49 protein-coding genes and 1 pseudogene (1 of these 50 only partly in view) are annotated in these 56,804 nt (G+C 74.6%); 26 read left to right on the plus strand and 24 right to left on the minus strand.

The annotated features are described in order from the left end of the window. A pseudogene (locus CUT44_RS26850) lies at window positions 1–202 on the plus strand (methylmalonyl-CoA mutase); the annotation flags it as partial. Here the strand turns inward: CUT44_RS26850 and CUT44_RS26855 are convergent. Together CUT44_RS26855 and CUT44_RS26860 are read right to left on the minus strand one after the other, a co-directional pair. After that, window positions 178–1,803 carry a DUF5691 domain-containing protein gene (locus CUT44_RS26855; RefSeq protein ID WP_100204559.1) on the minus strand — a complete coding sequence of 542 codons (1,626 nt, stop codon included), beginning with the start codon at window positions 1,801–1,803 and terminating at the stop codon, window positions 178–180. The pseudogene CUT44_RS26850 and the gene CUT44_RS26855 sit on opposite strands and share 25 nt — an antisense overlap. Beyond that, on the minus strand, window positions 1,800–3,257 hold the full coding sequence (locus tag CUT44_RS26860) for an SWIM zinc finger family protein (protein ID WP_100204609.1): 1,458 nt from the start codon (window positions 3,255–3,257) through the stop codon (window positions 1,800–1,802). The genes CUT44_RS26855 and CUT44_RS26860 overlap by 4 nt, the downstream gene beginning before the upstream one ends. Before the next feature lie 255 nt (window positions 3,258–3,512). Here CUT44_RS26860 and CUT44_RS26865 point away from each other — a divergent pair, with 255 nt between their 5' ends. From CUT44_RS26865 to sucD, 5 genes are all read left to right on the plus strand, one after another. Then, window positions 3,513–4,667 carry an ATP-binding protein gene (locus CUT44_RS26865; RefSeq protein WP_408646803.1) on the plus strand — a complete coding sequence of 385 codons (1,155 nt, stop codon included), beginning with the start codon at window positions 3,513–3,515 and terminating at the stop codon, window positions 4,665–4,667. Then, window positions 4,664–7,090, plus strand: a complete 2,427-nt coding sequence (locus tag CUT44_RS26870; protein WP_100204560.1) for a DUF5682 family protein — start codon at window positions 4,664–4,666, stop codon at window positions 7,088–7,090. Before CUT44_RS26865 ends, CUT44_RS26870 begins: the two co-directional genes overlap by 4 nt. Then, a complete protein-coding gene (locus CUT44_RS26875) occupies window positions 7,087–8,409 on the plus strand; it encodes a VWA domain-containing protein (protein WP_100204561.1) in 1,323 nt (440 codons plus the stop codon). The genes CUT44_RS26870 and CUT44_RS26875 overlap by 4 nt, the downstream gene beginning before the upstream one ends. A gap of 439 nt (window positions 8,410–8,848) precedes the next feature. Then, window positions 8,849–10,021 (plus strand): ADP-forming succinate--CoA ligase subunit beta, encoded by a 1,173-nt coding sequence (gene sucC / locus CUT44_RS26880; RefSeq protein ID WP_100204562.1) that lies wholly within the window; start codon window positions 8,849–8,851, stop codon window positions 10,019–10,021. 25 nt (window positions 10,022–10,046) lie between these two features. Then, entirely contained in the window at window positions 10,047–10,931 is an 885-nt protein-coding gene (gene sucD, locus CUT44_RS26885; protein WP_100204563.1) for a succinate--CoA ligase subunit alpha, read from the plus strand. Window positions 10,932–11,256: 325 nt separating this feature from the next. Here the strand turns inward: sucD and CUT44_RS26890 are convergent, their stop codons facing one another. From CUT44_RS26890 to CUT44_RS26900, 3 genes are all read right to left on the minus strand, one after another. Further along, the gene (locus CUT44_RS26890) at window positions 11,257–12,630 is read right to left on the minus strand and encodes a protein kinase domain-containing protein (protein WP_100204564.1); all 1,374 of its coding nucleotides are present in this window, start codon (window positions 12,628–12,630) and stop codon (window positions 11,257–11,259) included. Beyond that, complete coding sequence (locus CUT44_RS26895; protein ID WP_100204565.1) at window positions 12,627–13,373, minus strand: hypothetical protein; 747 nt, start codon at window positions 13,371–13,373, stop codon at window positions 12,627–12,629. Before CUT44_RS26895 ends, CUT44_RS26890 begins: the two co-directional genes overlap by 4 nt. Before the next feature lie 195 nt (window positions 13,374–13,568). Further along, complete coding sequence (locus CUT44_RS26900; RefSeq protein ID WP_100204566.1) at window positions 13,569–14,474, minus strand: RNA polymerase sigma factor; 906 nt, start codon at window positions 14,472–14,474, stop codon at window positions 13,569–13,571. 270 nt (window positions 14,475–14,744) lie between these two features. Between CUT44_RS26900 and CUT44_RS26905 the strand changes: the two genes are divergently transcribed. Further along, on the plus strand, window positions 14,745–16,034 hold the full coding sequence (locus CUT44_RS26905; RefSeq protein ID WP_100204567.1) for a cell division protein PerM: 1,290 nt from the start codon (window positions 14,745–14,747) through the stop codon (window positions 16,032–16,034). Window positions 16,035–16,181: 147 nt separating this feature from the next. On the opposite strand, the gene CUT44_RS26910 is transcribed toward CUT44_RS26905, so the two are convergent. After that, the gene (locus CUT44_RS26910; RefSeq protein ID WP_100204568.1) at window positions 16,182–17,120 is read right to left on the minus strand and encodes a hypothetical protein; all 939 of its coding nucleotides are present in this window, start codon (window positions 17,118–17,120) and stop codon (window positions 16,182–16,184) included. A 259-nt stretch (window positions 17,121–17,379) separates the two neighbouring features. Here CUT44_RS26910 and purN point away from each other — a divergent pair, with 259 nt between their 5' ends. Continuing rightward, the gene (purN, locus tag CUT44_RS26915) at window positions 17,380–18,033 is read left to right on the plus strand and encodes a phosphoribosylglycinamide formyltransferase (protein WP_100204569.1); all 654 of its coding nucleotides are present in this window, start codon (window positions 17,380–17,382) and stop codon (window positions 18,031–18,033) included. Next, the gene (gene purH / locus CUT44_RS26920) at window positions 18,026–19,603 is read left to right on the plus strand and encodes a bifunctional phosphoribosylaminoimidazolecarboxamide formyltransferase/IMP cyclohydrolase (RefSeq protein WP_100204570.1); all 1,578 of its coding nucleotides are present in this window, start codon (window positions 18,026–18,028) and stop codon (window positions 19,601–19,603) included. Before purN ends, purH begins: the two co-directional genes overlap by 8 nt. Before the next feature lie 96 nt (window positions 19,604–19,699). On the opposite strand, the gene CUT44_RS26925 is transcribed toward purH, so the two are convergent. After that, on the minus strand, window positions 19,700–20,245 hold the full coding sequence (locus CUT44_RS26925; protein WP_100204571.1) for a hypothetical protein: 546 nt from the start codon (window positions 20,243–20,245) through the stop codon (window positions 19,700–19,702). Window positions 20,246–20,362: 117 nt separating this feature from the next. After that, on the minus strand, window positions 20,363–21,082 hold the full coding sequence (locus CUT44_RS26930; RefSeq protein ID WP_100204572.1) for an RDD family protein: 720 nt from the start codon (window positions 21,080–21,082) through the stop codon (window positions 20,363–20,365). Window positions 21,083–21,473: 391 nt separating this feature from the next. Here CUT44_RS26930 and CUT44_RS26935 point away from each other — a divergent pair, with 391 nt between their 5' ends. The 7 genes from CUT44_RS26935 (at window position 21,474) to CUT44_RS26965 (ending at window position 28,563) form a co-directional block, all read left to right on the plus strand. After that, window positions 21,474–22,343, plus strand: a complete 870-nt coding sequence (locus tag CUT44_RS26935) for a bifunctional methylenetetrahydrofolate dehydrogenase/methenyltetrahydrofolate cyclohydrolase (RefSeq protein WP_100204573.1) — start codon at window positions 21,474–21,476, stop codon at window positions 22,341–22,343. A gap of 100 nt (window positions 22,344–22,443) precedes the next feature. Continuing rightward, window positions 22,444–22,866, plus strand: coding sequence for a DUF3017 domain-containing protein (locus CUT44_RS26940; protein WP_100204611.1), 423 nt, complete (start codon window positions 22,444–22,446; stop codon window positions 22,864–22,866). Window positions 22,867–23,115: 249 nt separating this feature from the next. Further along, window positions 23,116–24,036, plus strand: coding sequence for a helix-turn-helix domain-containing protein (locus CUT44_RS26945; RefSeq protein WP_100204574.1), 921 nt, complete (start codon window positions 23,116–23,118; stop codon window positions 24,034–24,036). Window positions 24,037–24,273: 237 nt separating this feature from the next. Continuing rightward, the gene (locus CUT44_RS26950; protein WP_100204575.1) at window positions 24,274–25,263 is read left to right on the plus strand and encodes a malate dehydrogenase; all 990 of its coding nucleotides are present in this window, start codon (window positions 24,274–24,276) and stop codon (window positions 25,261–25,263) included. Window positions 25,264–25,483: 220 nt separating this feature from the next. Next, entirely contained in the window at window positions 25,484–27,271 is a 1,788-nt protein-coding gene (locus tag CUT44_RS26955; RefSeq protein WP_199185853.1) for a hypothetical protein, read from the plus strand. Continuing rightward, window positions 27,258–27,632 carry a hypothetical protein gene (locus CUT44_RS26960; RefSeq protein ID WP_100204576.1) on the plus strand — a complete coding sequence of 125 codons (375 nt, stop codon included), beginning with the start codon at window positions 27,258–27,260 and terminating at the stop codon, window positions 27,630–27,632. The genes CUT44_RS26955 and CUT44_RS26960 overlap by 14 nt, the downstream gene beginning before the upstream one ends. A 22-nt stretch (window positions 27,633–27,654) precedes the next feature. Further along, entirely contained in the window at window positions 27,655–28,563 is a 909-nt protein-coding gene (locus CUT44_RS26965; RefSeq protein ID WP_100204577.1) for a hypothetical protein, read from the plus strand. A 61-nt stretch (window positions 28,564–28,624) separates the two neighbouring features. Here CUT44_RS26965 and CUT44_RS26970 read toward each other — a convergent pair whose 3' ends face one another. From CUT44_RS26970 to rocD, 3 genes are all read right to left on the minus strand, one after another. Next, the gene (locus CUT44_RS26970) at window positions 28,625–29,218 is read right to left on the minus strand and encodes a Uma2 family endonuclease (RefSeq protein ID WP_100204578.1); all 594 of its coding nucleotides are present in this window, start codon (window positions 29,216–29,218) and stop codon (window positions 28,625–28,627) included. Between the two features lie 210 nt (window positions 29,219–29,428). Next, entirely contained in the window at window positions 29,429–29,932 is a 504-nt protein-coding gene (locus CUT44_RS26975; RefSeq protein WP_199185854.1) for a carboxymuconolactone decarboxylase family protein, read from the minus strand. A 100-nt stretch (window positions 29,933–30,032) separates the two neighbouring features. Further along, a complete protein-coding gene (rocD, locus tag CUT44_RS26980; protein ID WP_100204580.1) occupies window positions 30,033–31,319 on the minus strand; it encodes an ornithine--oxo-acid transaminase in 1,287 nt (428 codons plus the stop codon). Window positions 31,320–31,565: 246 nt separating this feature from the next. Here rocD and trpS point away from each other — a divergent pair, with 246 nt between their 5' ends. Next, window positions 31,566–32,591 carry a tryptophan--tRNA ligase gene (trpS, locus tag CUT44_RS26985; RefSeq protein WP_100204581.1) on the plus strand — a complete coding sequence of 342 codons (1,026 nt, stop codon included), beginning with the start codon at window positions 31,566–31,568 and terminating at the stop codon, window positions 32,589–32,591. Window positions 32,592–32,662: 71 nt separating this feature from the next. After that, on the plus strand, window positions 32,663–33,247 hold the full coding sequence (locus CUT44_RS26990; protein WP_100204582.1) for a 2'-5' RNA ligase family protein: 585 nt from the start codon (window positions 32,663–32,665) through the stop codon (window positions 33,245–33,247). Between the two features lie 44 nt (window positions 33,248–33,291). Here the strand turns inward: CUT44_RS26990 and CUT44_RS26995 are convergent, their stop codons facing one another. After that, a complete protein-coding gene (locus tag CUT44_RS26995) occupies window positions 33,292–34,740 on the minus strand; it encodes a D-alanyl-D-alanine carboxypeptidase family protein (protein ID WP_408646804.1) in 1,449 nt (482 codons plus the stop codon). A gap of 111 nt (window positions 34,741–34,851) precedes the next feature. Between CUT44_RS26995 and CUT44_RS34305 the strand changes: the two genes are divergently transcribed. The 4 genes from CUT44_RS34305 to CUT44_RS27010 all read left to right on the plus strand — a co-directional run bounded on the left by CUT44_RS34305 (window position 34,852) and on the right by CUT44_RS27010 (window position 38,744). After that, entirely contained in the window at window positions 34,852–35,094 is a 243-nt protein-coding gene (locus CUT44_RS34305) for an SCO4848 family membrane protein (RefSeq protein ID WP_233221692.1), read from the plus strand. A gap of 73 nt (window positions 35,095–35,167) precedes the next feature. Next, window positions 35,168–36,544, plus strand: a complete 1,377-nt coding sequence (locus CUT44_RS27000) for a metallophosphoesterase (protein ID WP_100204583.1) — start codon at window positions 35,168–35,170, stop codon at window positions 36,542–36,544. A 148-nt stretch (window positions 36,545–36,692) separates the two neighbouring features. Beyond that, window positions 36,693–38,261, plus strand: a complete 1,569-nt coding sequence (locus tag CUT44_RS27005) for an ABC transporter substrate-binding protein (RefSeq protein WP_100204584.1) — start codon at window positions 36,693–36,695, stop codon at window positions 38,259–38,261. Between the two features lie 126 nt (window positions 38,262–38,387). Further along, a complete protein-coding gene (locus CUT44_RS27010) occupies window positions 38,388–38,744 on the plus strand; it encodes a hypothetical protein (RefSeq protein WP_100204585.1) in 357 nt (118 codons plus the stop codon). A gap of 17 nt (window positions 38,745–38,761) precedes the next feature. Here the strand turns inward: CUT44_RS27010 and CUT44_RS27015 are convergent, their stop codons facing one another. The 7 genes from CUT44_RS27015 to CUT44_RS27045 form a co-directional block, all read right to left on the minus strand. After that, entirely contained in the window at window positions 38,762–39,358 is a 597-nt protein-coding gene (locus tag CUT44_RS27015; RefSeq protein WP_107488071.1) for a TetR/AcrR family transcriptional regulator, read from the minus strand. After that, a complete protein-coding gene (locus tag CUT44_RS27020) occupies window positions 39,355–39,720 on the minus strand; it encodes a DUF1304 domain-containing protein (RefSeq protein ID WP_100204613.1) in 366 nt (121 codons plus the stop codon). The genes CUT44_RS27015 and CUT44_RS27020 overlap by 4 nt, the downstream gene beginning before the upstream one ends. Window positions 39,721–40,279: 559 nt before the next feature. Further along, window positions 40,280–41,056 (minus strand): succinate dehydrogenase iron-sulfur subunit, encoded by a 777-nt coding sequence (locus CUT44_RS27025; RefSeq protein WP_100204586.1) that lies wholly within the window; start codon window positions 41,054–41,056, stop codon window positions 40,280–40,282. Next, the gene (sdhA, locus tag CUT44_RS27030) at window positions 41,056–42,810 is read right to left on the minus strand and encodes a succinate dehydrogenase flavoprotein subunit (protein WP_100204587.1); all 1,755 of its coding nucleotides are present in this window, start codon (window positions 42,808–42,810) and stop codon (window positions 41,056–41,058) included. Before sdhA ends, CUT44_RS27025 begins: the two co-directional genes overlap by 1 nt. A 23-nt stretch (window positions 42,811–42,833) precedes the next feature. Continuing rightward, a complete protein-coding gene (locus CUT44_RS27035; RefSeq protein WP_100204588.1) occupies window positions 42,834–43,265 on the minus strand; it encodes a succinate dehydrogenase hydrophobic membrane anchor subunit in 432 nt (143 codons plus the stop codon). A 3-nt stretch (window positions 43,266–43,268) separates the two neighbouring features. Beyond that, on the minus strand, window positions 43,269–43,649 hold the full coding sequence (gene sdhC / locus CUT44_RS27040) for a succinate dehydrogenase, cytochrome b556 subunit (protein ID WP_100204589.1): 381 nt from the start codon (window positions 43,647–43,649) through the stop codon (window positions 43,269–43,271). Window positions 43,650–43,782: 133 nt separating this feature from the next. Further along, window positions 43,783–44,394: a 2-oxo-4-hydroxy-4-carboxy-5-ureidoimidazoline decarboxylase gene (locus CUT44_RS27045; RefSeq protein ID WP_100204590.1), complete on the minus strand. Its 612-nt coding sequence runs from the start codon at window positions 44,392–44,394 to the stop codon at window positions 43,783–43,785. Between the two features lie 534 nt (window positions 44,395–44,928). On the opposite strand from CUT44_RS27045, the gene CUT44_RS27050 reads away from it, so the two are divergent. After that, window positions 44,929–46,506 (plus strand): family 20 glycosylhydrolase, encoded by a 1,578-nt coding sequence (locus tag CUT44_RS27050; RefSeq protein ID WP_233221693.1) that lies wholly within the window; start codon window positions 44,929–44,931, stop codon window positions 46,504–46,506. Window positions 46,507–46,554: 48 nt separating this feature from the next. Here CUT44_RS27050 and CUT44_RS27055 read toward each other — a convergent pair whose 3' ends face one another. The 4 genes from CUT44_RS27055 to CUT44_RS27070 all read right to left on the minus strand — a co-directional run bounded on the left by CUT44_RS27055 (window position 46,555) and on the right by CUT44_RS27070 (window position 52,163). Continuing rightward, the gene (locus tag CUT44_RS27055; protein ID WP_100204592.1) at window positions 46,555–47,460 is read right to left on the minus strand and encodes an ABC transporter permease; all 906 of its coding nucleotides are present in this window, start codon (window positions 47,458–47,460) and stop codon (window positions 46,555–46,557) included. Next, window positions 47,457–50,249, minus strand: a complete 2,793-nt coding sequence (locus CUT44_RS27060; protein WP_100204593.1) for an alpha/beta fold hydrolase — start codon at window positions 50,247–50,249, stop codon at window positions 47,457–47,459. Before CUT44_RS27060 ends, CUT44_RS27055 begins: the two co-directional genes overlap by 4 nt. Before the next feature lie 130 nt (window positions 50,250–50,379). Further along, window positions 50,380–51,534, minus strand: a complete 1,155-nt coding sequence (locus tag CUT44_RS27065) for a hypothetical protein (protein WP_100204594.1) — start codon at window positions 51,532–51,534, stop codon at window positions 50,380–50,382. Further along, window positions 51,531–52,163 (minus strand): RNA polymerase sigma factor, encoded by a 633-nt coding sequence (locus tag CUT44_RS27070; RefSeq protein ID WP_100204595.1) that lies wholly within the window; start codon window positions 52,161–52,163, stop codon window positions 51,531–51,533. The genes CUT44_RS27065 and CUT44_RS27070 overlap by 4 nt, the downstream gene beginning before the upstream one ends. A gap of 1,014 nt (window positions 52,164–53,177) precedes the next feature. Between CUT44_RS27070 and CUT44_RS27075 the strand changes: the two genes are divergently transcribed. Then, window positions 53,178–53,825 carry an RNA polymerase sigma factor gene (locus CUT44_RS27075; protein ID WP_100204614.1) on the plus strand — a complete coding sequence of 216 codons (648 nt, stop codon included), beginning with the start codon at window positions 53,178–53,180 and terminating at the stop codon, window positions 53,823–53,825. Beyond that, entirely contained in the window at window positions 53,822–55,048 is a 1,227-nt protein-coding gene (locus tag CUT44_RS27080) for a hypothetical protein (protein ID WP_100204596.1), read from the plus strand. Before CUT44_RS27075 ends, CUT44_RS27080 begins: the two co-directional genes overlap by 4 nt. Before the next feature lie 208 nt (window positions 55,049–55,256). On the opposite strand, the gene CUT44_RS27085 is transcribed toward CUT44_RS27080, so the two are convergent. After that, complete coding sequence (locus CUT44_RS27085; RefSeq protein ID WP_100204597.1) at window positions 55,257–56,228, minus strand: L,D-transpeptidase family protein; 972 nt, start codon at window positions 56,226–56,228, stop codon at window positions 55,257–55,259. A 292-nt stretch (window positions 56,229–56,520) separates the two neighbouring features. Here CUT44_RS27085 and CUT44_RS27090 point away from each other — a divergent pair. Continuing rightward, window positions 56,521–56,804: part of an acyl-CoA mutase large subunit family protein coding region (locus CUT44_RS27090; RefSeq protein WP_100204598.1), annotated on the plus strand (this coding region is incomplete at its 3' end). The annotated region continues 1,116 nt past the right edge of the window; the window shows 284 of its 1,400 annotated nt.

The raw sequence follows: 56,804 nt of genomic DNA on the forward strand, positions 1-56,804 counted from the left end.
CAACACGCTCTTCGCCAAGGTGCTGGAGCTGCTGCGCGAGCGTGACGCGGAGGACATCAAGGTCTTCGGCGGCGGCATCATCCCCGAGGGTGACATCCCCTCGCTCAAGGCCCAGGGCGTCGCCGAGATCTTCACGCCCGGCGCCCCCACCGGCCAGGTGGTGGAGTGGGTCCGCTCTCATGTGGGGTCGGTGGCGGCCTGAGCCGTCCCCCCTCCCTCCCCCGGACTCTCCCCCGGGCCCGGGCCCGGCTCGAGCTCCCCGAGCATCGTGGCGCGGAGCCGGAGTGTGGCCACCAGCCGCTGGAACGCCTCCGCCCAGTAGCCGCCCGCGCCCGGTGAGCCGTCCTCCGGCTCGTCCGGGACGGCGGTCAGCGGGGCGAGCCGGTCGGCCTGCGCCGGATCCAGGCAGCGCTCGGCCAGCCCCATCACCCCGCTGAAGCTCCACGGGTAGCTGCCCGCGTCCCGGGCGATCTCCAGCGCGTCCACCACCGCGCGTCCCAGCGGCTCGGCCCAGGGAACCGCGCAGACCCCCAGCACCCGGAACGCCTCGGACAGGCCGTGGGCGGATATGAACTCCGCCGCCCACTCCGCCCGCTCCCGCGGGGGCAGCACGGTCAGCAGCTTCGCCGGATCGCCGGGCACCGTCGCCATCGGGGCGGACGGCTTCCCCAGCAGGGCACGGGCCCACGCGGCGTCCCGCTGGCGCACGGCGGCCCGGGCCCAGGCCGTGTGCAGCTCCTGCTCCCAGTCGTCGGCGACCGGCAGGGCCGTGACCTCGGCGGGCGTACGGCCGCCCAGGTGCCCGGCCCAGGTGTCCAGCGGAGCGGCCTCCACCACCTGGGACAGCCACCACGAGCGCTCGCCCCGCCCGGCGGGCGGCCTGGGCGCCACACCGTCGCGCTGCATGCCCGCGTCGCACTCGTACGGCGCCTCGACCGCCAGCCGGACCGCTCCGCCGGTGTGGTCCGGGGCGACACAGGCCCGGGCCCGGGCCGCCATCCGCGCCGCGAGCGCGGAGGCGGGCAGCGCGGAGAGCAGTTCGGCGGCGGTGGAACGGACCGTGCGGCTGCGGTCGGTCAGCGCCCGCTCCAGGAACTCCTCGTCGTCCGGCGACAGGCCCTCGCGCAGGGTGTCGAGGAACATCAGCCGGTCCTCGGCCCGCTCCGCGGACCAGGTGCCGGCCAGCAGCTCGCGGGCCGCCGCCGGGTCGTGCCGCCGCAGCGACACCAGCAGCGCGGACCGCTCGGCGAACAGGCCCTCCTCCCACAGCCGCCGGACGGCGGTCCGGTCCGCGCCGGCCCCGGCCGCCGTACCGTCCCCCGGAAGGCCGGTGTCCCGGCCGCGCAGCGCGAACCGCCAGTCCGGGTTGAGCCGCGCCAGCCACCGCGCCCGGGGCCCGCCCAGGGCCAGGACCGGGGAACGCAGATCCGTCCGGGCGCGGGCCGCGTCCAGCAGGGCGGGAAGCTGCTCGGCCGGTGCCCGGTAGCCGTGGGTGTTGGCGGCGGCCAGCCACTGGGGGAGCAGTTCGGCGAGGTCGGGGGCGGTGCCCCGGCGCCCGCCGGCCCCGCCGGAGCGGTCGGTGAGCAGCAGCGCCAGCCGCCGCGCGGCGGCCGGCGGCAGCGCCGGCCGCGGATCGGCGGGCGCGGGCTCCGGCCGCGGCGCCGCTGCGGCGGGCCGCAGCCCGGCCCGGCGCCGCACGGTCTCCACCGCGGCGGCGTCCAGCAGCGCCTCGACCGAGCCGCCGGGCGGAGTGCGTCGCTCGGCGCCCAGCAGCGCGGCGCCGACCAGTTCTGCCCAGTTCATGCCGTCCCTCCCAGGAGCTCCGCCGGGCCCAGCGGGATCGCGGCGCCCGGTGTCCGGCCCTCGGCGGTGCCGGCCGCGGTGCCGGGCCAGACCGTGTACGGGGTGAAGCCCCGGTGTCCGCACTCGCCGAAGACGGTGACCGGCCCGCCGCCGGAGACGGCGGCGAGCCGCCACATCCGGGAGCGCGTCGCCGCCGTCACCGGCACCGGCAGCGCGTCCTCCCCTCCGGCGTCGGCCAGCTGCCAGCCCTCCCCGGCCGGTACGGGCACCACGTCCGTCAGAACCGCCGGCCGGCCTTCCAGCCAGGGGTCGTCGCACAGGGCCGCGCCGTAGGCGGCCAGCGCCCCGTGGACGGCCGTCCCCGGCGGTACGGCCCCCGGCTCCGGGGACGTGTGGCGCCGGCCGAGGACGGCCCGCAGCGGCCGGGCGCCCGGATAGAAGGCGAGCTCGGCCTCCAGCGCGGCGCCGACCGGCAGCATCGGATCCGGGGGTGCCTGCCCGGCCGTCCCGAACGACAGCAGCAGCGCCGTGCGCCCGCTCTCCCGGCCGTACAGCCAGACCCGGCGCGCCGTCACCCTCCCCTCCTCCGCCTCCTCCCGCCCGAGCACCAGCCACCGGTCGCGCACCAGCGCGTCACGGTCGGCGAGGACCTCGGCGGCCTCCACGGTGAGTCCCACCCGGGACCGCACCGTCGCGGCCAGCGGTGCGGGCAGTTCGTCCAGCCGCAGGACGGCCCGGTCGAGCAGGTGCAGCAGCGCGCACTCCGCCAGCAGCCGGGAGGGCCAGCCGGGGCCGGACCCGGGGACGGCCCCCAGCTCCCGCACCCGTGCGGCCAGCCCCGGCGCCTGGGCGTCCACCATGCGCGCGGCCGTCTCGTCCCAGCCGGCGTATCCCGACCGCTGCGCGCCCGCCAGTCCGCCGCGCAGCAGATCCGCCAGCCGCCGCTCCAGCTCGGTGGCGCCCGCCGCGATCCGCGCGGCCCGCCGCTCGGCACGGCGCCGGGCCGCCGCCGGATCGGCGGGGCCCGCCGCCCGCTCCCCCTCGCGGGCGGCGACCGCCTCCTCCCGGACCCGCTCCGCCCGCTGCCGGCGGCCCGAGAGCCAGGACCCGGCCCAGTCCGGCACCGCCTCCGGCGTCTCCGGTACGCCCTCCCCGCCCTCGCCCGGCCCGTCCGCCGCCCACAGCAGAAGCAGCCCCAGCGCGTGCTTGCAGGGGAACTTCCGGCTGGGGCAACTGCACCGGTACCCCGGCGCGGCCTCCCCCGCGAGGTCCACCACCGTCCGGTACGGACTGCTGCCACTGCCCCTGCACTCCCCCCACACCGCGCCCCGCCCGGCACCGGTGCCGGACCACGGGCCGGGCGCGGCCAGCCTGGCGCCCGCCTTGCGGGACGCGGCGTCGGGTGCCAGCCCCAGCACCTGCTCCGCCGTCCAGCGGGCTTCCCCTGTGCTCATCTCCTCGCCCTTCACCACAGGGACGCGTGGTTCTCGCCGTCGTCCCGCACACCGACGCCCTCGTCGCTCTCACAGACCGGAATCACAAGATGGCTCTCCGTGTGACGCAGCATGTGAACGACCGTACGAGCCGGCACTGACAATCCGGTCCGGCCCGGCAACGGGCCGGTGCGCACGGACCGGCGCGGGGCCGGACTGTCAGTGGCGCCGTGCATCGTGGTGGCGAACCGGAACGACCGCCTGCGAGGGGGAGACGTGCCCGTCACCACCGGTACCACCGACAGCGCCGGCACCACTGGCGCCACCGACAGCGCCGGCACGGCCGGCAGCGCACCGGCCGTCCTGCGGCCCCACGCCGAGGACGCCTTCGCCGGGGAACTGAGCGCCCTGGCCGCCGACGACCGGCCGCGCCCGGCGCGGTGGCGGCTGTCGCCGTGGGCGGTGGCGACCTACCTGCTCGGCGGGACCCTGCCGGACGGCACGGTCATCAGCCCCAAGTACGTCGGGCCGCGCCGGATCGTCGAGGTGGCCGTCACCACCCTGGCCACCGACCGTGCCCTGCTGCTGCTCGGGGTGCCCGGCACCGCCAAGACCTGGGTCTCGGAGCATCTGGCGGCGGCCGTCAGCGGCGACTCCACGCTGCTGGTGCAGGGCACGGCGGGCACGGCGGAGGAGTCCGTCCGCTACGGCTGGAACTACGCGCAGCTGCTGACGAACGGCCCGAGCCGCGCGGCACTGGTGCCCAGCCCCGTCATGCGGGCCATGGCCGACGGCAAGATCGCCCGGGTCGAGGAGCTGACCCGCATCCCGGCCGATGTGCAGGACACCCTGATCACCATCCTGTCGGAGAAGACGCTGCCGGTCCCGGAGCTGGGCGAGGAGGTCCAGGCCGTCCGCGGGTTCAGCCTGATCGCCACGGCCAACGACCGGGACAAGGGCGTCAACGAGCTCTCCAGCGCCCTGCGCCGCCGCTTCAACACCGTCGTGCTGCCGCTGCCCGAGACGGCCGAGGCGGAGGTGGACATCGTGACGCGGCGGGTGGAGCAGCTCGGCCGCTCGCTGGACCTGCCGGCCGTCCCCGACGGCGTCGACGAGATACGGCGGGTCGTCACGGTCTTCCGCGAGCTGCGGGACGGGGTCACCACCGACGGCCGCACCAAGGTCAAGTCCCCCTCCGGCACCCTGTCGACCGCCGAGGCCATCTCGGTGGTCACCGGCGGGCTGGCGCTGGCCGCCCACTTCGGCGACGGGGTGCTGCGCGCGGGCGACGTGGCGGCGGGCATCCTCGGCGCCGTCGTGCGCGACCCGGCCGCCGACCGGGTGATCTGGCAGGAGTACCTGGAGGCGGTCGTCCGCGAGCGCGAGGGCTGGAAGGACTTCTACCGCGCCTGCCGCGAGGTGAGCGCGTGACCGCGGCCGGCACCGGTCCGGCGGGGCCGCTGCTGCTGGGCGTGCGCCACCACGGCCCGGGGTCGGCGCGGGCGGTGCTGGCGGCACTGGCGGCCCGCGCGCCGCGGGTGCTGCTGGTGGAGGGCCCGCGGGAGGCCGACGCCGTGGTGGCACTGGCGGCGCACGAGGGGATGCGCCCGCCGGTGGCGCTGCTGGCCCATGTGGCGGACGAGCCGGGCCGGGCGGCGTTCTGGCCGCTGGCGGAGTTCTCCCCGGAGTGGGTGGCCATCCGCTGGGCGCTGGCGCACGGCGTGCCGGTGCGGTTCTTCGACCTGCCCGCGGCCCACTCGCTGGCGATGGACGATGGCGGCGGTGACGGTGATGGTGACGGTGAAGGTGAAGGAGACGGCGACGGGAACGGGGGCGGTGAGCCGGCGGGGGAGGAGGCCCCGGGAGGCGGAGCGCTCCGCCTCGATCCGCTGCGGGTGCTCGCCGAGACGGCCGGCCACGACGACCCGGAGCGCTGGTGGGAGGACGTCGTGGAGCACCGCGGCACCCACCGCGGCGCTCACCGAGGGGAAACGGGACCGGCCGCCGACTCGTACGACCCGTACGCGCCCTTCGCCGTCCTCGCCGACGCCATGGCCGCCCTGCGCGAGGCGCACGGCAGCACCACCGGGGACGGCGGCCACCGGCGCGACGCGGTCCGCGAGGCCCATATGCGGCTGCGGCTGCGGGAGGCGCGCCGGGAGTTCGGCGACGACGGCGTCGCCGTCGTCTGCGGCGCCTGGCACGTTCCCGCGCTCACCGCGCGGACGACCGTCACCGCCGACCGGCAGCTGCTGAAAGGGCTGCCGAAGGCCAGGACGGAGATCACCTGGGTCCCCTGGACCCACGAGCGGCTCGCCCGGCGCAGCGGCTACGGCGCGGGGATCACCTCCCCCGGCTGGTACGGCCATCTGTTCACCGCGCCCGACCGGCCCGTCGAGCGGTGGCTGACGAAGGTCGCCCGGCTGCTGCGCGAGGAGGACTTCGCCGTGTCCTCCGCGCACGTCATCGAGGCGGTGCGGCTCGTGGACACCCTCGCCGCCCTGCGCGGCCGCCCGCTGCCCGGTCTGGGCGAGACGATCGACGCGACCCGGGCCGTGCTGTGCGAGGGCTCGGACGTGCCGCTCGCCCTCGTCCACGACCGGCTGACCGTCGGCGACGTCCTCGGCGAGGTGCCCGACGAGGCGCCGGCCGTGCCGCTCCAGCGTGATCTGGCCCGCCTCCAGCGGTCGCTGCGGCTGAAGCCCGAGGCGCGCGAGCGGGAGCTGGAGCTGGACCTGCGCGAGGAGAACGCCGCCGCCCGCAGCAGACTGCTGCACCGGCTGCGGCTGCTCGGCGTCGACTGGGGCGAGCCGGCGGCGAGCCGCACCGGCGGCACCGGCACCTTCCGGGAGACCTGGCGGCTGTGCTGGCGGCCCGAGCTGTCGGTGCGGATCGCCGAGGCCGGGGTGTGGGGCACCACCGTGGCCGCCGCGGCCACCGCCCGGGCCGAGGCACTGGCCCGGGCGGCGGAGTCGCTGGTCGAGGTCACCGAGCTGGCCGAGCGCTGCCTGCCCGCCGGGCTGGGCGACGCCCTGCCCGTGGTGATGCGCGTCCTCGCCGACCGCGCCGCCCTCGACACCGACGTCGGCCATCTCGCCCAGGCCCTGCCCGCGCTGGTGCGCTCCGTCCGCTACGGCGACGTGCGCGGTACGGACGCCGCCGCGCTGCGCGAGGTTGCCGAGGGGCTCGCCGAGCGGGTGTGCGTCGGGCTGCCGCCCGCCTGCGCCGGGCTCGACGCCGACGGTGCGGCCGAGCTGCGCGGCCATCTGGACGCCGCCCACCGGGCGATCGCCCTGCTGGAGCGGGCGGACCTGCTCACCCGCTGGCGGGCGGTGCTGCGCACCCTCGCCGGGCGCGACCGGGTCCCCGGGCTGCTGAGGGGCCGCTGCACCCGGCTGCTGCTGGACGACGGCCGGCTCCCGGACGGCGAGGCGGCCCGGCTGATGGGCCTGGCCCTCTCCCCGGGCACCGCGCCCGGGGACGCCGCGGCCTGGGTCGAGGGCTTCCTGGCGGACGGCGGCATGCTGCTCGTCCACGACGAGCGGCTGCTGGCCCTGGTCGACACCTGGCTGTCCGGGATACCGGGGGAGGCGTTCACGGACGTGCTGCCGCTGCTGCGCCGGACGTTCGCCGCGTACGAGCCGGGAGTGCGGCGCACGGTCGGCGAACTGGTCCGGCGCGGCCCGGCGGGACCGGACGGCCCGGGCACGGACGCCGGGGAGGCGGTGCCCGGCTTCGGGGCGGGGCTGGACGAGGCGCGGGCCGACGCCGTACTGCCGGCCCTGCGGCTGCTGCTGGGCCCGCTCCCCGCGGACGCCGCCGACCCGGCGCGGGGGGCGGTGACCGCGCGATGAGCGACCGGACGGCGGCCCGGACCGTGCCGGACGGCGCGGGGAACGGGGCGGACAGGCGGGACAGCGCGGACAGGGGGGACGGGACGGTGGACGGGACGGCACCCGAGGCGGTGGACACGGCAGCGGACGGCACGGCACCCGAGGCAGCGGACGGCACGGCGGCGGACGAGCGGCTGCGCCGCTGGCGGCTGGTCCTCGGCGGCGGGGCGGACGCCGACGGCACCGGCTGCGCCCTGTCCGGCCGGGACGAGGCCATGGACCGCACCCTCGCCGCGCTGTACGGGGACGGTGACGGCCCCGGGAGCGGCGGCCGGAACTCCGGCGCGGGACGCCGGGCGGCCGGGCTGGGCGCGTCGGCGCCCGGTGTGGCCCGCTGGCTGGGGGACATCCGCACCTACTTCCCCACCTCCGTCGTCCAGGTCATGCAGCGGGACGCCATCGACCGGCTCGGTCTGTCGGCGCTGCTGCTGGAGCCGGAGATGCTGGAGGCCGTCGAGCCGGACGTCCAGTTGGTGGGCACACTGCTCTCGCTCAACAGGGCGATGCCCGAGACCAGCCGGGAGACCGCCCGCGCGGTCGTCCGCAAGGTGGTGACGGAGCTGGAGAAGCGGCTCGCCACCCGCACCAGGGCGACCCTGACCGGTGCACTCGACCGGTCCGCGCGGATCCACCGCCCCCGGCACCGGGACATCGACTGGAACCGCACCATCCGGGCGAACCTGAAGAACTACCTGCCCGAGCACCGGACGGTCGTGCCCGAGCGGCTCGTCGGCTACGGCCGCGCCTCCCGGGCGGTGAAAAAGGACGTCATCCTCTGCATCGACCAGTCCGGCTCGATGGCCGCCTCGGTCGTCTACGCCTCCGTCTTCGGCGCCGTGCTCGCCTCGATGCGCTCCCTCGCCACCCGGCTGGTCGTCTTCGACACCTCCGTCGTCGATCTCACCGACGCACTCGACGACCCGGTGGACGTGCTGTTCGGCACCCGGCTCGGCGGCGGCACCGACATCAACCGGGCGCTCGCCTACTGCCAGTCGAGGATCACCCGCCCGGCCGAGACCGTCGTCGTCCTCATCAGCGACCTCTACGAAGGAGGTATCCGCGACGAGATGCTCAAACGAGTCGCCGCGATGAAGGGCGCGGGCGTGCAGTTCGTCACACTGCTGGCCCTCTCCGACGAGGGCGCCCCCTCCTACGACCGGGAGCACGCCGCGGCCCTCGCCGCGCTCGGCGCACCCGCCTTCGCCTGCACTCCCGACCACTTCCCGGAGGTGATGGCGGCGGCGCTGGAGAAGCGCCCCCTGCCGGTACCGGAGGACTGACGCGCGCGTGGGGCGGTACGCGTACCGCCCCACCGCCCCACGCGCGCTCGCCGCGCCGGCCGAGAACACAGGCGGGCCCGCCGGGAGCAGCCTGGCCCCGCCTCCGGCGGAGGGCCCGCGGCACCGGCGGGACCTGTCACCGGTGCCGCGCCCGCCGTCATACGTCTCCCGCCGCCCTGCTGCGGCTCCATGGAGCCGCTCCGCACAGCCGGGCGGAGTGTGCGGAGAGAAGCCGCACATCCCGGCCGGAGGCGGAATGAGGCCCTCCGGCTGTGACCGTTGTCACCGAACAGGTGTGAGGTCGGATTTATGCGGGGCACACGGACGGGACTAACCTGCAAGGCGGACATGCCGCGCGCCCTCGCAGACGCCGCGGCCACGCGGCACGCCCACGCTGACAACGAACCGCGAGAAACCACTGACTAGGGGACGGACGCGCGTGGACCTGTTCGAGTACCAGGCGAGGGACCTCTTCGCCAAGCATGAGGTACCGGTGCTGGCCGGTGAAGTCATCGAGACGCCCGAGGCGGCGCGCGAGGTGACCGAGCGACTCGGCGGTCGCGCGGTTGTCAAGGCGCAGGTCAAGACTGGTGGCCGGGGCAAGGCGGGCGGTGTGAAACTGGCCTCCGACCCGGCGGACGCGGTGGAGAAGGCCGGCCGGATCCTCGGTATGGACATCAAGGGCCACACCGTCCACAAGGTGATGCTGGCCCAGACCGCGGACATCGCGGAGGAGTACTACGTCTCCTTCCTGCTGGACCGCGCCAACCGCACCTTCCTCGCCATGGCGTCCGTCGAGGGCGGTGTCGAGATCGAGGAGGTCGCGGCCACCAAGCCCGAGGCCCTGGCCAAGATCCCGGTCGACGCCGTCGAGGGCGTCACCGAGGCCAAGGCTCGCGAGATCGTCGAGGCCGCGAGCTTCCCGGCCGAGATCGCCGACCAGGTGGTCGACGTCCTGCGTCGGCTGTGGGACGTCTTCGTCAAGGAGGACGCCCTTCTGGTCGAGGTGAACCCGCTGGTCAAGACCGGTGAGGGCAGGGTCATCGCGCTGGACGGCAAGGTGTCCCTGGACGCCAACGCCGAGTTCCGCCAGCCGGACCACGCCGCCCTGGAGGACAAGGCCGCGGCCGACCCGCTGGAGGCCGCCGCCAAGGCCAAGGGCCTCAACTACGTCAAGCTCGACGGCCAGGTCGGCATCATCGGCAACGGCGCGGGCCTGGTCATGAGCACCCTGGACGTCGTGGCGTACGCCGGTGAGAACCACGGTGGCGTCAAGCCCGCCAACTTCCTCGACATCGGCGGCGGCGCCTCCGCCGAGGTGATGGCCAACGGCCTGGAGATCATCCTCGGCGACCCGGACGTGAAGTCCGTCTTCGTCAACGTCTTCGGCGGCATCACCGCCTGCGACGCCGTCGCCAACGGCATCGTCCAGGCACTGAAGCTGCTGGCGGACAAGGGCGAGGAGGTCACCAAGCCGCTGGTGGTGCGCCTCGACGGCAACAACGCGGAGCTGGGTCGCAAGATCCTGACCGACGCCGACCACCCGCTGGTGCAGCAGGTGGACACCATGGACGGTGCGGCCGAGCGGGCCGCCGAGCTGGCCGCCAAGTAACGAGGGACGAGGACACCGACACACCATGGCTATCTTCCTCACCAAGGAAAGCAAGGTCATCGTCCAGGGGATGACCGGCTCCGAGGGCCAGAAGCACACCCGGCGCATGCTGGCCTCCGGCACCAACATCGTCGGCGGCGTGAACCCGCGCAAGGCGGGCACCACGGTCGACTTCGAAGGGACCGAGGTACCCGTCTTCGGCAGCGTCAAGGAGGCCATGGAGGCCACCGGCGCCGACGTCACCGTCGTCTTCGTCCCGGAGAAGTTCACCAAGGCCGCGGTCATCGAGGCGATCGACGCCGAGATCCCGCTCGCCGTGGTGATCACCGAGGGCGTCGCCGTCCACGACACCGCCGAGTTCTGGGCGTACGCGGGCTCCAAGGGGAACAAGACCCGGATCGTCGGCCCGAACTGCCCCGGTCTGATCAGCCCCGGCCAGTCCAACGCGGGCATCATCCCGGCGGACATCACCAAGCCGGGCCGCATCGGCCTGGTCTCCAAGTCCGGCACGCTGACGTACCAGATGATGTACGAGCTGCGCGACCTCGGCTTCTCGACCTGCGTGGGCATCGGCGGTGACCCGATCATCGGCACCACCCACATCGACGCCCTCGCCGCCTTCGAGGCCGACCCCGACACCGACCTGATCGTGATGATCGGCGAGATCGGCGGCGACGCCGAGGAGCGGGCCGCCGACTTCATCAAGGCCAACGTCACCAAGCCGGTCGTGGGCTACGTCGCGGGCTTCACCGCCCCGGAGGGCAAGACCATGGGCCACGCCGGCGCCATCGTCTCCGGTTCCTCCGGCACCGCCCAGGCGAAGAAGGAGGCCCTGGAGGCCGCGGGCGTGAAGGTCGGCAAGACCCCGTCCGAGACCGCCCGCCTGGCGCGCGAGGCGCTCGCCGGCTGACGGCCGCACCGCCGCCGCCCGTACGGCGCGGGCCCGCACCCCCGGGGGTGCGGGCCCGCGTGGTTTCTCCCGGCCGGTGCCCCCGGCGCCGGGGGCACGGGACCGCCGCGGCGGCCGGGGACGCCGGGAGCGGAGCCGCCGCGACGATCGCCGCCGTGACGGCGGCCGGAGCGGACGGCGGAGCGGGACGGCGGGTACCGCGGATGCGCCGGGGCACGGTGATCTCCTCTGCCGGATTCCGGCGGGTGAACGGTGCACACCCACCCTGGTGCCGGAGCGCGGTGCGGGGAGCCCGGAAAGCCGCAGGGCGGGCCTGGTGCGGCGGTCAGCAGTTGGGGACCCACCTGTGCGACAGCGGTGCGTAGCTGCCTGCCAGGTTGCCCTGCTGGCGCATGGAGGTGCAGCCGGTGCGCCGCATCGTGCGAGTGCGGTCGACGCCGGCCGGTGTGAAGTCGCGGCCCCGGTAGTACGCCACGCCGCCGCGGCCCTCCGCCTCCACACCGTTGTTGAAGATCGACTTCACCGGGTGGTCGCGCGTCCACCCGCACGTCTCGTCGCCGGACAGCCAGTCCGGGTCGTCACCCTGCCAGCTGCACATCCGGCCCATGCCGAACTCCTCACTGAAGAAGCAGACGCTGTCCGGCGGGCAGCGGTGGTAGCCGTATGTCGGCCCGTCGTCCCGTAACGACGTGTAGGTCACCGTCGCCGCCGCTCCCAGCAGCGCCCCCGCCAGGGTGATCACCAGAACGGGGCGGCGCCAGGCGCGCGGGCGGAGCCTCGGCAGGCGTGGGGAGCGGACGGTCCCCGCGGCACGCTCCACCCGGCGCAGGAGCGCGGCGCTGCCGAGGCCGGCCCGCCGCTCGTGGGTGGGGGCCAGGCAGGCGGTGACGATCTCCCGCCACGGCTCCGGCAGCCCGGGGGAGAGGCGCAGCTCCTCCGTGCCGCGCGCGTAGCGCACCGCCGCGTCGCAGCGGGCCTCCGCCGAGCCGCCGGGCAGCGGGTGGGTGTCCGTGAGAACGAGGTGGGTCAGCACGCCGAAGGCCCAGATGTCGGCGGTGGGACGCGTTCGGCGGCCACGTTCGCCGTACTCCGGCCACAGCAGCTCGGGCGGGGTGTAGTCGGGGGTGGCGAAGGCGGGGGCGTAGGCGTGGGTGCCCTCCAGTTCGGCCGCCATGTTGAAGTCGCCGAGGCGGACCGAACCGTCCTTCATCAGCAGCACGTTGGCGGGCTTGAGGTCGCCGTGCACCCAGCCCGCGCGGTGCAGCTGGTGCAGTCCCTCGCAGATCTGGGCGAGGAGGGCGGGCCCGGAGCCGGGCACCGGTGTCCGGCGCAGCAGGGCGTCCAGTGATCCCTCGGCCCGCTCCAGCACGAGGACGGTGGCGCCGTCGAGTTCGGGACGGTCCGGGTCGTCGACGGTGAGGGCGTCGTACATCCGGATCAGCCGGGGGGAGCGCAGTCGGCGGAGCAGCTCGACCTCGCGTTCGGCCATTTCGCGCAGATGGCGGAGCCGGCGGGGGGTGTGGGTGCCGGTGGGCAGGAACTTCAACGCCACCTCGCGGGGCCGTCCGGCCCCGGCACCACCGGTGTGCCGCCCCGCGTACACGGTCCCGAACGCGCCGGAGGCAAGCGGTTCGCGTACCTCCCAGGAGCCGACGCGGTAGCCCGGCGGCACGGGGACGGAGTGGGGGAGGCCGGTCACCGGGCCGCCCTGCTCGGCGCGGCGCCGAGGACGACGAGGTCGTCCTCGCACACGAGGTCGAAGCGGAGCGCGAGCGAGACCAGGGACTCCTTCTTGCCGCCCCGGCGCGGTCCGGACTCCGCCACGTCCGGGCCGGGACGCAGCCCGAGCTTGACCGCGAGGTAGTCGATGTTCCAGTAGACCAGGGAGCGGTGGACGGCCGGCCACCCGGAGCGCAGCCGTTCGACGAGCTGGTCGACGGTGGGCAGCGGGGCGTGCGGGTCGTCGCGCAGCCGGGGTTCGCACAGGGCGGCCAGCACCGCGTAGTAGCGCGTGGTGCGGTCGAGGGCGAACGCCGGTGCCGTGGTGGCCCCGGCGGCGGAACAGGAACCCGCGGCACGGGGTCCGTAGCGGTGGCGCGGGGCCCACACCTCGAAGCTGAGCAGATCGCCGGCGGCGGGCAGCACCACGCGGGAGAACTCGAAGGGAATGGGTGCGTCCAGGCGGCCGGGCGAGACCTTGACGTGTTCGCCCGCGCCCTCCGGGTTCTCCACCACGTACGTCTGGTCCGCGCTGTGGTTGCTCAGGATCCAGAAAGCACGGTGCGCGGTGATCTCGCCGGCGACCCGTGACACGCCCCTGTGCGCGATCGACAGGCCGCTGCCCGGGATCGCGCGGCCGAAGGCGAGCCGCTCACCGGCCGCGATCCTGAACTGGCCGTCGGGCCCCTCGCAGCCCGGTGGCACAACGATGACGCTGTACATACTGGCTCCCCCCTTGAGCGGCGGTGTCAGTGTAGGGGGCAGCGTCGAGGGGCCACGCGTGGTTCGGCCGGGAGTGTCAGGACCCTCCACGGTGGCGTGTGGGGCCCCGAGGATCCACCGGAAATCCTCCGCGGAGCCGTACCGGGCCACCGTAGGTACGCGGCCGCGGCCGCGTACCCGTCACCGGTGCCGGCCTCAGCCGTCCGCCGCTCCGTCCTCCGGGGAGTGCCCGGAGACGGCCGGTGACCGGTCCGGCGGGGTGTGGCCCGCCGGACCGGTGGCCGCGCCGAACACCGCCGCGGCCACCAGCACCGAGGTGGCCCCGATCACCGCGCCCGTACGGCGCTGTGCCAGCCGTTCGCCGCCCTCCCGCACGGCGCGGGCGGGCGGAAGGGCGGGGACGGGCCACGCGGCGGCCAGCCCCTCCAGCAGCGCGCGGATGATCCGCCTCCGCCGCTCCGGCTCGACACGCCGCAGGGCGGGCACGTACTCGCCCAGCGCCTCGCGCGCGTGCATCAGCCGTCCGGCCGCCGCCGCGGTGCTGGACTCGCTCTCGGCGGCCGTCTCGGCCGCTCCGAGCCCGAGCCCGTCGTGCAGGAGCAGGGTCCGGCGGTAGGAGGGCGGCAGTTCCAGCAGCGCCTGCGCCAGCGTCTCCAGCGCCTCCCGCGGCAGCCGCTCCTCCCGGTCCTCCCGGTCCTCCCGTTCCCCTCCGGCTGGGAAGGGGGCGCTCGCGAGGCGGCGGCGGGGATCCAGCCGGTGCCAGGGCGAGAGGGCGTGGTCGTGTGCCGCCGCGCGCACCCAGCCGGCCGGATTCCGGTCCACGGCGACCTCCGGCCACCGCTCCCAGGCCAGCCGGAACGCGTGGCGGACGGACCGCTCGGCCAGCCGCCGGTCACCGGTGAGCAGACAGACCTGCCGGAACAGCGGCTCCGCGTGCCGCGTGTACAGCAGGTCGAAGGCCTCGGCGGGCCCGCCCGGCACCGCGGTGCCGGGCGGGCCCGGCTCCTCGCGTCCGGCCGTCTCCCCGGCCGGGGCGGACGGAGTGCCCGACCGCTGCCCGGGGGCGGGGATGGAGACCTTCTCAGTCGTGCTGCCCGTCATGCCGGCGTCCTCCGCGGATCGTCATTGGCCATACCGGTATGGACCTCATACCGGCGTACTGTGCGAAAAGCTCCATTGCGCATTGTGTGCAACACATCGATGTTTTATTCACTACCGGGGATGAACGGGGGAAGTTGGCAGCATGGCGGCGTGCATCCCACGGCCCGACACCGAGCGACACCGCCCGCGCACCGCCCCCCCGGCCCTCCCGGAGCCCCGCCGGGCCGCCGTGCGCCGGATCACCCCGCGGAGCGGCTCCTGGAGGGCGTGATGGCGGCCGGGCTGGGTCTGGCCGGGGTCGCCGTCGTCGTCCTGCTGCTGTGGATCACCTCGCCCTGTTCCGGCGGCGGTCCCGGTGACGCCCTGCGCATCGCCGCCGATCTGTGGCTGATGGCACACGGTGCCCCCCTTGTCCGTGTTCAAACACTCGGCGGCGCCCCCGCGCCCGTCGGTCTGACCCCGCTGCTGCTGTGCGCCGTCCCGATATGGCTGCTGTACCGCGCGGCGCGCGACGCGGTGTCCGCGGCGGCCGGTGGACCGGTCGGCGAACCGGCGGACCGCACGGTGGACGGGGGCCGGCCCTGGCGGGCCGCGGGCTGGGTCGTCGCGGGGTATCTGCTGGTCGCGGCGGCTGCCACCGCTTATGCCTCCACCGGTCCCCTCCGGGTCGATCCGCTGGGCGCCGCACCGCGCCTGCCCGCCGTGGTGGCCGCCGTGGCGGCGGCCGGGGTCTGGACGGGGCTGGACCGGCCCATGGCGTGGATCCGCCGGGCGCCGCGGTGCGCACGGCGCGCGCCCGCGCCGGTCCGGACGCTCGGCAGGCCGCTCGGACGGTGGTCCGGCCGGGTGCTCGGAGCCGCGGCGGCGGTCCTCACCCGGCCCGGAGCCGTCGCCGTACCGCGTGCCGCCGCCGCGGGCACCGCGGCGCTGTGCGCGGCGGGCGGACTGCTGACGGCGGGCGCCCTGCTGTGGAGGACGGTGGCGGGCGGTGGCGCGCAACAGGCGGTGCTCCCCGAGACGGTCCCCGGCTGCGCGGGACACGCCGCGCTCCTGCTGCTCTGCCTGGCCCTGGCGCCGAACGCGGCCGTCTGGGGCGCGTCGTACGGCCTCGGCCCCGGCTTCACGCTCGGCGGGGGCAGCACGGTGGGGCCGTCGGCCGTGACCGCGCTGCCCGGGCTGCCGGACTTCCCGCTGCTGGCCGCCCTGCCCGCCGAGGGCCCCGGCACCCCGCTGACCTGGACGGTGGCGGGAGTGGTGCCGCTGGCGGCCGGAGCGGCGACGGCCCGGAGCGTGGCGTGTGCGGCCGTGCCCGAGTGGGGGCGGCCGGTGCTGGGCGGGTGGGCGACCGCGTGCGCCGCCGTACTGGCCGCCTGCGGCTGCGGAGCGGCCATGGCGCTGCTGGCGGCCTGGTCGGGCGGGCCGCTGGGCAACCTGGCACTGGCCCAGCTGGGCCCGCGCTGGTGGCTCACCGGCGCGGCCGCGCTGAGCTGGACCGCCGTCCTGGGGGTGCCGGGCGCGCTGGCCCTGCGGTACCGGCGGCTGCGGCGCGGCCCGGCATGACGCGCCGATCCCGCCCCGCCCCGCCCGATCCCGCCCCGTCCGGCCCCGCCTCCCGCCGTACGGCGCCCGCGCGGCGGCGGACGGCCCGCCGCGCCCCGGCCCGGAGACGAGGGCGGAGACGGGGGCGGGGGCCCCAGGAGGCGGGGATCAGTCCTGTTCGCCGAAGAGGGGGCGCAGCTCCTCGGGGAGGTGCCGCTCGCACGCCTCCCGGGAGGAGTTGGTGAGGGCGTCCTCCACGCAGACGAAGTAGTCGCGGTAGACGAGCTGCACGGTGAACTGCGCCGCGATGATCGCCAGGGCGGCGACGCCCGCCACCAGGCCGCTGACCGCCACCGCCGTCTGCGGTCTGCCACCGCGCCCGCCCGCCGGGTGCGCGGGCGGCACGGCGGGACCCGGACCGGTGCCTCCGGCCGCCCCGGCCACGTCCTCGGGCCGGGCACCCCGTCCCGGGGACCCCGAAGAACCGCCCGCGCCCGCGGCGCCGCGCGGCCCGGTCCGCAGCGTGCTCACCCCCCAGTACACGGCCAGCGCGCCCAGCGGGGTCGCGAGCCACGGAATGCTGAAGAGGGCGAAGAAGAAGCCCCACATGCCGGCCAGCAGCGCGTACCGGGCCCGCCGCTGGGCCGGGTCGGACGGATCCCAGCGCGGTCCGCCCGCCCCGCCGTTCCGGCCGTCGGGCCGCTCGGGACGGCCGCCCTCGCCGAAGTCGCGGCCCTGGCGGTGCGGCTGGCGGCTGCTCCACCGGCTCCCCCAGTTCGGCGGGGAGCCGGCGGGGCGGCTCCGCTCCCGCTCCCCGTCGCCGTTCCCGTCGTCCCCCTGCCCGGGGTCCTCCGGGCCGGAGCCGTGCGGGTGGCGCGGGCGCCAGGGCTGCTCCGGCCGCCCCTCGGGCGGCGGCGCGAAGGGATTGTCGTCGGAGGAACCGGAGGAACCGGAGGAGCCCGAGGAACCGCGGAGGTTGCGGGTGCCCCGGGTGTCCCGGCCGGCCGGTCCGGAGAAGGACCACCGCTTCCGGAGCAGGACCGAGGCAGTCCCGGTCGTGGTGCCGGTCGAAGGTGCGAGGGCCGCACGGCGGCGTCGGTCCGTCATGTGGTCTGATTCTTCCCCTTGGTGTCGTCCGGGCCCGGTGCGGGCGGCCCCGGTGCGGCGCGCCGCCGGATACCGGTGCGTAGCGCAGACGCTACCGGGCGGCCGTCCCCCCGTCCCGAGGGGGCCGCCCGGTGTGCCGGTATCGTTGCCGACGGCCGGCCGCGTCACAGGACTCCCCGGGACGAACGCCCCGTGAACCCGCACGACCGCACGGACGACCGCACACCGCCGCACCACCCATCCGAGAGAGAGCCCCGTCGTGGCTTCCGTTTCCCGATCCGCCGCCGCCCACTCCCCGGCCCGCCTCGTGGTGCTCGTGTCGGGTTCGGGAACGAACCTCCAGGCCCTGCTCGACGCCGTGGCCGAACGGGGACCGGCCGGCTACGGCGCCGAGGTCGTCGCCGTCGGGGCCGACCGCGACGGCATCGCCGGGCTGGAGCGGGCCGAGCGCGCCGGGCTGCCGACGTTCGTGTGCCGGGTGCGGGACCACGACGGCCGGGCCGCCTGGGACCGGGCGCTGGCCGGGGCGGTGGCGGCGCACGAGCCCGATCTGGTGGTGTCCGCCGGGTTCATGAAGATAGTGGGCAAGGAGTTCCTGGCCCGGTTCGGCGGGCGCTTCGTCAACACCCACCCCGCCCTGCTCCCCAGCTTTCCCGGCGCCCACGGTGTGCGCGACGCGCTCGCGTACGGCGTGAAGGTCACCGGGTGCACCGTCCACTTCGTCGACGACGGGGTCGACACCGGCCCGATCATCGCCCAGGGCGTGGTCGAGGTGCGGGATGAGGACGACGAGTCCGCCCTCCACGAGCGGATCAAGGAAGTCGAGCGACGGCTGCTCGTCGACACCGTGGGACGGCTCGCCCGCCACGGCTACCGCATTGAGGCAAGAAAGGTCATCCTCGGTCATGACTGAAGGCTCCGAGAGCACCGCTTCCACCCGGCGTCCCGTCCGCCGCGCACTGATCAGCGTCTACGACAAGACGGGCCTGGAGGACCTGGCCCGCGGTCTGGACGCGGCGGGCGTGCGGCTCGTCTCGACCGGCTCGACGGCCGCGCGGATCGCCGCGGCGGGCGTGGCGGTCACCCCGGTCGAGGAGCTGACCGGCTTCCCCGAGTGCCTGGACGGCCGGGTGAAGACCCTGCACCCGCGCGTGCACGCGGGCATCCTCGCCGACCTGCGGCTGGACGACCACCGCCGGCAGCTCCAGGAGCTGGAGGTGGAGCCCTTCGACCTCGTCGTCGTCAACCTCTACCCCTTCCGGCAGACCGTCGCTTCCGGCGCCTCCCCGGACGAGTGCGTGGAGCAGATCGACATCGGCGGCCCCTCGATGGTCCGTGCCGCCGCCAAGAACCACCCGTCCGTGGCCGTCGTCGTCAACCCCGGCCGGTACGGCGAGGTGCTGAAGGCCGTCAACGGGGGCGGCTTCGACCTGGCGGAGCGCCGGCGGCTGGCCGCCGAGGCGTTCGCGCACACCGCCGCGTACGACGTGGCCGTCGCCTCCTGGTTCGCGGGCGACTACGCCCCGGCCGACGAATCCGGCTTCCCCGAGTTCCTGGGCGCCTCCTACGAGCGCCGCAGCGTCCTGCGGTACGGCGAGAACCCGCACCAGCCCGCCGCCCTCTACAGCGACGGCACCGGCGGTCTGGCCGAGGCCGAGCAGCTGCACGGCAAGGAGATGTCCTACAACAACTACACGGACACCGAGGCCGCGCGCCGGGCCGCCCACGACCACACCGAGCCGTGCGTGGCGATCATCAAGCACGCCAACCCCTGCGGCATCGCCGTCGGCGCGGACGTCGCCGAGGCGCACCGCAGGGCCCACGCCTGCGACCCGCTGTCCGCCTTCGGTGGCGTGATCGCCGTCAACCGCCCGGTGTCGGTGGCCATGGCGGAGCAGGTCGCCGAGATCTTCACCGAGGTGATCGTCGCGCCCGGCTACGAGGACGGCGCGGTGGAGGTGCTCGCCCGCAAGAAGAACATCCGGGTGCTGCGCTGCCCCGGGGCGCCCGCCGCGGCACTGGAGCACAAGCCGGTCGACGGCGGCGCGCTGCTCCAGGTCGCCGACCGCCTCCAGGCCGGCGGCGACGACCCGGCGAACTGGACCCTGGCCACCGGCGAGGCGCTCGGCGCGGCGGAGCTGGCCGAGCTGGCCTTCGCCTGGCGCGCCTGCCGGGCGGTGAAGTCCAACGCGATCCTGCTGGCCAAGGAGGGCGCCACGGTCGGCGTCGGGATGGGCCAGGTCAACCGGGTGGACTCCGCGAAGCTCGCCGTCCAGCGGGCCGGCGAGGAGCGGGCCCGCGGCTCGTACGCCGCCTCCGACGCGTTCTTCCCCTTCCCCGACGGCTTCCAGGTCCTGGCGGACGCCGGGGTGCGGGCCGTGGTCCAGCCGGGTGGCTCCGTCCGCGACGAGCAGGTGGTCGAGGCCGCGAAGGCGGCAGGCGTGACGATGTACCTCACCGGCACCCGGCACTTCTTCCACTGAACCCGCTGAGCCCACTGAGCCCGGCGCCCCGGCACGGCACGGGCCCGGCGGTCCCCGCACCGCGGGGCCGCCGGGCCCGTGCGCCCGTGCGGGAAGTCAGGCCTGCGGGCGGTTGAACCAGGCCGCCGACTCGGCGGAGGCCAGCAGCACCAGGCAGAAGACGCCCACGGCCATCCACAGCAGGCCGAGCGGGAGGGCGGCGATGCCGACCAGGATGAGGACGGCGGCCCAGACGATGGCCGCGATCCGCAGCCCGCCGCCGCCCTGCGGGAACCTCGTGGCGAGCGCGATGCCGACGAGCGCGTGGAGCAGGAAGAAGCCGAACATCACGTAGTACACGCCGGTGTCGATGTCCAGCTCGCCGTAGGTCTCCTCCAGGGTGTTCTGCGAGGAGGCGAAGACGACGATGAACAGCAGCGAGAGCAGTGCCTGGATCCCGCCGGCGATGTAGAGGATCAACCGGGCCGAGTTGACCTTGCCCGGCATCGTCCCGGGCGGCCCGCCCGGTGAGCCGTACGGGCCGGGCGGCGGCGCCAGCGGGTGCCCGGACGACGGTCCGTCCGGCCCGTGGGCGGGAGGCTGGTCCGAGGGGCTGCCGTAAGGATTCTTCCGGTACGGGTTGTTCGGGTCGGAGCTGCTCATGGCGGTCCTCCGGGCGTGTCGGGGCGGCGGCCGGACGCCGAGGGCCGCGTCACGGGACTCCCGTGGCGCGGCCCTCGGCGTATGAGCCCGAGCGCGGTGCCCGTACGACGGGCCGCGCTACTTCTTGATGACCACCGTTCCCGCTGCCCGGTCGTGCCATCCCTGCAACTTGCCGCTGTTGTCGAAGAACGGCGACAGGTAGACCAGGACCGCACCGATGTAGCACAGGAACGCGCCGACGACGGGGATGATGTAGCGGATGAAGCCGCCGCCGACTCCCGGCAGCCGGCCGTCGGCCTCCCTGACGACCTTCAGGCCGAGCACCATCTTGCCGACGGTGGCGCCCTTGAAGGCGATCATCAGCCACTCGTAGAGCAGCAGCAGGACCGCGAACAGGGCGAGCATCGCGAACATCGCGGCGATGCCGCCGAGGGCCTGCTCGGCGTTCTCGTTGACGCACGCTTCGTAGCCGGGGTCGAGGTAGGTTCCGCAGTCCTCGGCGTCCGCGGTGAGGCCGATCGCACCGCCCACCCCGGCGAAGATGATGATCGAGTTGAGCGCGCCGATGATCAGGCCGTCGACGAGGCGGGCCAGGAAGCGCTGCCCCATCGTGGCGACCCTGACCGTGCCCAGGTAGGGGATGTTCAGGTAGCCGTTGTTCGCCTGGACGGTGCCGGGAGGAGCGGGGTAGCCCCCGGCCGGGGGCTGCTGCGGGTAGCCGTAGCCGCCCTGCGGGGGCACGCCCTGCTGCGGGTAGCCGTAGCCGGGCTGCGGAGGCTGCTGGGGCTGCTCCTGGTAGGGGTTCGGCTGGCCGCCGGGCGGCGGGGGGTAACTCATGGGCGGTTTCCTCCGAGCGGAAGAGTCAGGGACGGTTGAGGCCGGTAGGGCGTCCGGAGGACGCCCGGGGGCACACTTCGCCGCCCCAGCAGCCGCGCTGCGTGAGAACCGGACCGTGCATGAGTGTGTCTCCCCCCGATTGCCGTGCCGTCGGCCTCGCGGCGGTGACGGCACGGCGCCTCATGGTGGTGGGCGGACGGGTGTACTGTCCAGCCAAGATCGGGGAATGTGGCGATTCCGCAACGTACCGGGAACGCTCCGCCGTCCCGTCGGCCCGTCGGCCCGCGATTTCGTGACGGAACCGGCACTTCCCGTGGCGGACCGGCGGCCGCGGGCCCCGGTGGGCCGGGGCGATTGGAGACCGGCCCCCCGTATCCGGGAGGATGGGCCCATGACCGCCCAGATTCTCGACGGCAAGGCCACCGCAGCCGCGATCAAGTCCGAACTCACCGCCCGGGTCGAGGCCCTGAAGGCCCGCGGCGTCCAGCCCGGCCTGGGCACGCTCCTGGTCGGGGACGACGTGGGCAGCCAGAAGTACGTGGCGGGCAAGCACCGCGACTGCGCCCAGGTCGGCATCGCCTCCATCCAGCGCGAGCTGCCCGGCACCGCCGGACAGGAGGAGATCGAGGCCGTCGTCCGCGAGCTGAACGAGGACCCCGCCTGCACCGGCTACATCGTGCAGCTCCCGCTGCCGCGCGGGGTGGACACCAACCGTGTCCTGGAGCTGATGGACCCGGCCAAGGACGCCGACGGACTGCACCCGACGAACCTCGGCCGGCTGGTGCTGAACGAGCCGGCGCCGCTGCCGTGCACCCCCAACGGCATCATCGAGCTGCTCCGCCGGCACGGGGTGGAGATCAACGGGGCGAACGTGGCCGTCGTCGGCCGCGGCATCACCGTCGGCCGCTCCATCGGGCTGCTGTTCACCCGCCGCACCGAGAACGCGACGGTGACCCTGTGCCACACCGGCACCCGCGACCTGGGGGCGCGGCTGCGCGAGGCGGACATCGTGGTGGCGGCGGCCGGCTCGCCGCACCTGGTGCTCCCCGAGTACGTCCGGCCGGGTGCGGCCGTGCTGGACGTGGGGGTCAGCCGGGACGCCACCGGGAAGATCGTCGGTGATGTCCACCCGGACGTCGCCGAGGTCGCCGGCTGGCTCTCCCCGAACCCGGGCGGCGTCGGCCCCATGACCCGGGCGATGCTGCTGGCGAACGTCGTCCGGGCCGCCGAGCGCACCGTGGAGGCGAGCGGTGTCGGCTGACGCCGGAAGCACCGGGGACACCGGCTCCGCCGGGAACGACGACGGCACGGCGGAGCCGGTGCGTACGGCGCTCCCGGCGGAGACGGCGGAGCACGACGGCATGGGGGAGCAGGCGGAGGCGGACGACGGGGCCCCGCGGCGCCACTCGCGGCGCTTCCCGCTGATCACCCGGGACACCGCCCGGCCCGAGGGCGGCGGCCGGGCCGCCCCCGGGGACGCCCCCGCCCCCGCGCGGCAGTGGCCGCTGCTGTGCGTACTGGCCGGGACGGCCGCCGGGCTGCTGGTGACCCTCGGCAACTTCCGCGCGGGCATCCTCACCATGGGCGCGGCCATGCTCCTCGGTGCCCTGCTGCGCTGGTCGGTGCCGTCGGTGGGGATGCTGGCGGTGCGCTCCCGCTTCACGGACGTGCTGACCTACGGGGTGCTGGGTGCCACGATCACGCTGCTGGCGATGATGGCGCAGCCGAAGCCCTGGCTGGAGATCCCCCTTCTGGAGGGCATCCTCCACTTCTCGATCCGGTAGCCGCCCGGACGGCGCCGGGGGGCGCTGTTCCGGCCGCGCGCGCCGGGGGAGCCCACCGCCGGGTCCGCCGATTCTCCGGCGGAGGCGGGACGGTCCGCGCGCGGTGGGACAATATTCCGGATTCACTCCTGCGTGCCCCGCCGGGAACTGACGCCCCGTTTCGGACATCCCCGTGGACAGGGGCATGGACCGGAGGCGGTACGGGGCGGGGACGGGACACGGGCGTGTATGCACGAGGGGGGGAGGCGGATGCCTCGCTGGAAGGCGTTGCCACAGGAACTGGATCCGCGGATCCGGGAGTTCACCGGGCAGCTGAGACGTCTGGTCGACCGTTCCGGACTGAGCGTGATCGCGGTCGCCGACCGCACCGGGTACAGCAAGACGTCCTGGGAGCGCTACCTGGACGGCCGCCTGCTGCCTCCGCGCCGCGCGATCCAGGAGTTCGCCGAGGCGACCGGTACCGACGTACGGCACCTCGGCACGCTGTGGGAGCTGGCGGAACGGGCCTGGAGCCGTGCCGAGCTGCGGCACGACGAGACCATGGAGACCGCCCGGGTGGCACAGGCGCGTGCCGCGCTGGGGGAGCCGGGGGAGGAGCCGCCCGGTGAGCGGACCACGCGGCTGCGCGTACCGCCGCCCCCGGACCCCGGCGGGCAGCGGCCCGACGGCCCGCCGGGCCCGGTCCGCCGCCCGCTCCGGCCGCTCCTCGCCGGAGCGGCGAGCGCACTGGTACTGGTGGCCACCGGCGCGTTCGTCCTCTCCCTGCGCGGGGACGGGGAGACAGCCGCCGCCCCGTCGGCGACCTCCTCCCCGAGCGCGTCGGCGCCGGCCCCGCCCGAGGGCGTGGAGTGCGGCGGAGCGGACTGCGCAGGCCGGGACCCGGAGGCCATGGGCTGCGGCGGACGGCACGCCGAGACCGTCGCGGACGCCACGCTGGGCGAGGCGTACGTCGAGGTCCGGTACAGCGAGGCATGCCGGGCGGCCTGGGCCCGGGTCAGCGGCGCCGGCCCCGGGGACACGCTGCGGATAGCCGCGGCGGAGGCGGCGGAACGCGGCGAGGTGGGCGACTCCGGCAAGGCGTACACCCCGATGGTGGCCGCCGCGGATCCCAAGGCGCCGTCGGCCTGCCTGGTGCCCCCGGAGGGCACCGAGAGGTGCACGGCCGGCTGACGGCGGCCGGTTGACGGCGGCCGGCCGGAGCCGGGCCGCGGGTGGCATGACACCGGAGAACCCCGGGTATGCGATCCGCCGCCCCCCACGGGTACGGCACCATCCCGAGCGGCCGCCCGCCACCACGTGCGGGCGGCCGCCGCCGTGCCGGGGCCGTCGGATAGCCTGACACCAGGTCTCTTGATGTAGAGATACGTTGGAGACCCAGCCGCCACCGTCAGGTATACGGAGATCGCCATGACCCGCACTCCCGTCAATGTCACCGTCACCGGCGCCGCCGGCCAGATCGGCTACGCGCTGCTGTTCCGCATCGCCTCCGGCCACCTCCTCGGCGCGGACGTGCCGGTGGCGCTGCGCCTCCTGGAGATCCCCCAGGGGGTGAAGGCCGCCGAGGGCACCGCCATGGAGCTGGACGACTGCGCCTTCCCGCTGCTCAAGGGCATCGAGATCACCGACGACCCGAACGTCGCCTTCGACGGCGCCAACGTCGCCCTGCTCGTCGGCGCCCGCCCGCGCACCAAGGGCATGGAGCGCGGTGACCTGCTGGAGGCCAACGGCGGGATCTTCAAGCCGCAGGGCAGGGCCATCAACGACCACGCCGCGGACGACGTGAAGATCCTGGTCGTCGGCAACCCGGCCAACACCAACGCCCTGATCGCCCAGGCCGCCGCCCCGGACGTACCGGCCGAGCGGTTCACCGCGATGACCCGCCTGGACCACAACCGGGCGCTGTCGCAGCTCGCCAAGAAGACCGGCACCCCGGTGGACGAGATCCGCCGGCTGACGATCTGGGGCAACCACTCCGCCACCCAGTACCCGGACATCTTCCACGCCGAGATCGCGGGCCGGAACGCGGCCGAGGCCGTGAACGACGAGAAGTGGCTGGCGGAGGAGTTCATCCCGACCGTCGCCAAGCGCGGCGCCGCCATCATCGAGGCCCGCGGCGCCTCCTCCGCGGCCTCGGCCGCCAACGCGGCCATCGACCACGTCCACACCTGGGTCAACGGCACCCCCGAGGGCGACTGGACCTCCATGGCCGTTCCCTCCGACGGCTCCTACGGCGTTCCGGAGGGCCTGATCTCCTCCTTCCCCGTCACCTGCGCGGGTGGGAAGTACGAGATCGTGCAGGGTCTGGAGATCAACGACTTCTCCCGGCCGCGCATCGACGCCTCCGTGCGGGAGCTGGAGGAGGAGCGCGAGGCCGTCCGCGGTCTCGGCCTCATCTGACGGTCCTTCCGGCCCCGGACCCCTTCCGGCCCCGAACCCCCTCCGGCTCCCGGACACCGCCCCGGTGTCCGGGAGCCGGAGCGTTCGGGGCCGGTGCGTTCCACGCAACGGCCCCCAATGGGCCCATTCGGGTGACGTACCGCGTCCGCGCCCCTACCCTGGGTCGATATTCGACGACAACTTCCTTTTTTCGCAGGGGAGTTCGACCACGGGGGGATGCGTGCCACCCCAGCACACCGCGACCGTACCGGCCCAGCCGTCTCCCGCCGACCGGGCCGGACCGCCACCCGGTCCCGCGTACCGCAGCGAGGCCACCCGGCTGCTGTGCGCGGGCACCTATCTGGACGCCGACTTCCGGGACGCCGTCATCGACGAGCTCTACGTCCACGAGGAGCGTGTCACCGCCCCCTCCTCCGGCACCGACACCGCCCGGGTGCTCGCCCACGCGCTGCGCGCCCGCCGGCTGGAGGCGGGGTGGGCCGCGGCCGTCCTGCTCCTGTGCGTGCTGGGAGTGGTGCTGGGCGGCTACGCCTTCGCGCTGTTCCTGGTGCCGTGCGTGCTGCTGACGCTGGCGGCCCGGCTCCGCGGCGGCGTCCCGGGCCCGTTCCGCACCGACCACCCCGGCAGCCACGACGTCTCCCGGTTCCGCCGGCTGGTCGCCGGATACCTGCGCCTGACGGGCTGGTGGCTCATGGCGCTCTACCTGGTGACGGTGCTCGGCGCCGCCTTCGACGACGACGGGCGGGAACCGGGATACGACGCGGGATACGGGAGCACCTCGTCGGGTGGCGACCTGTCCGTCCCGGAGATCGGGACCGGCGCGGCCTGGGCGGTGCTTCTGATCCCGCCGGTCCTGGCGGCGTGCGTCGCCCTCCACCGCAGGCAGATCGCCGCGGTGCTCGGCGGCGACCTGCGCCCGGACGTCTTCACCGCCCCGGACCGCGCGGACGAGGCCGAGCGGACGGCCGGACGGCGCTTCGCGCGGATCGCCGCGCTGATCAGGCGCGAACAGCACTCGCCGCTGGTCCTCTACCACGTCCAGCACCCCTTCCTCGGCGCGGGCACCCCCCAGGAGGCGTGGACCCTCGCCGTGGAGCTGCGCCCCCAGACCGGCCGGAAGCAGATCCCGCTCGACAACCGGGAGATCCTGCGGCGGATCGAGCCGCTGGTACGGGCACTCGCCGTCCCGGCGGGCGGGGACGGCGAACGGGCGGACCGGGTGCGCGACCGGCTGCGCCGGCTGGAGATCGACGAGTGCGTCTTCGTGCCGGTCACCGGACTGCCCCTGCGCTCGGCGGCCCCCCTGGAGCCCCGCCACTTCCGGGCCGAGCGGGAGCGCGCGGTGGAGGAGGGCGGGGAGCACCGCAGGCACTTCCTGCGGATCCGGGTCGGAGCCTGGGAGCAGGAGGTGGTCACCACGGTCTTCGTCCGCGTCCACACCCAGGGGCGGCTGCTGGTGCTGGAGATCGCGCCGCACGTGCTGCGGCCGGTGAACCCCGACTTCCACACCGCGGACCGGGTGGCCGAGACGTACCGCCGCACCGGCCCGGCCGGCCGGGTGCTCTGGGCGCTGGGCCGTACCCCGGCCTTCACCGTCCACTCCCTCCTCCACACCACCCGCGGCGTCGCGCTCCTGTGGCGGATGTGGACCGGCGGCAACGCGGCGGCCCCGGCGGACGGCCCCTGGTGCTCCGTCCGCGAGCTCGGCGGTGACCAGGCGGCCTCCACCTTCCAGGAGATGGACGTCAGCCGCTATCTGAAGTCCGTTCAGGACCGGGTGGCCAACGGAGTGCGGGAGGCACTCGACGCGGCGGGCTGGCAGACCGGCGAGTTCGCCCAGCAGGTCGTCAACGTCAGTGGCGTGTACGTCGGTTCGGCCGAGAACAGTGCCATCGCCGTGGGCAGCCACATCGACCTGGAGAACAAGCACACGACACCGGCGGCAACGACAGCGGCAACGGCAACGACAGCGGCAACGGCAACGGGAGGCAGCGATGGGGACGGCTGACGGCGGGACCGGCACCGGCGGCACGTACATCGGGAGCGCGAGCAACAGCGCCGTCTCGGTCGGCGACAACAACACGGTGCGCAACGAGGTCGTCTCCGCCCCGGCGGACGGCGGCCACCGGGAACTGCTCCGGGCGGTACGCGAACTGCGGGAGGACCTGGCACGGCTCGTGACGACCCCCGAGACCCGCGCCCTCCGGGAGGAACTGGACGGCGCCGAGGAGGAGATCCGCAGCACCGGGCAGGCCGGAGCCACCCGGCGGGAGAGCCTGCGGCAGCGGCTCCAGGACGCCGCCACCGCCGTGGGGGCGCTGGCCTCCGGCGCGGCCGTCGGACAGGCGCTGGCCGCGCTGGGCGGCTGAGGACACGGGGAACGGGGATCACATGGACAGCAGCACCGACACCCGTACCGGCCCGGAGCACACCGAGCCGTACTGGGACGAGGACGCCGCACACTGGGTGACGGGTGTTCCGGCCCCGCCCCCCTTCCGGCTCCGCCAGTGGCGGCTGCCGGACCGGGTGTGGCCCCTGCCCCCGGACCACGCCCGGAAGGTGGCCGCCGTGGCCGCCGCGGCGGTGCTGGCCACCGGCGGCGGTGTCGGCTGGGCGCTGTGGGACGGGGACGACGGGACGGAGCGGACGCCGGGAGCGGACACCGCCCCGGTGGACGGCGGTGTGCCGGAGGACGGGTTCCCGCTCTCCTCACCGTCCCCCACGCCGCCCGGTCCCTCCTCCGACTCCGCCGACTCCGCCGGCTCCTTCTCCGACGCCTTCCCCTCCGAACCGGCCGGGTCCCCGGAAGGACCGCCGGAGGGCATGCGGCGCGTGCGGGACGAGGCGGGTTTCACCCTCGACGTGCCCGAGGGGTGGGAGCGCAGCGAGAACGAGCAGGGCGTCTTCTACACCTCGCCCGACGGGGCGAGTCTCCTCCAGGTGTTCTCCCTCACCGAGGTGGGGCAGACGCCGCGCGAGGCGCTGGAGGTGGCGGAGGAAGGCGTCTCCGCCAATCCCGGCTACGAGCTGATCCGGCTGGCGGAGACAGGCCCGGACGCCGCGGAGCTGGAGTACGCCTACGACAGCGAGGAGGCCGGCGGACGGCGCCGGGTGATCGACCGGGCCTTCGAGGCCGCCGACGGCGTGCAGTACGCGGTGCTGGTCGCCGGCCCCGCCGACGACTGGCCCACCTACCGGAGACTGCACCGGGACGTACTGGCCGCCTTCTGCCCCGGGGACCTCTGCCCGGCGGGCCCCGCCGACCCCACCGACGCGGATCCGTTCGGCGGGACCGGGTGACCCGGGTGACCCGGGTGACGCCTCCGGGGCCGGTGCGCCGCCGCACCGGCCCCGGCCCGGTTCACTCCCGCACGAACGCCGAGGTGTCGATCTCCAGACCGAACGGCTCGGGAAGCGCGAGCTTCTCGCCGAACAGCACCCGGTGCTCCACCCGGTACCGGCCCGCCCCGTCGGGCTCGGCGAACACCGTCGCGCTCCCCTCCCCGTCGAGCGGATCCACCAGCAGGTACAGCGGCACCCGCGACCGGCCGTAGCCGCGCAGCTTGTTCTTGCGGTCCCGCAGCACGGTGGCCATCGAGGTGATCTCCCCGACGAGCAGCACGTCCTCGGGGGCGATCTGCCACTCCCGGTCGCTGTGCAGCACCGCCGACTCGCAGACGAGGAGGTCGGGGACGTAGCGCTCGTCGGTCGCGGGGAGGGCGACGGTGGTGGTGTTGGTGACCATCCAGTCGTCAGGAGTGCCGCGGTCCACCATGCGGTGCAACTGGGCGTAGATCCAGTTGTGGAAGTTCGTGGGCGTCGGTGAGATGACGATCTCCCCCCCGATGAACTCGGCTCGCTGACCGTCCGGCAGTTCGAGCTGCGCGTAGGTCCGGAGCATGTCGTCCAACTCCTGCTGGTCGGGCAGCGGCGCCGTCATCACGAGACCTCCCATGCGGGCCCCCTCTCTGTGGCTGTGCACCTTCGTGCCGTACTGCCTGCCTTCACGGGGGCTGTCACCATCATGCGCCACACCTGGGCGCCGGGCAGGGAAACCGCCCCCACCCGGTGCAACGAACCGCGGGGCGACAGGACACGACGGGCCCGGCGCTCACGCGGAGCGCCGGGCCCGTCCGGCCGGTTCCCGCCGGAGGCGGGGAGACGGTTACCGCTTGCCGCCGTCCCGGAGGGAGGCGGGGAGCGCGCGGGTGGTCACCTGGAAGCGGTTCCAGGCGTTGATGGCGATGATCTGGGCGATCAGCCGGGCCAGCTCGGCCTCGTCGAAGTGCTCCGCCGCCCGCTCGTACACCTCGTCCGGGACGAAGTGCCCCTGCGGGGTGCCGCCGTCCAGCGAGGTGACCGCCTCGGTGAGGGCGAGCGCCGCCTGCTCCTTCTCGCTGTAGAGGCCGGGCGACTCCTCCCAGGCGTCGAGCAGGTCCAGCCGCAGCTGGGACTCGCCCGCCTTCCGGGCCTCGGTCAGATGCATGTCGAGGCAGAAGGCGCACTTGTTGAGCTGGGAGGCCCGGATCTTCACCAGTTCGGCGATCACCGGGTCCAGCCCCTCGGCCGCGGCGGCCTGGAAGGCGGACATCCCCTTGTAGACCTCGGGGGCGACCTTCCAGAGATCCATGCGCGGGCCGTGTACGGGAGCGTTCCGATCCGTCGTCATGAGGCAGATCATAAAGGGGTGTCGGTCCGTGGTCATGGGCATTTTCCGTACCGGAGCCGTGGGCCGTTCCGGCGGTGGCCCGCCGCCCCGGCCCGCCCCGTCAGCCGCCCAGCAGCACCGCACGGAGCTGTTCCAGCCCCCAGTCCAGGTCCTCCTCGCGGATCACCAGCGGCGGCGCGATGCGGATGGTCGAGCCGTGGGTGTCCTTCACCAGCACGCCCCGCTCCAGCAGCCGCTCGGAGATCTCCCGGCCCGTGCCCAGGGCCGGGTCGATGTCCACCCCCGCCCACAGCCCCCGTCCGCGTACCGCCCGCACCGCGCCGCCGTCCGCCAGGGCGCCCAGCTCGCGGTGCAGGCGGTCGCCCAGTTCCGCGGCCCGCCGCTGGTACTCGCCGGTGCGCAGCATGGCGATCACCTCCAGCGCCACCGCGCAGGCCAGCGGGTTGCCGCCGAACGTCGAGCCGTGCTCGCCGGGCCGGAAGACGCCCAGCACCTCCGCCGAGGAGACCACCGCGGACACCGGCACGATGCCGCCGCCGAGCGCCTTGCCGAGCACGTAGACGTCCGGGACGACGCCCTCGTGCTCGCAGGCGAGGGTCCGTCCGGTGCGGCCCAGGCCCGACTGGATCTCGTCCGCCATGAACAGCACGTTCCGCTCCCGGGTCAGCTCGCGCACCCCCGCCAGATAGCCCGGCGGCGGCACCAGCACCCCCGCCTCGCCCTGGATCGGCTCCAGCAGCACGGCCACGGTGTCGTCGCCGTTCGCGTCGAGCACGGCCTCCAGCGCCGCCAGGTCGCCGTAGGGGACGGTGTCGAAGCCCGGGGTGTAGGGGGCGTAGTCGGCGCGGGCCTCGGGGTCGGTGGAGAAGCTGACGATCGTGGTGGTGCGGCCGTGGAAGTTGTTCTCCGCGACGACGATCCTGGCCTGCCCCGCGGGCACGCCCTTGACCCGGTAGCCCCACTTGCGGGCCGTCTTGACCGCGGTCTCCACGGCCTCCGCGCCGGTGTTCATCGGCAGGACGGTCTCCATGCCGCACAGCTCGGCCAGTTCGGCGCAGAAGGCCGCGAAGTGGTCGTGGTGGAAGGCGCGGGAGGTGAGGGTGAGCTTCTCCAGCTGCTCCCGGGCGGCCGCCAGCAGCCGGGGGTGGCCATGGCCGAAGTTGAGTGCCGAGTAGCCGGCGAGCAGGTCGAGGTGGCGCCGGCCGGTGACGTCGGTCAGCCACGCCCCCCGCCCGGAGGAGATGACGACCGGCAGGGGGTGGTAGTTGTGCGCGCTGTGCGCGCCGGCGGCGGCGATCAGTTCCGCGGGGTCCGCGGTGGAGTCTGTGGCGGGGTCCGCGGCGGGACCTGTCGCGGGGTCTGCCGGGAGTTCCGCTGGGGCAGCCATGGCAACGCTCCGGTTCGGTTCGGCGGTCGGTTCGGCACAGGGGCGTCGGCACCGGCGATCGTGCGGTGGCAGCCGCGTGTGACGCCTGTCTCTATCGTCGTACACCCGCCTTCCCGGGAAACCCTGCCGGCTCTTCCCTCCGGGACTCTCCCGTCTCCCACCTGGGGTTCTCCGCCGCGCGCCCACCGCCGAAGACGCCCCGGCACACGGGTGAGCATCCCCGGGGGGCTCTGCGAGAATGGCGCCATGGCCACTGACCGTCCCCGTGTACTCTCCGGCATCCAGCCCACCGCGGGCTCGTTCCACCTCGGCAACTATCTCGGTGCCGTACGCCAGTGGGTCGAGCTGCAGGACACCCACGACGCCTTCTACGCGGTCGTCGACCTGCACGCCATCACGGTCCCGCAGGACCCGGAGGAGCTGCGGGCCGCCACCCGGCTGGCCGCCGCCCAGTTGCTGGCCGCCGGACTGGACCCCGACCGCTGCACCCTCTTCGTCCAGAGCCACGTGCCCGAGCACACCCAGCTCGCCTGGGTGATGAACTGCCTCACCGGTTTCGGCGAGGCCTCGCGCATGACCCAGTTCAAGGACAAGAGCGCGCGGCAGGGCGCCGAGGCGACGACGGTCGGCCTGTTCACCTACCCGGTCCTCCAGGTCGCGGACATCCTGCTGTACCAGGCCGACCGGGTGCCGGTGGGCGAGGACCAGCGCCAGCACATCGAGCTGACCCGCGATGTCGCCGAGCGCTTCAACAGCCGCTACGGCCACACCTTCACCGTCCCCTCCCCGTACATCCTCAGGGAGACGGCGAAGATCTACGACCTGCAGGACCCGACGGTCAAGATGAGCAAGTCGGCGGCCTCCCACAAGGGCGTGATCAGCCTGCTCGACGAGGCGAAGGTCTCGGCGAAGAAGATCAGGAGCGCGGTGACCGACACCGGGACCGAGATCCGCCACGACGAGAAGGAGAAGCCCGGCATCAGCAACCTGCTGGTGATCTACTCCACACTCACCGGCACCGGCATCCCGGAACTGGAGCAGCAGTACGCGGGCAAGGGTTACGGTGCCCTCAAGACGGACCTCGCCGAGGTCGTCGCCGCCTGGGTGGCGCCGTTCCGGGAGCGCACCCAGGAATATCTGGACGATCCCGGAACGCTGGACTCCGTGCTGGCCAAGGGGGCGGAGAAGGCGCGTGCGGTGGCCGCGGAGACACTGGCCGCGGCGTACGGGAAGGTGGGCTTCGTGCCCGCCAGGGTCCCCGCCCGGCACTGACCGGCGCCGGCCGGCACCGAGCGGACAGACGGGGGAACGGAACGGACAGGGGAACGAGGAAGGAGAAGCTCGTGGGCACCGTCACGCTCGGCGTATCCATCGCGGTCCCGGAGCCCTACGGCAGCCTGCTCCAGCGGCGGCGCACGGGTTTCGGCGACACCGCGGCCCATGGCATTCCGACCCACGTGACCCTGCTGCCGCCCACCGAGGTGGACACCGCGCGCCGCCCCGAGATCGAGCACCACCTCGCCGCGGTGGCCGCGGCCGGGGACTCCTTCGCCATGCGGCTGTCGGGCACGGGCACCTTCCGCCCGCTGTCGCCGGTGGTCTTCGTCCGGGTCGTCGAGGGCGCCTCGTCCTGCGGCCGGCTCCAGGAGCGGATCCGCGACAAGGACGGTCCGCTGGTGCGCGAGCTGCAGTTCCCGTACCACCCGCACGTCACGATCGCCCACGGCATCGCCGAGGACGCGCTGGACCGGGCGTACACCGAACTCGCCGACTTCGAGGCGGCCTGGACGGTGGCCGGCTTCGCGCTGTACGAGCAGGGCGGGGACGGGGTGTGGCGCCTCCAGCGCGAGTTCGCCTTCGGTCCCGGGGCGCTGCCGCTGCCGCAGCAGCCCGCCGTCCTGTGCAGACCGCCGGCCCCCTCGCTCTGAGGTAAGGGGGCCGGCGTGCCGGGGCCGGGGGCCGGCCGGTCCGCTCAGGATCCGTCCGCCGGGCTCCCGGGCCGTCCCGGTTCCGCCGGGCCGCCCGCGCCGTCCGGCCCGTCCACCGCCCGCCGGGGCGGCTCCGCCGGGCCGGGGTTCTCCGGGCTGCCGAGCACCGCGGGCCGCCGCGGGCCGCGTCCCGGCCGGGCCGCGGCGGCCCCGGGGGGCCGGTCCCGGCGCATGCCGTACGCTCCCGCGCCGAGCACGGCGAGGACCGCGGCCAGGGCCGTCAGTGCCGTACCGGCGCCGCCCGACGAGGGCTGGGCGCCGGACGCCGTGGGGCCGGAGGGCCGTGCCACGCCGGCGTCCTCGCCGCCGGGACCGTCGTCGGTGTTCTTGCCCTCACCGTCGCGTGCGCCCCGGGGCGCCACCAGTTCACCGACCGGCTCGACCCGGTCCGCGGCGGCGAAGCCCCAGTCGAGGAGCTCGGCGGCCTCCTCGTAGACCCGTACGCCGCCCTCCTCGGGGTGCATGGTGGTCACCAGCAGCACCCGGTCGCCGCGCTCGGCGACACCGGTGAAGGTGAACCCGGCCTTGGAGGTGTAGCCGTTCTTGATCCCGGCGAGACCCTTGTACGGCTCCAGGCCCGGGGTGCCGGTGAGCAGCCGGTTGGTGTTCTGGATCTCGAATGTCTCCCGTTCGCTCTTGCCGGTCTTCTTGTCCTTCTTCACCAGGCCGGGGAACTGGGCCCGGACGGTCGCCGCGTACTCGCGGAAGTCCGGCTTCTGCATCCCGGAGCGGGCGAACAGCGTCAGGTCGTACGCGGAGGAGACCTGTCCCGGGGCGTCGTAGCCGTCGGGACTGACGACATGGGTGTCGGCCGCGCCCAGCCTGCGGGCGTGCTCGTTCATCTCCCGCACGGTTTTCTCCTTGCCGCCGTTCATGGCGGACAGGACGTGCACGGCGTCGTTGCCGGAGCGGAGGAAGACGCCCAGCCACAGGTCGTGGACCGTGTAGGTGAGGTTCTCCTTGACGCCGACGAGACTGCTGCCCGGACCGAGCTCCGCCAGGTTCTCCGGGGTGACCTTGTGGACGGTGTCCCTGTCGAACTTCGGCAGCAGCGTGTCGGCGAACAGCATCTTGATGGTGCTGGCCGGGGCGAGCGGCCAGTGCGCGTTCTTCGCCGCCAGTACGTCGCCGGTCTCGGCGTCCGCGACGATCCAGGCGCGCGAACTGGTCGACTCCGGCAGCGCGGGTGCCCCGGCCAGGGGTGCTATCTGGACCCCGGGCAGGCCGAGGCGTTCACCGCCGACGGTGGACATGTTCGCGGGCGGACTCGGCTGCGCCGGCCCGTCCGCCGGGGACGGGGACGGGGACGGGGCCGCGGCGGCCGGTGCGCCGGCGAGCAGACAGGACAGGAGAAGGAGGGGGGTGGCGGCCACGAGGCCGCGGGCGCCGCGCACGCGGCGCGCCCGGATGATTACGGGGTGAGTCGTGGACACGCAGCGAACGTACCGGCATATCGGCGACGCGGCGCTGCCGAGGGGACCATCGCGGTGGTCCCTACCGCCCCTGCCGGTGATTCCGTTGGTCCGATAGACATACTGAGAGGTGTGGAACTCTCCCGACCCGTCTCGTGGTTCCTGCTCGCCTTCGGAGTGTGGAGCTGGTTCCTGTGGCCCAACTTCATCAGGAACCTGTGGAAGGACACCAGCGGCCTGGCGTTCGACGGCGCGGGCGACCCGACCGCCTACTTCTGGATCCATCTGCTGATGGCCCTCACCTCGCTCGTACTGGGCACGGGCGTCGGGGTCGTCGGGCTGCGCGGGGTGCGCGCGCTGCGCGCCGCCCGGTGAGAGACGGAACACCCGACCGGCCGCGGAACGTTGCGCGGGGGACGGGCAAGCGGGCAGGGGAGTGGAACGGGGCATGATCGTGGTCTTCATAGCCGTCGCGGTGCTGGTGGTCGGCCTGCTGGTGGCGGCGCACTGGTACGTGTGGCGCCGCGTGGTGCGCGATGTGGCGGCGCGCGGCACCTGGTACAGACGGGTGGGCACGGCGCTGGTCGTCCTGCTGCCGCTCACCACCGTCGCGACCCAGGTCGCCCACCGTGCCGGGCTGCCCTTCGCCGTGGAGCGCGTACTGGCCTGGCCGGGCTACCTCTGGCTCGCCGTGCTGCTCTACCTGGTGCTGGCCCTGCTGGTGGGCGAGGCCGTACGGCCGCTGCTGCGCCGCTTCCTGGCGCGGCGGGACGCCGCCCGCGCGCCCCGGGGCCCCCAAGGCGCCGAGGACCCGGAGAGCGCGGCCGGAGCGGCCGGGTCCGCCGGTTCCGCCGAGCGGGCCGAGCCGTCCGGCGGCGGTACGGCCGCCGCCGGACGCGCCCCCACCGCCCTGGCGGTGCGCGGCGGCGACGGAGACAGCGACGGGGACGGCGGCGGGGTCGCGTCCGCCGCCGGGGCGGACCGCCCGGCCCCCGCCGGACCCTCACGGCGGCTGTTCGTGGCGCGCACCGTGGCCGTCGCCGCGGGCACCGTGGCGGCGGGCACCGTCGGGTACGGCACCTACGGCGTGCTGCGGGGCCCGCGGCTCAAGCGCGTCACCGTACCGCTGGCCAAGCTGCCCCGGGCCGCCCACGGCTACCGCATCGCCGTGGTCAGCGACATCCACCTCGGTCCCCTCCTGGGCCGTGCCCACACCCAGCGCATCGTGGACACCATCAACCGGACGGACCCCGACCTGGTCGCCGTCGTCGGCGACCTGGTGGACGGCAGCGTGGCCGACCTCGGCCCGGCCGCCGAGCCGCTGTCGCGGCTGCGCTCCCGGGACGGCTCGTACTTCGTCACCGGCAACCACGAGTACTTCGGCGACGCCGGCGAGTGGGTCGACCACGTCCGCGAGCTGGGTGTGGAACCGCTGGAGAACGCCCGCCGCGAGCTGCCCCACTTCGACCTGGCGGGCGTCAACGACCTTCAGGGCGAGGCGGAGGGCCAGGGCCCGGACTTCCGGCGCGCGCTCGGCGACCGCGACACCTCCCGGGCGGCGGTCCTCCTGGCCCACCAGCCGGTCCTGATCCACGAGGCGGTGGACCACGGGGTGGATCTCCAGCTCTCCGGCCACACCCACGGCGGCCAGATGTGGCCCGCCACCTATGTGGCCGGGCTGGCCAACCCCACCCTCGCGGGGCTGGAGAGCTACGGCGACACCCAGCTCTACGTCACCCGCGGGGCGGGCGCCTGGGGGCCGCCGGTGCGGGTGGGCGCCGAGTCGGACATCACCGTGGTGGAGCTGGCCGCGAAGCGGGCCTGAGCTTCCACCCCCGCACATCCGTAGGATTTATCCGACTGTAACCGGCCGACTCCTTCCGTTCTGCGATCTTTCTCCTGTTCTCTGAGGCCCTGGCGCGGTCCCGGTACCACGACCGTGCCACGGAAACGGTACGGAAGGGGACCGCCGTATGGGTGCGGCCGACAGCAAACGGGCCGTCTGGGCCGGAGTGATCGCGGGGGCGCTCGTCATCACGGGGGTCAGCGGCTGGGCCGTGAACCAGCAGTCCGGCACGGAGCAGCGGCTCATCACCGTGGGCACCACCGACCGGGTCACCTCGGTCGATCCGGCGGGCGCGCACGACCCGGGCTCCTGGCGGCTGATCAGCAACGTCTTCCAGTCGCTGATGACCTTCACCCCGGGCAGCGCCCAGCCGGCGCCGGACGCCGCCGAGCAGTGCCGCTTCACCAACAGCTCGCTCATGCGCTACAGCTGCACCCTGCGCCGGGGCCTGGAGTTCAGCGACGGCAGCCCGCTGACCGCGCAGGACGTCAAGCACTCCTTCGACCGGGTGCTGAAGATCAACCACCCGCGGGGGCCGGCCCGGGTGCTGGACACCCTGAAGGAGGTACGGGTGGTCGACGGGAAGGTGGAGTTCTGGCTGAAGAGCCCCGACGCCACCTTCCCGTACAAGATCGCCGGCGGCGCGGGCGCGATCGTCCCCGACGAGGTCTACCCGGCCGACGCGCTGCTGAGCGGGAACCGGGCGGTCGGCTCGGGCCCGTACGTCCTGCAGTCGTACGACCCGGGCAGCGCCGCGCGGCTGGCGCCCAACGGCAAGTACCGGGGCATGCTGGAGGACCGGCCCGCCCACATGGTGCTGGTGCGCTACTACGACCGGCCCACGGAGCTGCTCGGCGCCTGGCGCGAGAAGCTGATCGACGTCAGCACCGGTCAGCTGCCGCCCGAGGAGGCGGCCGAGATCAAACCCACCGACGAGGGCATCCGGGTCTACGAGCAGTCCGGACTCGGCATCCGTTCCCTGGCGTTCAACCACCGCCCCGGCTCGCCCACGGCCGAGCTCCCGGTCCGCCGGGCCGTCGCCTCCCTGGTGAGCCGCACGGCGCTGGCCGGCGGCGTCCACCGCCACATGGTGGAGCCGCTCTACTCGCTGATCCCGCAGGGCGTCAACGGCCACGGCGCGCCGTTCCACGAGCGCTACGGGGACCCCGACGCCGACGCCGCGCGGGAGTTCCTGGCGGAGGCGGGTATCACCGAACCGGTGCGCTTCGAGATCGCCCACTCCGGGGACGCGGCGGCGGCCGAGGACGCCGAGACGCTGCGCCTCCAGCTGGACGCCTCGGGCCTGTTCCGGGTCACCGTCCGGAAGTACGAGGAGGAGGAGTTCCGCCAGGGTGTGGCCGAGGGGGAGTTCGACGCCCACCTCGCCGACTGGTTCCCGGACTTCCCCGAGGCCGACGCGTACACCACGCCCCTGGTGGGCACGGACGGCGTCCACCGCACCGGGTACGGCGACAAGGAGATCGACAAGGCGATCGACAGGACCCGGCGCAGCTACGACCGGACCGCGGTGATCGAGGAGTTCGAGCGGATCGACCGGAAGGCGGCCACCGAGGTGCCGCTGCTCCCGCTGTGGCAGGAGAAGGAGCACGTGGTCAGCAAGGACGACATCTCCGGGGTGCAGTACCTGACGGACAACAGCGGCGTGTGGCGGCTGTGGGAGCTGGACCGCTTCTGAGGCCGGGCAGCCCGGGCTCCGCCCGCTCCCGGACGGCCGCTCCCGCCCCCGTACTCAGGCCGCGGACCGGCGGACTGAGCAGGAGGACTCATCCGGCCGGCCGGCGGGCGCCGTAGCGTCTCCGTCATGAAGCGCACCGACAGCGGCTCCGCCCCCGTGCCCCCGTCCCCGGGACGCTCCGGCGCCGACGGTGCCGGAGCGTCCCTCCTCGCGGTGCTGGTGGTCCTCACCGGAGCCTTCGCGGCCACCCTCGGACCGCTGCTGGCCGTCGCCTGCGAGTCCTGCCGGGACGGCGTCCGCGGCCCGCTGCGCTTCGGCGGTGCCCTCGCCGTCCTCGCGTGGTGCGCGGTGCCGCTCACCACCCTGGGAACGCTGCTCGGCATCCTGCTGTCCCGGCGCGGGGCGCGGGTGGGCGGCATCGGTCTGGGGGCGCTGCTGGTGCTGCTGGCCGCGATGCTGGTCCTCGGCCGGTTCACGGCCTGACCCGGCCCGGCCGCCGGTCAGGGGGGCGGCGGACCGAAGGCCCGGTGGACGGTGAGCACCAGGCGCCAGAGCTGGCGGGCCAGGTCCTCGGGGGCGGCCTCGACCAGACCGTGGAGCCAGTCGGCGAACACCCCGGTGAACGCGGCGGCGACGGCCGAGTCGGCCGCGGCGGCGTACGGCAGTCCGGCGCGCGCCCGTTCCCGCCGGGAGCGGTCCCGGAGCTCGCGGTGCAGCAGCTCCCCCAGGGGCCCGCCGCCACCGGGGTGGAGCAGCCCCCGGTACAGCCCGGCGCGGGCCGCCGCCGAGGTGAGGAACGCCGTGAGCGCGGGCGGGGGGACCGCCGGGTCCGGCGGGCCGTCGAAGGCGTGGACCGCCTCCACGGCGTCCCGCACCACCTCCGCGCAGGCGTCGACGGCCAGCGCCGGGAGGTCCTCGTAGTGCAGGTAGAAGGTGGCCCGGCCGACTCCCGCGCGGCGGACCACGGCCGAGACGCTGACCTCCGCCAGCGGGCGGTCGGCGCACTCGGCGAGCAGTGCCCGGCGCAGCCGTGCCCGGGTCCGTACGGTGCGCGGGTCCCGTCCCGCCGTCTCCTCGCCGCTCACCTGACCGCTCACCCGGCGAAGAGTACCGCCGCCAGGGCGAGCGTTCCGGGGACGACCTGGACGTACAGGATGTTGCGGACCCTGGTGCCGGCCACTCCGTAGACCCCGGCGACCAGGACGCAGGCCAGGAAGAAGACCGTCACCTGGAAGCCCACCGGGTCGTCCGCGGCCAGACCCCAGACCAGGCCGGCCGCCAGGAAGCCGTTGTACAGGCCCTGGTTGGCGGCCAGCGGGGCGGTGGTACGGGCCGTCTCCTCGTCCATGCCGAAGGCGGCGCGACCGCGCGGGCCCCGCCAGAGGAACATCTCCAGCACCGCGACGTACACGTGCAGCACCGCCACCACACCGACCAGCACCCCGGCGAGAACCCGCACCCCGGCCACCCTCTTTCCCGAACCGTGTTCCGGCCGCGACCCTCGCCGCCAATCCTGGACAACTGTACGGGAAGTTTCTGGACACCTGTTCAGGATTTGCCGGAGCGCCCGGCGGAGCGGGTGGCCGGGCGGAACGGGGGCGGCCCGGACGTGCCGCCCTCTCCTGGGTGACCTGGACGGGGCTCGCCGGAATGGTGGCGCCGGACGCGGAGCGCGGCGGTACGCGTCCGCGGTCCCGGAACGCTCCCGACAGCTGCCGCGCTCCCGACGGCTGCCGCGCGCCCGCCGCGGGCGGGCGGCCCGACGTGTCCTCACCGGGAACGGGCGGCTGCCCTCGCGGTCACCGGGCCGTGCCCCGGTTCACCGCCTCCGGGCGCCTGGCGGGCTCGCCCGCCGTGTGCGGGAGCTCCCGGCGGACACCCCCGGCACCGGACCGGACCGGACCGGACCGGACCGGAGCCCGGCGCCCGCCGCCGCGCGCACACCGAGGTGCCCGGCCGGAATCCCCGGCCGGGCACCTCGGTGTGTCGGACTGCCGGACCGGCGGGCCCGCCGGTCCTCAGTAGCGCCGCGTGATCAGCGCGCGCTTGACCTCCTGGATCGCCTTGGTGACCTGGATGCCGCGCGGGCAGGCCTCCGTGCAGTTGAAGACGGTGCGGCAGCGCCACACGCCGTCGCGGTCGTTGAGGACCTCCAGGCGCTGCTCGCCGCCCTCGTCCCGGGAGTCGAAGATGAAGCGGTGCGCGTTGACGATCGCCGCCGGGCCGAAGTACTGGCCGTCCACCCAGAACACCGGGCACGAGGAGGTGCACGCGGCGCACAGGATGCACTTGGTGGTGTCGTCGAAGCGCTCGCGGTCCTCGGGGGACTGCAGGCGCTCCCGGGTCGGCTCGTTGCCCTTGGTGATCAGGAAGGGCATCACGTCCCGGTACGCCTGGAAGAACGGCTCCATGTCGACGATCAGGTCCTTCTGGACCGCGAGCCCCTTTATGGGCTCGACGGTGATCGGCTTCTCCGGGCTGATGTCCTTGATCAGCGTCTTGCACGCCAGCCGGTTGCGGCCGTTGATGCGCATCGCGTCGGAGCCGCAGATGCCGTGCGCGCAGGAGCGCCGGAAGGTCAGGGTGCCGTCCAGCTCCCACTTGATCTTGTGGAGGACGTCCAGGACGCGCTCCTTGGGGTCGATCTCCAGCCGGAAGTCCTCCCAGTGGGCCTCGTCGGAGACCTCCGGGTTGAAGCGCCGGATGCGGAAGACGGCGGTGATGTAGGGGCTCGCCTCGGCCGTGGCGTCGGCACCGCCCTCGGGCTGGCTCTTGTCCATGACGGGAGTGGCCATCAGTACTTACGCTCCATCGGCTGGTAGCGAGTCTGCACGACCGGCTTGTAGTCCAGCCGGATCGACTCGGCGCCGTCGTCGGCGACCTCGCGGTACGCCATCGTGTGACGCATGAAGTTGACGTCGTCGCGGTTCGGGTAGTCCTCGCGGTAGTGACCGCCGCGCGACTCCTTGCGGGCCAGCGCGGAGACCGCCGTCACCTCGGCCAGGTCGAGCAGGTTGCCCAGCTCGATGGCCTCCAGCAGGTCGGTGTTGAACCGCTTGCCCTTGTCCTGCACCGACACGTTCCGGTACCGCTTGCGCAGGGCGCCGATCTCCTCGACGGCCTCCTTCAGCGTCTGCTCGGTGCGGAAGACCATGACGTTCTTGTCCATGGTCTCCTGGAGCGCCTTGCGGATCTCGGTGACCCGCTCGGTGCCCTCCGAGGAGCGCAGCGCCTCGACCTGGCCGACGACGAAGGAGGCCGGGTCCTCCGGCAGCTCGACGTGGTCGGCGGTGGCGGCGTACTGGGCGGCGGCGACGCCCGCCCGGCGGCCGAAGACGTTGATGTCCAGCAGCGAGTTGGTGCCCAGCCGGTTGGCGCCGTGCACCGACACGCAGGCGACCTCGCCGGCCGCGTACAGGCCCGGCACCACCGTGGTGTTGTCGGCCAGCACCTCGCCCATGACGTTGGTCGGGATGCCGCCCATCGCGTAGTGCGCGGTCGGCTGGATCGGGATCGGGTCGGTGTACGGCTCGATGCCCAGGTAGGTGCGCGCGAACTCGGTGATGTCCGGCAGCTTGGCGTCGAGCTGCTCCGGCGGCAGGTGGGTGAGGTCCAGGAAGACGTGGTCGCCCTCGGGGCCGCAGCCGCGCCCCTCGCGGATCTCGGTGTAGATCGAGCGGGAGACCACGTCGCGCGAGGCCAGGTCCTTCATGACGGGCGCGTACTTCTCCATGAAGCGCTCGCCGTCCTTGTTGCGCAGGATGCCGCCCTCGCCGCGGGCGCCCTCGGTGAGCAGGATGCCCATGCGCCAGATGCCGGTCGGGTGGAACTGGAAGAACTCCATGTCCTCCAGTGGCAGGCCCCGGCGGAACGCGGCGGCCTGGCCGTCCCCGGTGAGGGTGTGCGCGTTGGAGGTGACCTTGAAGAACTTGCCGCTGCCGCCCGAGGCGAAGACCACGGCCTTCGCCTGGAAGACGTGGATCTCGCCGGTGGCCAGCTCGTAGGCGACGACGCCCGCGGTCCGCTTGACCCCGTCCACCTCGGCGAGCAGCAGGTCCAGGACGTAGAACTCGTTGTAGAACTCCACGCCCTCCTTGACGCAGTTCTGGTACAGCGTCTGGAGGATCATGTGGCCGGTGCGGTCGGCCGCGTAGCAGGAGCGGCGCACCGGGGCCTCGCCGTGGCTGCGGGAGTGGCCGCCGAAGCGGCGCTGGTCGATCCGCCCCTCCGGCGTCCGGTTGAACGGCAGACCCATCTTCTCCAGGTCGAGGACGGCGTCGATGGCCTCCTTCGCCAGGATCTCGGCGGCGTCCTGGTCGACCAGGTAGTCACCGCCCTTGACCGTGTCGAAGGTGTGCCACTCCCAGTTGTCCTCCTCGACGTTGGCCAGGGCCGCGGCCATGCCGCCCTGGGCGGCGCCGGTGTGGGAGCGGGTGGGGAAGAGCTTGGTCAGCACGGCGGTACGGCTGCGCTTCGTCGCCTCGATGGCGGCGCGCATCCCGGCGCCGCCGGCGCCGACGATGACGGTGTCGTACTTGTGGATCTGCATGAGTTAACGCCTCAGCCCCGGCTCTAGCGGATGTTCGGGTCGAAGGTGAAGATCACCAGCGTGCCCAGCAGGACGGTGAACACCGTGGCGGTGTACAGCAGCATCTTCAGCCAGAAGCGGGTGCTGTCCCGTTCGGCGTAGTCGTTGATGACGGTCCGCAGGCCGTTGGCGCCGTGCAGCATCGCCAGCCACAGCATCAGCAGGTCCCAGGTCATCCAGAACGGCGATGCCCAGCGGCCGGCCACGAAGGCGAAGTTGATCTTGCTGACGCCGCCGTCGAGGACGAGCTGGATCAGCAGGTGGCCGATCACCAGCGCGACCAGCACGATGCCGGACAGTCGCATGAAGAGCCAGGCGTGCAGCTCGAAGTTGCCGCGCGTGGCCCTGGGGGTCCTGCCGGTGCGGGCCCGGGGCGGCTCGATGACCGGTGCGGGGTTGTCTACGTCGAAGGCCATGCCTCAGCTCCCGAACAGTTCGTTCGCGGCGTGTCCGAGGACCGGGTAGATCGCCCCGGCCATCAGCACGATCCAGATGCCCATCACGGCCCACAGCATCTGCCGCTGGTACTTGGTGCCCTTCGACCAGAAGTCGACGGCGACCACGCGCAGACCGTTGAGGGCGTGGAACAGGACGGCGGCCACCAGGCCGTATTCCATCAGCGCGACGATCGGAGTCTTGTAGACCTCCACGGTCTCGTCGTACGCCTCCGGGGAGACACGGACCAGCGAGGTGTCCAGGACGTGCACGAACAGGAAGAAGAAGATGAGGACCCCGGTGACTCGGTGAGCCACCCAGGACCACATGCCTTCCCGGCCGCGGTAAAGCGTTCCAGCCGGCACGGAAAATCCTCCGGGAGCGGGTACGGGGCCGGCCGGCTTCGTGTCGGTCTGGCCCGGCCGGATACGGTTCACCGGCCGTCTGCCATGGTATCGACGCCCTGTCGGTTCTCTTCGCCCGGGGGTCCAGGTGTGATCAATCAGGCACGGACGGGCTAGGAGCTCCGTCGGCGCCGCCTCCCGGCCGGGCGGCCCGGTGATCTTCCCGGCGGCCGGGGCGCCGGACCGGATGCCCCTCCCGGACCAGCCGCAGCAGCCGGCCGCGCGCGATGCGCCGCAGCTCGTCGGCGGCGACGGCGCGCTCCCGTTCCGGCTCGTTGCCCAGCCGGCCGTGGAGCGCGGCCAGCACGTGCCCGAGGGCCTCCTCCTCGCGGACGCCGTCCACGCACAGCACGAAGACGTAGCCGAACCGGCTCTCGTAGGCGGCGTGCGCGGCGCGCAGCGCCGTGTGCGCGGCGAGCGTGCCGGAGACGGGGTGCCCGCCGTACAGCAGCTCCCCGTAGCCCGGGCCGCCGGCGGCCTCCCGGGCCAGCGCCTCGGTCAGGTCCTCGTCGGTGAGGTCGTAGCCGGCCTCGTCGGCGGCGGCGAGCAGCGACTCCAGATCCGGGTACGGGCGGTGGGCGGCGATGTCACGGGCCCAGCGCCGGCTGCCGCAGCAGGCGAGCAGGGCCGCCGTGAGATCGGCCGCCGGGGCGGTGTTGAGGCGGTGGAGCGGCGTTGCCTCGCTTCGCTGAGGGGGCAGGCGCATGGGCTCCTCGGGCGCGGGGAGACGTCTGGGACGTCGCGGGATACGGGGAGGACGGCAGGACCGTGACGGTCCCGCGGGGCGGACCGGTGCCGGCGGGCGGCGGGGTCCACCGGCCGAGAGGGACTCCTGGTGGACGAGGTGACTGTGGGACGGGAGATGTCGCAAAGGTAACGATACGTGAGAGCGCACACCTGAGGTCAGCGGGTTTTCACCCGGACGGTAGGGGGCGCAGGCGCATGGTTGACGGATGGACCTCGGTAGCGGGCAAGGTGGCCGTCCGGGGGACGTAGCCTCCGGAACGGGAGCGCCGCACGGCGCTCCGGAAACACCGGGCGCACCGGGCACGTCATGAGGAAGAAGTCGTTGGGCAGGCACTCCGCAGGAAAAAGGGCCGGGGACAGGGCCGGGGAAACAGCGGGCGGGACCGACGGGAAGGCCGGCGGGAAGGCCGGCGGGAAGGCCGGCGGGGCACCGCGCCGGAGGACGCGGCGGAGGACGCCGGCGGGCGGCCGGCGGCCCCTGCTGGTCGCGGCCGTGGCCGCCGCGGCCGCGCTGGCGGTGGTGGCCGTCGTCCTCGCCGTACTGCCCGGCGGGTCACCGGACCGTGCCCCCGGCGGCACCCGGGACACCGCCGGGGACGCCCCCCGGGTCCCCGCCGTGGCCCTGCCCGCGGCGCCCGGCACCGTCCCCGCCGTACGGCAGTGGACGCCCGAGCCGGGACTGGGCTGGCAGCCCGGCCCGCGCACCCGGGTGGTGGCCGATCCCGGCGGCGCGCTGGCCGACGAGGCGGAACTGCTCGCCGGTGAGCTGGACCTCGCGCACTCGGACGGTCCCGCCGGGCCCGGTGACATCGAACTCGTCCTGGACCCCGAGGTCCCCGGGGAGCGCGTCCGGGGCTCCGAGGGCTACGAGCTGACCGCCGCCTTCGGCCGGGTCACCGTCACCGGCCGCACCGAGGCCGGGGTCTTCTACGGGACCCGCACCCTGAAGCAGGCACTCCGCGGCGGCGGCCGGATCCCGGCGGGCACCGTCCGGGACTGGCCCGACCGCCCGCAGCGCGGCCTGATGATCGACATCGCGCGCAAGCACTTCAGCGCCGCCTGGATCGAGGACCGCGTCCGCGAGATGGCCGACCTCAAACTCAACCAGCTCCAGCTCCACCTCTCCGACGACCAGGCGTTCCGCGTCGAGAGCGAGAGCCACCCCGAGGTCGTCTCCGACCCGCACCTGACCAAGGCGGAGCTGCGCCGGATCATCGAGCTCGCCAACTCCCGGCACATCGCCGTCATCCCGGAGATCGACTCGCCCGGCCACCTCGACGCGGTGCTCGACGCCCACCCCGGGCTGCGGCTGCGCGACGCCGACGGCGACCCGGTGCGCGGCGCGATCGACATCGCCGACCCGCGCGCCGCCGAGCTGGTGGACGACCTGCTGCGCGAGTACGCCCCCCTCTTCCGCGACCAGCCCGGCGACGGTCCGTACTGGCATCTGGGCGGCGACGAGTACCTGGCGCTGATGCGCTCCGATCCCGAGGCCGCGTTCCCCGAGCTGGCCGCGGCCGCCCGCCGGGAGCACGGCCGCGGGGCCGGCGTGGCGGACCTGGCCGCGGCCTGGCTCAACGACCGCGCCGAGACGGTGCGCGAGGCGGGCTTCGTCCCGCAGGTGTGGAACGACGGGCAGCACCGCGGCGGCGAGGTCCGTCCCAGCCGCCCCCGGCAGGTGGCCTACTGGACGGGCAAGGAGATCGGCGCCCGGCCGCCGGCGGAGTACCTGAAGGAGGGCTGGGAGGTGGTCAACCTCAACGACGAGTACCTCTACTACGTGCTCGGCGAGCCGCACCAGTTCGTGTACCCGACCGGCGAGCGCATCTACGAGGAGTGGACCCCGGCCGTGCTGCGCGGCAGCGAGCCGGTGCCCGCCGAGCTCGCGGAGCAGGTGGTGGGCGCCCGGCTGGCCGTGTGGTGCGACCTGGCCGGGGCCCAGACCCCCGCCCAGGTCGCCGACGGCATCCGGCTGCCGCTGCGGGCCCTGGCCCAGAAGGTGTGGGACCCGCAGCCGCCCGCCCTTCAGTGGGCGGACTTCCGGCGGCTGGCCGGACGGGTCGCCCCCTGAACCGCCGTCCCGCGTCCCGGGGCGGCCCGGCGGGGCGCGGGACGTCCCTCAGGACACGATGTCCTTGCTCCGGAAGTGCCGGAAGGCCAGCGCGAACAGCACCAGCGCGTACGCCACCGAGACCGACGCGCCGCGCAGCATCCCGTCCCACTCCAGCCCGCCCTGGAAGACGTCCACCCAGGCGTACTGCCAGTGCGCGGGCAGCAGCTCGCGCCAGTCGCCCAGCGCGGTGACCGCGTCCAGGATGTTGCCGGCGATCGTCAGCCCGATCGCGCCGCCCACCGCGCCCAGCGGCGCGTCGGTGACCGTCGACAGCCAGAACGCCAGCGCGGCCGTGACAAGCTGCGCGGTGAAGATGTAGGCCACGGCGATCCCCAGCCGGACCACCGCCTCACCGGCCGGCAGCGTCCCGCCGGTGGGCAGCGTCAGCGGCCCCCAGCCGTACGCCACCGCGCCCGCCGCCAGCGCCACCAGCGGCAGCAGCACCATCGCGGCGGCGCTGAAGGCCAGTGCCACGGCGAGCTTGCTCAGCAGCAGCCGGGAGCGGGGCACCGGGGCGGCCAGCAGATAGCGCAGCGAGGACCAGCCAGCCTCGGCGGCCACCGTGTCGCCGCAGAACAGCGCCACCGGCACCACCAGCAGGAAGCCGGCCGAGACGAACAGCGCCATGGCGGCGAAGTTGGCGCCCGAGGCGGTGGCGGTGTCCATCAGGTTGATCCGCTGCCCGCCCTGCTCCGGCTCGCCGCCGATCGCGAAGGCCGCGATCAGCACGAACGGCAGGGCGGCCAGGATCAGCCCGGTCACCAGGGTGCGGCGGCGCCGCAGCTGCCGCACCGCCTCCACCCGCAGCGGCAGGGTCCGCCGCGGCCGGTAGCCGGGCGCGGCCTCCCCGGCGGGGGGTGGCGGGGCCGCCGGGGCCGTGTCGGAGGTGGGCGGGGAAGTGGACGCGGTCATCGTGCGCCTCCGATCAGGGTGAGGAAGGCGTCCTCCAGCCCGCGGTGCGGTCCGACCCGCTCCACCGGCACCTCCAGACGCAGAAGTTCGGCCAGCAGCAGCGGTGTGGTGGCACCGTCGAGCCGCACCAGCAGCCCGTCCCCGGTCCGTACGGCCGAGCCGACGCCGGGCAGCGCGGCCACCTTCTCCGCCAGGGCGTCCGGCACCGGGCCGGCCACCCCGACGAGCACGGTGTCGCCGGATCCGGTGATCTCCGCCACCGGGCCGGCCCGCACCAGTTCGCCGCGGTCCATGACCACCAGATGCGTGCACGTCTGCTCGACCTCGGCCAGCAGATGACTGGAGACGATGACGGTACGGCCGCCGGCCGCGTAGCGGATCATCACCTCGCGCATCTCGCGGATCTGCGGCGGGTCCAGACCGTTGGTCGGCTCGTCCAGGATCAGCAGGTCCGGCAGCCCCAGCATGGCCTGGGCGATGGCGAGGCGCTGCCGCATGCCCTGCGAGTAGGTGCGCACCGCGCGCTCCAGGGCGTCACCGAGCCCGGCGATCTCCAGGGCCTCGTCCAGGTGCGCGTCCCCGGCCGGGCGGCCGGTGGCCCGCCAGTACAGCTCCAGATTGGCCCGGCCGGACAGGTGCGGCAGGAAGCCCGCGCCCTCGACGAACGCCCCGACCCGCGACAGGACGGGCGCCCCCGGGCGGACGGGGTGGCCGAAGACCCGGATCTCACCGCTGTCGGGGGTGATCAGTCCCATCAGCATCCGCAGCGTGGTCGTCTTGCCCGCGCCGTTGGGACCGAGCAGACCGAGCACCTGGCCGCGTTCGACCCGGAAGGACAGCCCACGCACCGCGTAGCGGTCCTTCGAGCCCGCGTACCGCTTGGACAGCCCGCTGATCTCCAGTGGGACCGCGGCCGCCACCTCCTCCTGCTGCTTCTCCGCCGTGCTCTGTTCCCCCTCCTCCGCCCTTTCCTCCGCCGCTACCGTGCCGGGCGCGTCCGGGGTGGTACGGCGGCGGCGCCCGGTCAGCACCAGCGCGGCGGCCGCCACCGCGCCGAGCAGCGGCAGGCCCCACACCCACCACGGCAGCGGCTCCCCGGCCGGCTCCAGCCCCGGCGCGGTCGGCACGCGCACCCCGTCGCCGGCGAGGGAGACGGTGTAGTCGGCCGGTTCGTCCGGCGAGGCGTGGGCCAGATCGGTGGCGGACAGCACCAGCCGCATACGGTGCCCGGCCTCGAAGCGGTGGTCGACCGCGGGCAGCCGCACCGTCACCTCCCGGCCGTCCCCGGTGCCGGTGACCCGTACCGGGGTCACCAACTGGGCGGGCAGCGTCTGCCGGCGCCCGTCGGGGCCGACGTCGTAGAGCTTGGCGAACAGCACCGCCTCCCCGGAGTCGGAGGCGACCCGCACCCGCACCGACGGCGCGCCGGTGATCCGCACGGACTCCTCCAGCGGCGCCGAGTCGAAACGGGCGTGCTGCCCGGGATGGTCCAGCGACGGCCCCAACCCCAACTGGGACAGCGCGCCCAGACCGCCGCCCAGCACGCCCAGCCCCGGCACGCCGGAGATCGCGGGCGGGCCGCCGCCGGCCGGATTGGCGAAGGTCTGCTCGTCTCCCCGCAGCGCGACGGTCCGGACGTCCGCCGACAGTCCGGGGTAGTCCCCGGCGGTGGCGGTGCGCAGCCGTACCTCCCCGTCGGTGGTGTTCATGCCGTCGCTGCGGGTGACCTGGAAGGCCGGGCCGGTGTCCGCGCCGGTGTCGTCCTTGAGATGGCGGTCGAACCAGGTCCGGGTGCGGTCCGCCAGCCGTGCGGTCTCCCCCTCCGGGTAACCGCCGTCATGGCCGCCCGCGAGCCAGTCCACCGCCACGGGCGCCCCGTTCGCGTTGATCGCCTGGGCCATGGCGTCGGCCTGGCCGAGCGGGAAGAGCGAGTCGGTCTGCCCCTGGAGGATCAGCGTCGGCACGTCGATCCGGTCGGCGACCGCCACCGGGCTGCGCTCCCGCAGCAGTCCGCGCGCCGCGTCGTCCGGCCGCCCGGCGACGGCGACCCGCTCGTACATCTCGCACAGCTCCGCGGTGAACCGGCCGCAGCCGGTGTCCCCGGGCGCCGCCGCGGCGGGCCCGTCCGCCCCGCCCGTACCGGCGGTGGAGCCGGTGGTGAAGAAGATCCCGGCCCACAGCTCCTTGAAGACACCGTTCGGGAAGAGCGCCTCGGACAGGTCCCAGTAGGTGACGGCGGGGGCGACGGCGTCGATCCGGTCGTCGTGTCCGGCGGCCAGCAGCGCGATCGCGCCGCCGTAGGAGGCGCCCGCCATGCCCACCCGGGGATCGCCTTCGCCGTCGAGCCGGACCTCCGGCCGCTTCGCCAGCCAGTCGACGAGCCGGCTGACGTCGGCCACCTCGCGCTCCGGGTCGTTCAGCCCGATCCGGCCGGTGGAGTCGCCGAAGCCGCGGGCGGACCAGGTCAGCACGGCGTATCCGGAGCGTGCCAGCTCCTCGGCCCGCTCCCGCAGGTCCGCCTTGCTGCCGCCGAAACCATGGCCCAGCAGCACCGCCGGACGGCGTTCGGCGGTGTCACCGGCGGTGAAGTAGGAGGTGTCGATCCGGACCGTGCCGCCGTCGGGGGACTCGGGCAGGGTGAAGGCGCGTTCCAGATGCCGTACGGCCGGCTCGTCGTCCGGGAGGGCCGCCCACACACCGGCTCCGGCGAGGACGGCGACGGTGGCGGCCACCGCCGCGAGCAGGCGTCCGCGGGGCCCGGGCAGTCGCCAGGGGAGTCGGAGTTCCATGGCCCGACCCTACGGCGTGCGGAAACGGACCCGTGGTGCCCCCGGGAGGATCCACGGCTCCTTCCGGGGACGCAGGGCGCACCGGCCGCGTACTGCCACGGCAGTACGCGGGGTGCCCCGGGGCGCGGGCTCAGCGCTCCCGCGCGGCGTCCCGCGGGCCGGTCACGGGGTGGTCCGGACGGCCGTGGGCGGCCTGCGGCGCGGCGCCGCCGCCCGGCTTGCCGCCGGCGTTGCCGTTGTTCCCGCTGTCCGGGGCGCCGTTTCCGTTGCCCTGGTTGCCGTTGCCGTTGTTGCCATGGCCCGGCTTGCCGTTACCGTTCCCCGGGTTGCCGTTACCGTTGCCCTGATTGCCGTTTCCGTTGCCCGGGTTTCCGCCGTTCCGGCCGCCGTTGTTCTGCCCCGCGCCGCCGGGGTTCTGGGGGTTGCCGTTGTCCGTGCCGCCACTGTTCGCGTTGCCCGGGTTCCCGTTGGCGTTCCCAGGATTGCCGTTGGCGTTGCCGGGGTTGCCGTTGGCGTTCCCGCTGTCTCCGGCGTTGCCGCTGTTTCCGGCGTTGCCGTTGGCGTTCCCGTTGCCCCGGTTCCCGCCGCCGGGAGCGGATCCGGCCGGGAGCGCGTTCAGCAGTTCCGCGCAGTAGGCGTCGACCCTGTCGCTGCCGCCCGCGGCTGCGACCAGCGGCTTTCCGGGCCTGGCCGAGGGCTTCTCCTGGTGGGACCGGCACAGCCTCACCAGCTTCGGCGAGGCGCTCGGCCGGGCGTCGCCGGAGGCGCCGGAGTGCGGCTGCGCCGAGGCGGAGTTCCTTCCGGCCGGGACACCGCCCGGGGCCGGAGCCGTCTCCGCCGGTGCCGGGGAGGAGTCGGCTCTCCCGTCCGGGCCGTCGTCGCCCAGGAACGCCACCCCGCCGGCCGCCACCGCCACGCCGCTGCCCAGAACGGCGGCCACGACCACGCCGAGTGCCCCCGTACGCGGCCGGCCCAGGCGCCGGGCCAGCCGGGCCAGGCGGCCCCGGACGCCGTCCGGCTCCGCGGGGGGAGCCGCCGCCCGCTCCGCGCGGGCGGCCAGGAAGGCGGCCACCGCCATCTCCTCGCCCCGGTGCCCGTCGGCGCCGGAGGGCGGTTCCGCCATGGTGTTGAGGAGGGCCGCCAGGGCGCGAAGGCTTTGGTCCGACGGCTGGTCGGCCTGGCCCCGGCGGCCGGAACCCGCTCTGCCGCCCTCCGCGATCAGACGGCGCAGTACGGCCTCGTCCACACGGGCGCCTTCGTCCCCGTCCCGCATCAGGTCGTTCACCTCCGTACCGCCGTTGCCTCGGGTCGCTCCATCAACCGGGCCAGTTTCTTCAGGCCGCGTGACAGCGCCATCGCCACCGCTCCCGGTCTCTTGCCGAGGATCTCGGCAGTGCTCCTCGTGTCCAGGTCCAGGACCACCCTCAGCAGGACCGCCTCCGCCTGCGGGCCGGGCAGGGTGGAGACGAGAGAGACGATCTCACGCGTCGACAGTTCGGCTCCGGCCACCTCCGCCGTGTCCACCGTGCTTCCCCCGCAGGGGGCACCGGACGTCCGCGGTTCGGGTAACTCCTCGGTCGGTACGGTGATTTCCTGTACCCGCCTCCTTCTGCGGCGCAACACGTCCCGGGCCCGGTTGCGGGTCACCGCCAGGGCGAAGCGGCGGAACGCGGCGCCGTCCCCCTCGAAGCGCAGGACGTCCCGGGCTATCTGTAACCAGGTCTCGGCCACCACGTCCTCGGCGTCCTGGCCGACGATGACGGCCGCGTAGCGGAGGAGCTCGGGGTTGAGGGACCGGTAGACGGCGCGGAAGGCCGCCTCGTCGCCCTGCTGGGCGCCGACGACCGCAGCGCTCAGGTCCCCGAGGGGCTCCGGGGACACACCGTTGCCGCCGCAATGCGCCGCATCACTCACGGACGCGATCCTTCCACGCCCGCGAGCGGAGCGTCGACACGAGACGGATGCCGGGCGGTAGTTGGCGTGATTTGACCGGTCCGCCGTCCGCGCGCGGTGTTCCCCGGCGCGCACCGTCCGGCGGGACGGCGTCCCATCAGGCGCTCCGCGGCAGGCGCCGGCCGGGCGGGGACCGACGCGTTCCGGCCGGAGGTTCTGTGCGCGATGCACCCGTCCCCGGGCGGGGGGCCCCGCGCACGGTGCGGACGCGGACGGATTCCGGCGGCGGGAACGGGGGGCCGACACCGCCGCCGTGCCCCGCGGTGTCCGCCGTGAGGCGCGCGGAACGTGCCGGGTGCCGGGCGCCGCCGTCCTGCCGCCCGGAAGCCCGGTTCTCCTCCGCGAACGCGGGCCGGACCGGCCGGCGCGGGCCTCCCCCCGGCCGTCGCCCGGAACGGACGGAACGCGCGGAACGGGGTGTGATCCGTGCCACCCCGGAGCGGGGGAGCCGCGGCCGGACGGGACGCGGGTCCCGGCCCGCCGCCGGACCCTGCCGTGTCCGGGTTCCGGGCCCCGCGCGGCGGTCGTCCGGTCGGCGGGGACCGGTCGGGAGGAGATCTTCACGAAATGGCCACAAGTCCGGGATGTCGGTGATGTGTGGCGCGGAAGCGCCGCGCCGGACGCGAAGACGGCCGGGGTCGCCACCCCCCACAGGAGAGACCCCGGCCGTCGTCGAGTACGGGCACCGCGCCGAGCGAAGCCCGCTTGTTCACATCAGCGCCGGGGGTCCGGAAACTGTTACTCCCGCCCGCCGCGTCCGCTCCGCCGGGCCCCCGCGACCTCCCCCGGACCGGCCCCGAGTCCTCTTCCGGACAGCCAATCTCCGCAACTACCGGTTCATCCGCATGGACGGAGGAGCACACTAGGTCGTAGCGTGCTGCTTCGCATCGACGCAGATCGAAGCATCACGGCGGGACCGCGCTCGGCCAGGGGCGTGGGAGAGCGCTACATCGCGAAGTGGGGCAGGACGAGGGCGTGCAGGGGGAAGACGCGGAACTCACCGCTGCGGTGCGAGCGGCGCAGGAGGGAGACGAATGCGCCTTCCGTACCGTCTACCGTGCCGTGCATCCTCGCCTGCTGGGGTATGTACGGACGCTGGTCCCGGAGGCCGACACCGAGGACGTCGCCTCCGAGGCGTGGTTGCAGATCGCCCGTGACCTGCACCGTTTCGAGGGCGACGCCGACCGCTTCCGCGGCTGGACGGCGCGGATCGCCCGCAACCGGGCGCTCGACCACATCCGCGCGCGGGGGCGGCGGCCCGCCACCACCTCCGCCGACGACGAGACCGAGCTGGCGGTGCTGCCGGCCGGGTCCGACACGGTGGGCGAGGCGCTGGAGGCGATCGGCACCGGTCACACCATGGCGCTGATCTCCCGGCTGCCGCGCGACCAGGCGGAGGCGGTCGTCCTGCGGGTGGTGGTCGGCCTCGACGCCAAGGGCGCCGCGAAGGTGCTGGGCAAGCGGCCGGGTGCGGTCAGGACCGCCGCGCACCGCGGTCTGCGGAAGCTGGCGGAACTGCTCGACGCCGAGGAGGGGACGGGCGACGGGGTCCCCGCCGTCCCGCGCGCGGGCGCGACCCGGGGTGTGACGGAAAAGACCAGACGGACGCTGAGGGAAACGTGAGGGCCGACGACCGGTACAGCTGGCTGGACGAGGAGACCGCGGAGCGGTTGCTGCGCGGCCGTCCGTCCGACGGCCCCCCGCACCCGGACTCCGCGCGCCTGAAGGCGCTGGCGGAGACCCTCGACGAACTCGCGGCCCTCCGCACGGCCGCCACCACCACCGGTCACCCCTTCGCACGCGACGACCGCGAGCTGCCGGGCGAGGCCGCCGCGCTGGCGGCCTTCCGGGTGGCGCGTGACGCCCGGGCCTCGGCCCGTACCGCCGCCGGTCCGCAGCCCCACCGCTACCGCCGGCTGCCCCGGATGGGCGTGTTCGGGCGCCCCCTGCGGGCGGGGGTCGCCGCGGCGGTCCTCGGCGGGGTGCTGGGCGGGGTCGCCGTCGCGACGGGCACCGGGGTGCTGCCCGCGCCGTTCCGCGGCACGGACGGTTCGCCCGCGCCGGGCTCGACCCTCTCCTCCGGCCCGGACGGGAAGGGCTCCCCGGTTCCGGGTTCGGCGGACACCGGCACCCCGTCCGGCGGACACCGGCAGGGGCAGGACGGACAGGACGGCCGGCCGGGCGACACGGAGCGCGGGGGCCCGGGGGGACCGGGCGCGCCGGGCGACGGCGATCCCGTCGGCGCCGAGTCCCGGGGCCCCGGCGACTCCACCGCGGACCCGGACGGTCCGGCCGGTCCGGCCGTGTCGCGGACGCGTGCCGTGGTGCTGTGCGGCGGGTACCGGAAGGCGGAGCTGGACCCGGACGCGCACGCGGAGCTGGAGCGCGCCGCGGGCGGTCCGGAGAGGGTCGAGAACTTCTGCCGCGCCCGGAGCGGCCCGGACGGCGGCTCCGCCGGTGCCGGTCCGTCCGGTGGGGGCGGGAACCCCGGCAGCGAAAGCGGGAACCCCGGCAACGGCAACCCGGACAACGGCGACCCCGGCAGTGGGAGCGGGAACCCCGGCAACGGCAACGGAGGGTCCTCGGGCCCCGCCGCCGGCGGCACCGGCGGTGACGGTGCCGAGGGCGGCGACGGCCTGGAGGGCGGCGACTCGCTGCCCGAGGAGGAGGGTGAGGGCGGCGACTGGCTGCCCGAGGAGCCGGAGGAGCCCGACACCGGGGGCGGCGGCGCCTTCCCCGCCACCGAGCCCGCCACCGGATCCACCGACGGCCCGGCCGGCGGCAGCGGTCCGGGCGGCCCGGACGGCGGGGAGCCCCCGTACATCCCCGCGGTACCCACCCCCTGAGCCGTCCGCCGAGCACCCCCGCAGCCGTGTCCGGCGACCGTGCCCGGCGGGTGTGACACTTTTCGGCCCACCGACGCAGTACAGAACAAGCCGACTGGTCATCGGCGAGCGCGCCACCCAAGGTTCCCCCCGTACCTGAGGGATGCGCGTCGGCGCGGGTGGGGCACGTTCCCCCGGCCCCGCCCGCGCCCCTTCTTCCTTCCGACCCTCAGAAGACGATCACTTTGTCGCCCGGCCGCACCCGCTCGAAGAGCGCGGCGATCTTCTTCCTGTCCCGCACGTTCACACAGCCGTGCGAGGCGCCGTTGTAGCCGTTGGCGGCGAAGTCCGCGGAGTAGTGCACCGCCTGCCCCCCGCTGAAGAACATCGCGTACGGCATCGGGGTGTCGTACAGCGTCGAGTGGTGGTCCCGGCTCTTGAAGGTGACGCTGAACGCGCCCTCCCGGGTCGGGGTGAGCTGGGACCCGAAGCGCACGTCCATCGCCGACACGACCTCGCCGTCGACCATCCAGGCCAGTGTCCGGCTCTTCTTGCTGACGCACAGCGCCCGGCCCGTCAGACAGCGCGGGTCGGGCTTCGCGAGCGGCCGGGTGGTCGGCGGGTACAGCTCCAGCCGGGTGGGCGGCCTCGTCCGTGCCGTGAGCGCGCTCCAGGTGGCGGTCGTCACCTGACCGCCGGCCGGGAGCCCCTGCCGCTTCTGGAAGGCGGACACGGAGCCGGCGGTGATCGAACCGTAGTAGCCGGTCGGGTTGAGCCCGAAGTGCCCCGCCTGGTGCAGCCGCGCCTGCAGCTCGCGGACCTTCTCCCCCTCGTCGCCCTCCCGCAGCACCGGCGGGGGCGCCGCGGGCCGGGCGGGCGGGGAAGCCGTCGGCCGCGGTGGCGGTGGCGGTGGTGGCGGTGCCGCGGACCGGGGCGCCGCCGGTGGCCGGGTGCGCTCCTTCTCCGCCGGTCCGTCGGTCCGCCCGGCCCGTTCCGCCCGCCGGGGGCTCGCGGTGACGGACGGCGGTGCGGTGGCGGACGCGGACGCGTGCAGCGGCGCGGACGGCGCCGACGGGGGCGCCCCCGCCCCCGCGGGCTGCACGGTGCAGCCCGCGCCCAGCAGCACGACGGCCGCGGCGGCGAGCGCCGTGCGTCCGGCGGAACCGGACGGCACGGGGCCGTGCGGCAGTTTCCGCAACATGGGAGTCCCCCCTCGGGCGATCCGGTCGCCCGTCGCTCGTGTGTCCCCCCACTCCTGTGGGTTCCCGGCCGACACCATGCCCGATCCCGGAGCGGTACGCGAGACCGCCTCCGCACGCCGCCGCGCCGCGACCGACCGGCCGCACGCATCGGCCCGCGGATCCCGGGCAGCTCATCCGGGGGGAGGTCTCCTCCTGTGAGCAAGGTCCCAGCCGGTGGACCTCCCCACGCTCCGGAACCGATCGCTACAGTCCGTTCTCCGACAGGGCAGCGGAAACGGGAGGCACCGACACATGGCACGCGAGACTGGCAGGGCGCGACTCACGGAGTCCGGGCTGCCGATCGAGCCGGTCTACGGACCCGGGGCGCTCGGGGACTGGGACGCGGCGAGCAGACTGGGCGAGCCGGGGGCGTACCCGTACACCCGGGGCGTCTACCCGAGCATGTACACCGGGCGGCCGTGGACGATGCGGCAGTACGCCGGGTTCGGCACGGCGACCGAGTCCAACGCGCGCTACAAGCAGCTCATCGCCAACGGCACCATGGGTCTGTCGGTCGCCTTCGACCTGCCCACCCA

Origin of the sequence: Streptomyces carminius (assembly GCF_002794255.1) — a bacterium.
GTDB classification, from domain to species: Bacteria; Actinomycetota; Actinomycetes; order Streptomycetales; family Streptomycetaceae; genus Streptomyces; species Streptomyces carminius.

Excerpts from the sequence above, each read along its gene's own strand:
- CUT44_RS26855 (WP_100204559.1), bottom strand. The coding sequence starts at position 1,803 with ATGAACTGGGCAGAACTGGTCGGCGCCGCGCTGCTGGGCGCCGAGCGA.
- CUT44_RS26860 (WP_100204609.1), bottom strand. The coding sequence starts at position 3,257 with ATGAGCACAGGGGAAGCCCGCTGGACGGCGGAGCAGGTGCTGGGGCTG.
- CUT44_RS26875 (WP_100204561.1), top strand. The coding sequence starts at position 7,087 with ATGAGCGACCGGACGGCGGCCCGGACCGTGCCGGACGGCGCGGGGAAC.
- sucD (WP_100204563.1), top strand. The coding sequence starts at position 10,047 with ATGGCTATCTTCCTCACCAAGGAAAGCAAGGTCATCGTCCAGGGGATG.
- CUT44_RS26895 (WP_100204565.1), bottom strand. The coding sequence starts at position 13,373 with ATGTACAGCGTCATCGTTGTGCCACCGGGCTGCGAGGGGCCCGACGGC.
- CUT44_RS26900 (WP_100204566.1), bottom strand. The coding sequence starts at position 14,474 with ATGACGGGCAGCACGACTGAGAAGGTCTCCATCCCCGCCCCCGGGCAG.
- CUT44_RS26905 (WP_100204567.1), top strand. The coding sequence starts at position 14,745 with ATGGCGGCCGGGCTGGGTCTGGCCGGGGTCGCCGTCGTCGTCCTGCTG.
- CUT44_RS26910 (WP_100204568.1), bottom strand. The coding sequence starts at position 17,120 with ATGACGGACCGACGCCGCCGTGCGGCCCTCGCACCTTCGACCGGCACC.
- purH (WP_100204570.1), top strand. The coding sequence starts at position 18,026 with ATGACTGAAGGCTCCGAGAGCACCGCTTCCACCCGGCGTCCCGTCCGC.
- CUT44_RS26925 (WP_100204571.1), bottom strand. The coding sequence starts at position 20,245 with ATGAGCAGCTCCGACCCGAACAACCCGTACCGGAAGAATCCTTACGGC.
- CUT44_RS26930 (WP_100204572.1), bottom strand. The coding sequence starts at position 21,082 with ATGAGTTACCCCCCGCCGCCCGGCGGCCAGCCGAACCCCTACCAGGAG.
- CUT44_RS26935 (WP_100204573.1), top strand. The coding sequence starts at position 21,474 with ATGACCGCCCAGATTCTCGACGGCAAGGCCACCGCAGCCGCGATCAAG.
- CUT44_RS26940 (WP_100204611.1), top strand. The coding sequence starts at position 22,444 with ATGGGGGAGCAGGCGGAGGCGGACGACGGGGCCCCGCGGCGCCACTCG.
- CUT44_RS26945 (WP_100204574.1), top strand. The coding sequence starts at position 23,116 with ATGCCTCGCTGGAAGGCGTTGCCACAGGAACTGGATCCGCGGATCCGG.
- CUT44_RS26950 (WP_100204575.1), top strand. The coding sequence starts at position 24,274 with ATGACCCGCACTCCCGTCAATGTCACCGTCACCGGCGCCGCCGGCCAG.
- CUT44_RS26960 (WP_100204576.1), top strand. The coding sequence starts at position 27,258 with ATGGGGACGGCTGACGGCGGGACCGGCACCGGCGGCACGTACATCGGG.
- CUT44_RS26965 (WP_100204577.1), top strand. The coding sequence starts at position 27,655 with ATGGACAGCAGCACCGACACCCGTACCGGCCCGGAGCACACCGAGCCG.
- CUT44_RS26970 (WP_100204578.1), bottom strand. The coding sequence starts at position 29,218 with ATGGGAGGTCTCGTGATGACGGCGCCGCTGCCCGACCAGCAGGAGTTG.
- CUT44_RS26975 (WP_199185854.1), bottom strand. The coding sequence starts at position 29,932 with ATGACGACGGATCGGAACGCTCCCGTACACGGCCCGCGCATGGATCTC.
- rocD (WP_100204580.1), bottom strand. The coding sequence starts at position 31,319 with ATGGCTGCCCCAGCGGAACTCCCGGCAGACCCCGCGACAGGTCCCGCC.
- trpS (WP_100204581.1), top strand. The coding sequence starts at position 31,566 with ATGGCCACTGACCGTCCCCGTGTACTCTCCGGCATCCAGCCCACCGCG.
- CUT44_RS27000 (WP_100204583.1), top strand. The coding sequence starts at position 35,168 with ATGATCGTGGTCTTCATAGCCGTCGCGGTGCTGGTGGTCGGCCTGCTG.
- CUT44_RS27005 (WP_100204584.1), top strand. The coding sequence starts at position 36,693 with ATGGGTGCGGCCGACAGCAAACGGGCCGTCTGGGCCGGAGTGATCGCG.
- CUT44_RS27010 (WP_100204585.1), top strand. The coding sequence starts at position 38,388 with ATGAAGCGCACCGACAGCGGCTCCGCCCCCGTGCCCCCGTCCCCGGGA.
- CUT44_RS27025 (WP_100204586.1), bottom strand. The coding sequence starts at position 41,056 with ATGGCCACTCCCGTCATGGACAAGAGCCAGCCCGAGGGCGGTGCCGAC.
- sdhA (WP_100204587.1), bottom strand. The coding sequence starts at position 42,810 with ATGCAGATCCACAAGTACGACACCGTCATCGTCGGCGCCGGCGGCGCC.
- CUT44_RS27035 (WP_100204588.1), bottom strand. The coding sequence starts at position 43,265 with ATGGCCTTCGACGTAGACAACCCCGCACCGGTCATCGAGCCGCCCCGG.
- CUT44_RS27045 (WP_100204590.1), bottom strand. The coding sequence starts at position 44,394 with ATGCGCCTGCCCCCTCAGCGAAGCGAGGCAACGCCGCTCCACCGCCTC.
- CUT44_RS27055 (WP_100204592.1), bottom strand. The coding sequence starts at position 47,460 with ATGACCGCGTCCACTTCCCCGCCCACCTCCGACACGGCCCCGGCGGCC.
- CUT44_RS27060 (WP_100204593.1), bottom strand. The coding sequence starts at position 50,249 with ATGGAACTCCGACTCCCCTGGCGACTGCCCGGGCCCCGCGGACGCCTG.
- CUT44_RS27085 (WP_100204597.1), bottom strand. The coding sequence starts at position 56,228 with ATGTTGCGGAAACTGCCGCACGGCCCCGTGCCGTCCGGTTCCGCCGGA.